Origin of the sequence: Allofournierella massiliensis, assembly GCF_964241245.1 — a bacterium.
GTDB lineage: Bacteria > Bacillota > Clostridia > Oscillospirales > Ruminococcaceae > Allofournierella > Allofournierella massiliensis.
In genome coordinates this window covers 1-51,904 of sequence record NZ_CAXSWZ010000024.1, presented here as the reverse complement: position 1 = coordinate 51,904, position 51,904 = coordinate 1, and the positions used below count along the sequence as shown (strand labels likewise).

Annotated in this window: 54 protein-coding genes, 1 tRNA gene and 1 riboswitch; of the genes, 44 read left to right on the top strand and 11 right to left on the bottom strand. The window is 52.9% G+C overall.

What is annotated here, in order from left to right; all coding sequences use genetic code 11:
* Positions 1-287: 287 nt before the first annotated feature.
* Entirely contained in the window at positions 288-1,214 is a 927-nt protein-coding gene (locus tag ACESYO_RS12365; RefSeq protein WP_373210230.1) for a cation diffusion facilitator family transporter, read from the bottom strand.
* Between the two features lie 106 nt (positions 1,215-1,320).
* Positions 1,321-1,404: riboswitch (NiCo riboswitch) on the bottom strand.
* A 90-nt stretch (positions 1,405-1,494) separates the two neighbouring features.
* Between ACESYO_RS12365 and ACESYO_RS12360 the strand changes: the two genes are divergently transcribed.
* From ACESYO_RS12360 to nrdR, 5 genes are all read left to right on the top strand, one after another.
* Entirely contained in the window at positions 1,495-2,142 is a 648-nt protein-coding gene (locus ACESYO_RS12360) for a TVP38/TMEM64 family protein (protein WP_132587336.1), read from the top strand.
* A 39-nt stretch (positions 2,143-2,181) separates the two neighbouring features.
* On the top strand, positions 2,182-2,979 hold the full coding sequence (locus ACESYO_RS12355) for an AI-2E family transporter (protein ID WP_373210228.1): 798 nt from the start codon (positions 2,182-2,184) through the stop codon (positions 2,977-2,979).
* On the top strand, positions 2,937-3,443 hold the full coding sequence (locus ACESYO_RS12350) for an AI-2E family transporter (RefSeq protein WP_077138471.1): 507 nt from the start codon (positions 2,937-2,939) through the stop codon (positions 3,441-3,443). Before ACESYO_RS12355 ends, ACESYO_RS12350 begins: the two co-directional genes overlap by 43 nt.
* A 147-nt stretch (positions 3,444-3,590) precedes the next feature.
* Positions 3,591-4,862 (top strand): aminotransferase class I/II-fold pyridoxal phosphate-dependent enzyme, encoded by a 1,272-nt coding sequence (locus ACESYO_RS12345; RefSeq protein ID WP_058963013.1) that lies wholly within the window; start codon positions 3,591-3,593, stop codon positions 4,860-4,862.
* Between the two features lie 104 nt (positions 4,863-4,966).
* Positions 4,967-5,440 (top strand): transcriptional regulator NrdR, encoded by a 474-nt coding sequence (nrdR, locus tag ACESYO_RS12340; RefSeq protein WP_058963012.1) that lies wholly within the window; start codon positions 4,967-4,969, stop codon positions 5,438-5,440.
* Here the strand turns inward: nrdR and ACESYO_RS12335 are convergent.
* Complete coding sequence (locus tag ACESYO_RS12335) at positions 5,420-5,788, bottom strand: DUF4363 family protein (protein ID WP_077138470.1); 369 nt, start codon at positions 5,786-5,788, stop codon at positions 5,420-5,422. The two genes, nrdR and ACESYO_RS12335, sit on opposite strands and share 21 nt — an antisense overlap.
* Positions 5,785-6,459 (bottom strand): DUF421 domain-containing protein, encoded by a 675-nt coding sequence (locus tag ACESYO_RS12330; protein WP_058963010.1) that lies wholly within the window; start codon positions 6,457-6,459, stop codon positions 5,785-5,787. The genes ACESYO_RS12335 and ACESYO_RS12330 overlap by 4 nt, the downstream gene beginning before the upstream one ends.
* A gap of 91 nt (positions 6,460-6,550) precedes the next feature.
* On the opposite strand from ACESYO_RS12330, the gene ACESYO_RS12325 reads away from it, so the two are divergent.
* The 34 genes from ACESYO_RS12325 (at position 6,551) to tyrS (ending at position 39,941) form a co-directional block, all read left to right on the top strand.
* Positions 6,551-8,020, top strand: a complete 1,470-nt coding sequence (locus ACESYO_RS12325) for a spore germination protein (RefSeq protein ID WP_077138469.1) — start codon at positions 6,551-6,553, stop codon at positions 8,018-8,020.
* Complete coding sequence (locus tag ACESYO_RS12320; protein WP_082669488.1) at positions 8,001-9,029, top strand: GerAB/ArcD/ProY family transporter; 1,029 nt, start codon at positions 8,001-8,003, stop codon at positions 9,027-9,029. Before ACESYO_RS12325 ends, ACESYO_RS12320 begins: the two co-directional genes overlap by 20 nt.
* The gene (locus tag ACESYO_RS12315; RefSeq protein ID WP_058963007.1) at positions 9,026-10,063 is read left to right on the top strand and encodes a Ger(x)C family spore germination protein; all 1,038 of its coding nucleotides are present in this window, start codon (positions 9,026-9,028) and stop codon (positions 10,061-10,063) included. The genes ACESYO_RS12320 and ACESYO_RS12315 overlap by 4 nt, the downstream gene beginning before the upstream one ends.
* A 235-nt stretch (positions 10,064-10,298) precedes the next feature.
* Complete coding sequence (hprK, locus tag ACESYO_RS12310; RefSeq protein ID WP_058963006.1) at positions 10,299-11,231, top strand: HPr(Ser) kinase/phosphatase; 933 nt, start codon at positions 10,299-10,301, stop codon at positions 11,229-11,231.
* 21 nt (positions 11,232-11,252) lie between these two features.
* A complete protein-coding gene (locus tag ACESYO_RS12305) occupies positions 11,253-12,005 on the top strand; it encodes a phosphatase (protein WP_058963005.1) in 753 nt (250 codons plus the stop codon).
* Positions 12,002-12,967, top strand: a complete 966-nt coding sequence (locus ACESYO_RS12300) for an ROK family protein (protein ID WP_058963004.1) — start codon at positions 12,002-12,004, stop codon at positions 12,965-12,967. Before ACESYO_RS12305 ends, ACESYO_RS12300 begins: the two co-directional genes overlap by 4 nt.
* A gap of 18 nt (positions 12,968-12,985) precedes the next feature.
* Entirely contained in the window at positions 12,986-13,891 is a 906-nt protein-coding gene (gene murB / locus ACESYO_RS12295) for a UDP-N-acetylmuramate dehydrogenase (protein WP_373210224.1), read from the top strand.
* Between the two features lie 87 nt (positions 13,892-13,978).
* Entirely contained in the window at positions 13,979-14,842 is an 864-nt protein-coding gene (rapZ, locus tag ACESYO_RS12290; protein WP_058963003.1) for an RNase adapter RapZ, read from the top strand.
* A 21-nt stretch (positions 14,843-14,863) separates the two neighbouring features.
* A complete protein-coding gene (gene whiA / locus ACESYO_RS12285) occupies positions 14,864-15,781 on the top strand; it encodes a DNA-binding protein WhiA (protein ID WP_058963002.1) in 918 nt (305 codons plus the stop codon).
* Positions 15,774-19,274: a DNA polymerase III subunit alpha gene (locus ACESYO_RS12280; protein ID WP_373210222.1), complete on the top strand. Its 3,501-nt coding sequence runs from the start codon at positions 15,774-15,776 to the stop codon at positions 19,272-19,274. Before whiA ends, ACESYO_RS12280 begins: the two co-directional genes overlap by 8 nt.
* Before the next feature lie 119 nt (positions 19,275-19,393).
* The gene (gene pfkA, locus ACESYO_RS12275; protein ID WP_058963000.1) at positions 19,394-20,368 is read left to right on the top strand and encodes a 6-phosphofructokinase; all 975 of its coding nucleotides are present in this window, start codon (positions 19,394-19,396) and stop codon (positions 20,366-20,368) included.
* Between the two features lie 19 nt (positions 20,369-20,387).
* On the top strand, positions 20,388-21,170 hold the full coding sequence (yunB, locus tag ACESYO_RS12270) for a sporulation protein YunB (RefSeq protein ID WP_373210221.1): 783 nt from the start codon (positions 20,388-20,390) through the stop codon (positions 21,168-21,170).
* A gap of 88 nt (positions 21,171-21,258) precedes the next feature.
* Complete coding sequence (gene ligA, locus ACESYO_RS12265; RefSeq protein WP_058962998.1) at positions 21,259-23,238, top strand: NAD-dependent DNA ligase LigA; 1,980 nt, start codon at positions 21,259-21,261, stop codon at positions 23,236-23,238.
* Between the two features lie 94 nt (positions 23,239-23,332).
* Complete coding sequence (locus tag ACESYO_RS12260; protein WP_373210219.1) at positions 23,333-24,241, top strand: GTP-binding protein; 909 nt, start codon at positions 23,333-23,335, stop codon at positions 24,239-24,241.
* A gap of 77 nt (positions 24,242-24,318) precedes the next feature.
* Positions 24,319-24,708 carry a hypothetical protein gene (locus ACESYO_RS12255; protein WP_373210218.1) on the top strand — a complete coding sequence of 130 codons (390 nt, stop codon included), beginning with the start codon at positions 24,319-24,321 and terminating at the stop codon, positions 24,706-24,708.
* Between the two features lie 16 nt (positions 24,709-24,724).
* Positions 24,725-24,919 (top strand): stage III sporulation protein AC, encoded by a 195-nt coding sequence (spoIIIAC, locus tag ACESYO_RS12250; RefSeq protein ID WP_058962995.1) that lies wholly within the window; start codon positions 24,725-24,727, stop codon positions 24,917-24,919.
* A 9-nt stretch (positions 24,920-24,928) separates the two neighbouring features.
* Positions 24,929-25,309: a SpoIIIAC/SpoIIIAD family protein gene (locus ACESYO_RS12245; protein ID WP_373210216.1), complete on the top strand. Its 381-nt coding sequence runs from the start codon at positions 24,929-24,931 to the stop codon at positions 25,307-25,309.
* Complete coding sequence (locus ACESYO_RS12240) at positions 25,306-26,355, top strand: stage III sporulation protein AE (protein ID WP_283128021.1); 1,050 nt, start codon at positions 25,306-25,308, stop codon at positions 26,353-26,355. The genes ACESYO_RS12245 and ACESYO_RS12240 overlap by 4 nt, the downstream gene beginning before the upstream one ends.
* A 1-nt stretch (position 26,356) precedes the next feature.
* A complete protein-coding gene (locus tag ACESYO_RS12235) occupies positions 26,357-26,785 on the top strand; it encodes a stage III sporulation protein AF (protein ID WP_373210214.1) in 429 nt (142 codons plus the stop codon).
* A complete protein-coding gene (locus ACESYO_RS12230) occupies positions 26,775-27,317 on the top strand; it encodes a hypothetical protein (protein WP_373210212.1) in 543 nt (180 codons plus the stop codon). Before ACESYO_RS12235 ends, ACESYO_RS12230 begins: the two co-directional genes overlap by 11 nt.
* Before the next feature lie 26 nt (positions 27,318-27,343).
* Entirely contained in the window at positions 27,344-27,925 is a 582-nt protein-coding gene (locus tag ACESYO_RS12225; RefSeq protein ID WP_373210210.1) for a SpoIIIAH-like family protein, read from the top strand.
* Between the two features lie 80 nt (positions 27,926-28,005).
* Entirely contained in the window at positions 28,006-28,380 is a 375-nt protein-coding gene (locus ACESYO_RS12220; protein ID WP_058962989.1) for an Asp23/Gls24 family envelope stress response protein, read from the top strand.
* Between the two features lie 59 nt (positions 28,381-28,439).
* Positions 28,440-28,871, top strand: coding sequence for a transcription antitermination factor NusB (gene nusB / locus ACESYO_RS12215; RefSeq protein ID WP_058962988.1), 432 nt, complete (start codon positions 28,440-28,442; stop codon positions 28,869-28,871).
* A gap of 95 nt (positions 28,872-28,966) precedes the next feature.
* Positions 28,967-29,803 (top strand): tRNA (adenosine(37)-N6)-threonylcarbamoyltransferase complex transferase subunit TsaD, encoded by an 837-nt coding sequence (locus ACESYO_RS12210; protein ID WP_373210207.1) that lies wholly within the window; start codon positions 28,967-28,969, stop codon positions 29,801-29,803.
* Between the two features lies 1 nt (position 29,804).
* Entirely contained in the window at positions 29,805-31,031 is a 1,227-nt protein-coding gene (gene xseA / locus ACESYO_RS12205; RefSeq protein ID WP_373210205.1) for an exodeoxyribonuclease VII large subunit, read from the top strand.
* Positions 31,009-31,248, top strand: a complete 240-nt coding sequence (xseB, locus tag ACESYO_RS12200) for an exodeoxyribonuclease VII small subunit (RefSeq protein WP_058962985.1) — start codon at positions 31,009-31,011, stop codon at positions 31,246-31,248. The genes xseA and xseB overlap by 23 nt, the downstream gene beginning before the upstream one ends.
* Positions 31,245-32,129: a polyprenyl synthetase family protein gene (locus tag ACESYO_RS12195; protein WP_058962984.1), complete on the top strand. Its 885-nt coding sequence runs from the start codon at positions 31,245-31,247 to the stop codon at positions 32,127-32,129. The genes xseB and ACESYO_RS12195 overlap by 4 nt, the downstream gene beginning before the upstream one ends.
* A 19-nt stretch (positions 32,130-32,148) precedes the next feature.
* A complete protein-coding gene (locus tag ACESYO_RS12190) occupies positions 32,149-32,616 on the top strand; it encodes a divergent PAP2 family protein (RefSeq protein ID WP_058962983.1) in 468 nt (155 codons plus the stop codon).
* A 33-nt stretch (positions 32,617-32,649) separates the two neighbouring features.
* The gene (dxs, locus tag ACESYO_RS12185; RefSeq protein WP_373210203.1) at positions 32,650-34,509 is read left to right on the top strand and encodes a 1-deoxy-D-xylulose-5-phosphate synthase; all 1,860 of its coding nucleotides are present in this window, start codon (positions 32,650-32,652) and stop codon (positions 34,507-34,509) included.
* A gap of 3 nt (positions 34,510-34,512) precedes the next feature.
* A complete protein-coding gene (locus tag ACESYO_RS12180) occupies positions 34,513-35,319 on the top strand; it encodes a TlyA family RNA methyltransferase (protein WP_058962981.1) in 807 nt (268 codons plus the stop codon).
* Between the two features lie 34 nt (positions 35,320-35,353).
* A complete protein-coding gene (locus ACESYO_RS12175; RefSeq protein ID WP_283128027.1) occupies positions 35,354-36,199 on the top strand; it encodes an NAD(+)/NADH kinase in 846 nt (281 codons plus the stop codon).
* A 5-nt stretch (positions 36,200-36,204) separates the two neighbouring features.
* Positions 36,205-36,672 carry an arginine repressor gene (locus ACESYO_RS12170; RefSeq protein ID WP_077138468.1) on the top strand — a complete coding sequence of 156 codons (468 nt, stop codon included), beginning with the start codon at positions 36,205-36,207 and terminating at the stop codon, positions 36,670-36,672.
* Between the two features lie 36 nt (positions 36,673-36,708).
* Positions 36,709-38,367, top strand: coding sequence for a DNA repair protein RecN (recN, locus tag ACESYO_RS12165; RefSeq protein WP_058962978.1), 1,659 nt, complete (start codon positions 36,709-36,711; stop codon positions 38,365-38,367).
* Between the two features lie 353 nt (positions 38,368-38,720).
* A complete protein-coding gene (tyrS, locus tag ACESYO_RS12160; protein WP_058962977.1) occupies positions 38,721-39,941 on the top strand; it encodes a tyrosine--tRNA ligase in 1,221 nt (406 codons plus the stop codon).
* A gap of 68 nt (positions 39,942-40,009) precedes the next feature.
* Here the strand turns inward: tyrS and ACESYO_RS12155 are convergent, their stop codons facing one another.
* From ACESYO_RS12155 to asd, 4 genes are all read right to left on the bottom strand, one after another.
* Positions 40,010-41,251, bottom strand: coding sequence for a CapA family protein (locus ACESYO_RS12155; RefSeq protein WP_373210200.1), 1,242 nt, complete (start codon positions 41,249-41,251; stop codon positions 40,010-40,012).
* 7 nt (positions 41,252-41,258) lie between these two features.
* Positions 41,259-42,017: a 4-hydroxy-tetrahydrodipicolinate reductase gene (gene dapB / locus ACESYO_RS12150; protein WP_058962975.1), complete on the bottom strand. Its 759-nt coding sequence runs from the start codon at positions 42,015-42,017 to the stop codon at positions 41,259-41,261.
* Positions 42,018-42,143: 126 nt separating this feature from the next.
* Positions 42,144-43,031: a 4-hydroxy-tetrahydrodipicolinate synthase gene (dapA, locus tag ACESYO_RS12145; RefSeq protein WP_373210198.1), complete on the bottom strand. Its 888-nt coding sequence runs from the start codon at positions 43,029-43,031 to the stop codon at positions 42,144-42,146.
* 42 nt (positions 43,032-43,073) lie between these two features.
* A complete protein-coding gene (gene asd / locus ACESYO_RS12140) occupies positions 43,074-44,153 on the bottom strand; it encodes an aspartate-semialdehyde dehydrogenase (RefSeq protein ID WP_373210196.1) in 1,080 nt (359 codons plus the stop codon).
* A 231-nt stretch (positions 44,154-44,384) separates the two neighbouring features.
* Between asd and queA the strand changes: the two genes are divergently transcribed.
* The 5 genes from queA to ACESYO_RS12115 all read left to right on the top strand — a co-directional run bounded on the left by queA (position 44,385) and on the right by ACESYO_RS12115 (position 48,336).
* Positions 44,385-45,413: a tRNA preQ1(34) S-adenosylmethionine ribosyltransferase-isomerase QueA gene (queA, locus tag ACESYO_RS12135; RefSeq protein ID WP_058962972.1), complete on the top strand. Its 1,029-nt coding sequence runs from the start codon at positions 44,385-44,387 to the stop codon at positions 45,411-45,413.
* 32 nt (positions 45,414-45,445) lie between these two features.
* Positions 45,446-46,579, top strand: coding sequence for a tRNA guanosine(34) transglycosylase Tgt (tgt, locus tag ACESYO_RS12130; RefSeq protein WP_373210194.1), 1,134 nt, complete (start codon positions 45,446-45,448; stop codon positions 46,577-46,579).
* A gap of 89 nt (positions 46,580-46,668) precedes the next feature.
* Entirely contained in the window at positions 46,669-46,998 is a 330-nt protein-coding gene (gene yajC / locus ACESYO_RS12125; protein ID WP_373210192.1) for a preprotein translocase subunit YajC, read from the top strand.
* 53 nt (positions 46,999-47,051) lie between these two features.
* Positions 47,052-47,477: a TIGR04086 family membrane protein gene (locus ACESYO_RS12120; protein WP_077138467.1), complete on the top strand. Its 426-nt coding sequence runs from the start codon at positions 47,052-47,054 to the stop codon at positions 47,475-47,477.
* 88 nt (positions 47,478-47,565) lie between these two features.
* Complete coding sequence (locus ACESYO_RS12115) at positions 47,566-48,336, top strand: hypothetical protein (protein WP_373210191.1); 771 nt, start codon at positions 47,566-47,568, stop codon at positions 48,334-48,336.
* On the opposite strand, the gene ACESYO_RS12110 is transcribed toward ACESYO_RS12115, so the two are convergent.
* The 4 genes from ACESYO_RS12110 to ACESYO_RS12095 all read right to left on the bottom strand — a co-directional run bounded on the left by ACESYO_RS12110 (position 48,322) and on the right by ACESYO_RS12095 (position 51,902).
* Positions 48,322-49,434: a tyrosine recombinase XerC gene (locus ACESYO_RS12110; protein WP_373210189.1), complete on the bottom strand. Its 1,113-nt coding sequence runs from the start codon at positions 49,432-49,434 to the stop codon at positions 48,322-48,324. The genes ACESYO_RS12115 and ACESYO_RS12110 overlap by 15 nt on opposite strands.
* A gap of 368 nt (positions 49,435-49,802) precedes the next feature.
* A complete protein-coding gene (gene radA, locus ACESYO_RS12105) occupies positions 49,803-51,206 on the bottom strand; it encodes a DNA repair protein RadA (protein WP_276870284.1) in 1,404 nt (467 codons plus the stop codon).
* 21 nt (positions 51,207-51,227) lie between these two features.
* Positions 51,228-51,716: a deoxycytidylate deaminase gene (locus ACESYO_RS12100; protein ID WP_058962967.1), complete on the bottom strand. Its 489-nt coding sequence runs from the start codon at positions 51,714-51,716 to the stop codon at positions 51,228-51,230.
* 111 nt (positions 51,717-51,827) lie between these two features.
* A tRNA-Cys gene (locus ACESYO_RS12095) sits at positions 51,828-51,902 on the bottom strand.
* Positions 51,903-51,904: the final 2 nt, after the last annotated feature.

Sequence of the window (51,904 nt, the reverse complement as noted above, 5' to 3'; positions counted from 1 at the left end):
TTCCACCTGTCTTCTTGTTTTCAAACAGAAAACCTGCTCTGGCCTGATTGCCAAAGCAGGTTTTTCTACAGGCTGAGAGACTTATCTGCCAGAACAGATAAGTCTCGTCATTTAAGATAATACCAGGAAATCTCCAGTATGTTGGTATCATCACACCAAGGTGCTGACTACTCCCTTATATGTGAGCAAGTATAGCATATCATCAGCCGATTCTCAATATAAAACGATGATTTGCATTGGGACAAAATGCCCTGTTTGTCCTAATATGGCACAGATCATGTTATCCGTCAGGCCGGTTCGTTGGACGGATTCACATGAATCATAATGTGCTTTACATCCGGGAACGTACGTTCCACCTCGCTGTGGATATGTTCGGCCACCTTGTGCGCATCCCTCAGCGTTTTTTCTCCGTCCACCTGGATCTCCAGGTCAATATACACCTTGCTGCCAAACATTCTGGAGCGAAGCGAGTCCACCTGAATTACGCCTTCCTGTTCGCGGATATAATCCACCATTTTCCTGTCATAGGTTTCCCCGCAGGAGGTATCCAGCAGTTTGACGATGCCATCCTTCAAAATATCATAGGATGCCTTCACAATGAACAGGCAGATCACCACACTGGCCACAGAGTCCATCACAGGGAATCCAAGCATTGCTCCGCCAATGCCGATCAGAGAACCAACCGATGAAAATGCATCGGATCGGTGGTGCCATGCATCCGCCATAAATGCAGAAGAATTTATGAGATTGGCGTAGTAACGGGTATACCAGTACATGGCTTCCTTGCTTACGATGGAAACAATTGCCGCAGCAAGGGCAATTGCTCCCGGGGCAGCAAGCGATCCATAACTGCCGGAGAGAATCGTCTCAACTCCGGTTTTGCCTACCCCAAGGCCGGTTGCCAGCAGAATGATTCCCAATCCCAGAGAGGCGATACATTCAATGCGATCATGACCATAGGGATGTGCGGTATCCGCCTCCTTCTTTGAAGCTTTTACACCAATCCAGGCGATCACCGTGGTGATTACATCGGAGAAGGAGTGAATTGCGTCCGAGATCATTGCGCCGGAATTGCCCGCAACGCCAGCAAACAGCTTAAATGCGGACAGAACTGCATTCCCAAACACACTTGCAAAAGACATCTTGCGAATGGCGGATGCCTCATCAACGGAATTCACACGGGAAATGGGGTTGTTCTTGTTTACAGCTTTCATAAAAAGCCCTCCTGTTCATACTTTTAATCGGACGGTTTCTCTCGTCAGCCCACATCAGAAAATTCTCATTCCCCGGGAAAAACAAAAAGCACCCGCGGGGACATACAACTGTCCCGCAGATGCCGTATCTCTGCTGCCATAATGGCCCGGCAAGTGGCCTGTTGGCCACCGCCTGTTCAGTTTGTACTGTTGAATTTGCATCCTCTTGTCAGGATGTAATGCAGTGCAAAGAGTATCTTAATGATTGCATGGGATATCCCGCTCTGTCAAGGCATTGCTCATGATTCTGATTCTTGGCTGTGTGTTATTTCCGGCCCCATGGCTCATCAAAAATCCATGTCTCTGTGTACAGGGCTTTTTTGACCGGATTCCCAAAGATCCCGCCATGGCGGCCGCGGTAATGCTGATTTTATATTTGCTGAAAGGCCTGACGATTTTCTTTCCCCTTATCGTTCTCGAAATCGCTAGCGGCTATCTTTTTTCCGGCTGGACTGCACTTCTGGTCATTTTTTCCGGAATACTCATTATTCTGACGGTTCCTTATTGGGTTGGCCGTGCGGCAGGAATGGAAGCCGTGCACAAGCAGGTGAAAAAGCACCCTCGATTTGAAAAAATATTGAGCATGCAGCAACAGAATTCCTTCTTTCTGTGCTTCTTTTTACGAATCATCAGCTGTTTGCCGGGAGATGTCGTAACCATGTATCTGGGGGCAACCAGAACATCCTTCTGGAAAAATATTCTTGCCGGAAGTCTGGGGCTTTTGCCCGGAATGGTCTTAGCCACATTCATGGGGGAAAGTGTTCAGCAGCCACAATCACCGGCATTCTGGATTTCTGTTGGGCTGATGCTCACGCTCTCGGCATCTTCTGCTGCCACATACTTTTTGTATTGCCGCAAAGGAAAGAGAAGAGCAAAAACCAGAGAATGACTGCCCCAATTTTAGATAGATGAAAAGGAGAAAATGCTTATGCTTGACAGTTCTGAAAAACGGCGTCGAATCGCCAAATGGCTGCTCAGCCTGTTTACCTGCTGCATTTTGATTTATCTGGGCTTTCGCCATATAAGCAGTATTGCGGCGGTGATTCTTCAGCTGCTCGACCTGGCAAAACCGCTGCTGATTGGCGTCATGCTCGCTTTGATCTTCAATGTACCGATGAGCTTTTTTGAGCGATATTTGCGCACAAAGGCCGGACTGCAGCATGCTGCCCGCCCGCTCTCGATCGGGCTTTCGCTTCTTTTGGTGTTCGGGATTTTCATCGGTGTCACAGTTCTGGTTGTACCGGAAGTGGTAAAGGCGATCAAGCTCATTGTTCAGATCACCGGCGGGGGACTGGAGCAGCTGGCACAAATGGAAAGCAACACCGCTCTGACAAGTACACCGCTCGGTCAGCTTTTTGAAAAGGTCGATATCGACTGGCTTGGATTGAAAAGGCAGATGGGGGAATGGGTCAAATCCCGCAGTGGCACGCTTGTCAATCAGGTCGTAGGGGCTGCCGGTTCTCTGGCAGGTGGTGTGATCACTTTCTCGATTGGGCTGATCTTTGCGGTATATATTCTGGCCGGAAAGGAGCGGCTGAAACATCAGGCCAGCCGGGTGCTTCATGTATGGCTTCCGAAGCGTTTCGTTGAAGAGCTGATTCATGTCGCCGCTGTTTGCAGCAACACCTTCCGCCTGTTTATTACAGGGCAGCAACCGAAGCAATCATCCTCGGAACACTGTGTATGGTTGGAATGCTCATTTTGCGGATTCCCTACGCGCCCATGATCGGAGCACTTGTTGGGGTTACTGCATTGATCCCCATTGTAGGCGCTTTTATCGGTACAATCGTAGGCGCAATTATGATAATGACCGTCAACCCCTTCAAAGCGTTTGTGTTTGTCGTCTTTCTGCTGATTCTCCAGCAGATTGAAGGAAACATGATTTACCCGAAAGTTGTGGGCTCGAAAATCAATCTTCCTGCTATATGGGTATTGGCTGCTGTTACAATCGGCGGTAATCTGGGCGGCCCCATCGGCATGCTGCTGGGGGTTTCGGCAGCCTCCGCCGCCTATGCTTTGCTGAAGGAAAGCCACCGCCCGGCGGGAGCAGGGGCGTTTGTAATATTTGCATTCCATTGTTACCCCCATTCGGATGGCAGGGCAGGGAAATCCCGCTCTGCCATTTTTCTGTGTTCAAATTCTGTGTGGTTGACAGCAAAAAGTATGTCTTTGCCATCATGGAAGTTTTAGCCGCAAATCTGTTTTTTTTTTTCGGGTTGTGCGAAACCTGGATTTATACTATAATAAGTTCGAAAATCAGGTATCGATCCACCCGTGCCGGAGCACAGTAAAGCTGCCGACACGCCGCTGGGAAGCTGCAAAAGAGGAGCGTTTGCAATGAAAGAATATCAGAGCATGACCAAGCAGGAGCTGCAGGAAGAATACGAGGCGGTTCTGGCACAGTATCAGAGCTATCAGGCAAAGGGGCTGAAACTGGATATGTCCCGCGGGAAACCCTGTGCCGAGCAGTTGGAGCTTTCCAACGAGCTGCTCAGCCAGAATCAGTACATTGGGGAAAATGGCGAGGATTCCCGTAACTACGGTTTGCTTGCCGGTATGCCCCAGGCCCGCCGTTTCTTTGCCGAGCTGATGGATGTGGAGGAAAATGAAGTCATCGTGGGTGGCAATTCCTCGCTCACACTCATGTATTATATGATCGATCTGGGCTGGCGGGTCGGCTTTGCGGACAGCGACCACCCCTGGCGCACCGAGGAAAAGCTTAAATTCCTGTGTCCTGTACCCGGCTATGACCGTCACTTTGCCATTACGGAGTATTTCGGCTTCGAAATGCTGCCCATCCCCATGAAAGAGGATGGCCCGGACATGGATCTGGTGGAGCAGCTTGCCGCTGATCCCAGCGTGAAGGGCATCTGGTGTGTGCCGCTGTATTCCAATCCGGATGGCTATATTTACAGCGCGGAAACGGTACGCCGGCTTGCCAGCATGAAAACCGGTGCGCCGGATTTTAAGATCATCTGGGATAACGCATACTGTGTGCATCATCTTACCGATGAGCATTGCTCCGTACCCGATATCCTGACCGAGTGCAAAAAGTATGGCACGAAGGATCGTCCTCTGCTGGTATGCTCCACCAGCAAAATGACCTTCCCCGGAGCTGGTGTTGCCGCGCTGGCCGCCAGTGAGGCCAATATTCGCCACATCCTCACCCAGATGGCTCCCATGGCCATCAGTGCCGACAAGATGAATCAGATGCGCCATGTGAGCTTTTTGAAAAACAAGGCGGGCGTATTGGCACACATGGAAAAACATCGTGCTATTCTGGAACCCAAATTTGAACTGCTCAAGGAAGCCTTTGCTTGCCAGCTAACTCCCTGCGGGGCCATTGCCCGCTGGACCAGCCCCAAAGGCGGATATTTCATCAGCCTGTATGTGATGGATGGCTGCGCAAAGCGCGTGGTTCAGCTGTGCAAGGAAGCCGGTGTGATTCTCACTCCTGCTGGTTCGGCTTATCCCTACGGCAACGACCCGCAGGATCATCACCTCCGCATCGCTCCCTCGTATCCCACGGTGGCCGAACTGGATCAGGCCAGCCAGCTGCTTTGTGTCAGTGTTCGTCTGGCCAGTCTGGAAAAACTGTTGCAGGCATAACAAAAACCAATTGCAACGGCAGGCGAATCTGTGCTATAATAACGGAATCTTAAACTGCGGTGCGGGATAATACGGCCCGGCCGTTCATCAAAGGAGGACCCCATATGAAGTGCCCTTACTGCGGCGAACTGGAATCCAAGGTCATTGATTCCCGCCCCACGGAGGACGGCGAGAAAATCCGCCGCCGACGGGAATGCCTGCGCTGCGGCAAGCGTTTTACAACTTATGAAATCGTGGAAACCGTGCCTTTGATGGTCATCAAAAAGGATCGTTCCCGCCAGGTGTTCGATCGGCAGAAGCTCCTGGGTGGCATGCTTCGAGCCTGCGAAAAACGCCCGGTCAGCTATGAGATGCTGGAGCGGGCGGTGGATAACATCGAGCAGTCCCTTCTGAACAGCTATGAGCGCGAAGTCACCTCCATTCATATTGGTGAGCTTGCCATGGAAGAGCTGAAGAAGGTTGATGAAGTGGCGTACGTACGCTTTGCTTCGGTTTACCGGCAGTTCTCTGATTTGAACACCTTCATGAATGAGCTTAAGGAAATGCTCAGCAAGCGTTCAGAGCAGCCCGAAAAATAATCGGCGCACACCGTTCAGCTGAGATTTCAGTTTTCCCGTTTCGCAGAGAAGATCCTGCAGATAGTCCGGGTGTGCATAGGCGTTCAGGCCATACAGCGCACTTTCCAGTTCATGGAGCTGATCTTTTCGAATAAACACGGCAAGTACTGCCTGCTGCTTTTGATAGCTCTGTGTCATATATCGGATTTGCTCCCGTGCTTGCGGATACTCTCCACAGATGCAAAGGCTTTCCACCCGTGCAAGCCCCTTATCCAGCGAATCGAGGGAATCCGATACCAGACGCTGACCGATGAGTGTGAGCAAACACAATGCCGCAAGAATCATTGCGGCTGCCCGCAACCGTTTCATTTCTGTCCTTTCCACAGCCCTCTGATTCGCTTTTGCGGCAGGGGGCTGTTTTCTTTTGGAATCAATCTGTATTCGCCTCCGGCCCGTACCAGAAGAAGCAGTACCTGTTCCCGAGTGCATTTTTCTTTCCGGAGAAGGAACTCCAGCCATTGGGCGTCCTTCCTGCAGAGCGGAAGTGCCCCCTTCAGAAGCTGTCCATCCGCAATTACCGGAATAAAGGGATCGCCGTCCTCTGTTTTGCAAATGCTGATGCTGCCGTTGGTCTCCACCACCGCCCAGCTTACCTGTGCCGGGTCAAATACATCCTTACCGCGCAAGGCTTCCAGAAGGTCCCCGGTCCCAAACCGCAGCGATCGCAGAGTTTCGCGGCAGATCTTTCCGTCTCGAATCACGGTGACAGGGGAGCCGAACAGCAATCGTGCTGCTTTGGGCCGGCAGAAACACAGCCCGGAGAGGAAAAGTTCCAGTGCCACAATCAAAAACACAGGAACAAGGCTGGCAGTAAGTGGCAGCTCCGGCGACTCGATGGAGATGGACGCAAGGTTGGAGATCAGAATGGTGGAAACAAGCTCGGCGGGCTGTAATTCTCCCAGCTGACGTTTTCCCATCAGGCGCATGGCCAACAGAATGAGCAGATAAACCATCAGGGTTCGCAGCATCAGAATCAGCATTCCTTATCCTCCGTCTCTTTGAATCGTCTCACTGCCTTTTCGGTTTGCAATGCGGTCATTTGGGGCATACTAAGCCCCGGAGGTGACGCCGATGCAAACGGAAGAAACATTGAAGCCGCAACTTCAGCAAAATATCGAGTTGCTGAAACAGAGGTTTGGCAACTCGATTGATCTGTATACAAAGCCAGTCCGGATTCTGGGGATTCCATGTTGTCTTTGTATGTTCGAGGGCCTTTCCACCATTGAACGTTTGTGGGTGGTGGTGTTGGACATGCTGAGCAAAAGTGAGTTTCAGCCGGAAAGCGGTCTGGAGCTGTTTCATTACATGCAGTCTCAAACCGACCTGCCGCTGGAAAATTCCTGCGTGGAAACCGTGGATCAGCTGCGCACGCAGCTCACCGCCGGCACCACAGTGATTCTGATTGACGGATGCTGTAAAGCAGTGGTGCTTTCCACTCAGAACATGCAGTTCCGATCCATTCAGGAGCCCTCCGGAGAAGGGAATGTGCGGGGCTCCCGGGAAGGCTTCAGCGATCTGCTGCGCATCAACATCAGCCTGCTGCGTCGCCTGATCCGCACCGAAACGCTCACGGTGGAAACAATGATTTGTGGTGAGCGGACTGCCACAGAGGTGGCACTGGTTTACGATCGCTCTCTGGCGCCTGAGGAACTGGTAAAGCAGATCCGCGGCCGGCTAAGCAAGGCAAAACTTCCCGTGCTGTTTGACTCCAGCTACCTTGTGCCTTTTTTGCAGCGGGGCGGGTTCAGCTTTTTTCAGCAGGCAGGGTATACGGAACGCCCGGCCACAGCCTGCGCCAAACTCTGCGAGGGGAAAATAATAATTCTTGTAAACGGCAGCCCCTTTGCCATGATAATCCCGTATTTTTTCAGTGAACACTTTCAAAGTCTGGACGATTACTCCACGAAAGCCTATTTTGCCAGCTTTATCCGCATGATCAAATACGGCGCTTTCTTTCTTGCAGTGCTTTTGCCCGGCGTGTTTGTTTCCGTTGCAGAATATACGCCGGAGCTGTTTCCTCCGCAGCTGCTGTACAAAATCGCAGCCGCAGAAGCAGCCACACCATTGCCACTGTTCCTTGAGATGGTGCTGGTTATTGTTTTGCTGGAGATCGTACGGGAAGCAGGTTTGCGGCTGCCTCATCCCATTGGTCACAGCGTAAGTCTTGTGGCAGCCATCATTGTGGGAGATGCAGCGGTGAAGGCCGGAATCTTGAGCACTCCCATTGTAATCACCGCAGCGCTGACCACAATCTCCATGTTTGTGATTCCTTCTCTGTATGAACCGGCCACCGTGCTCCGCATCCTGTTTGTCTTTGCTGGAGGTTTATTTGGTCCCTTCGGTATTCTGGCTCTTCTTTTTATAATGCTTACCAGCATCTGCGGAATGAACTCCTTTGGCCTGCCCTATACGGCGCCTCTCATCCCGTGGGAAAGCGGAGCGGTTCGAGACGGGGTGCTTCGCACCAATTGGAAGCAGCTGGCCCGCCATCCCTTTTCCGTAAACGATTTACCGGGAGGAAATGCAGATGGCACAGAATAAACAGTCCGCAATTGCTCCCGTCCAACTGGCTGCTGTTATGGGGGCAGCGCTGCTGGCCGATGTGTTTTTGCAGCCCTTCGGGCGCCGTGCTCCGCTCCTGACTGCACAGCACGGAATCCTGTGCGCTGCCGGTCAAATGGCGTTTTTTTCATTTCTTTTGTGGTTGCTGCGCAAAGAAGCCTGCCGGGCACTGGAAAATCGGATTTTCTGCAGTCTGATCAGCGTTGTAATGCTGCTTTCTGCCGCGTTGGAAATCATTCAGGGCGAACGTTTTTACAGCCAGTCCATGCGCACTGGTCTTCCGGTGGAATTTTTCCTTGTCCTTTTGTTTGTCTCGGTGTTTTATGGTGTTTATTCCGGGCTGAATGCGCTGACTCGAACCGCCTGGGCCGTGTTGGCACTCACCGCTTTTTCCATGGCCTTGCTGTTGGTTTCCGTTCTTCCTCAGCTGCGCTTTGTGAATCTTCAGCCTGCATCTCTGAATCGGGCAGAGCTGACCCGGAATTTTGTCAGCCAGTTTTATCTGGCTCCGGAACTGATTCTCTGGGCGGTTTTATGGCCGTCGGACACCTTACAGAAAACCAAACACCGGCCTGCGATTGTTTTTATATGGCTTTTCGCCGCCCAGGCTCTATTCTGCCTGCTGGGCGAAATGACGCTCGGCCCGGCGTACCAGCAGGAGGAACAGCCGCTGTTTACGATTGCACGGCTGGGTGGAATTTCCGTATTCCGCCGACTGGACGCCCTGCATGCCTGCATATGGCTGCTTCTTTTCTTTGTCAAAATCACACTGTATTTTTCCGTATTTACCCAGATCATCCGCAGGGTGTTCCCTGTGTTGAAGGGCCACAGTGCCTACTATCTGGCAGTGGCGGGAGTGATCGGCATTTTCCTGGCCACCTGGGGACAGGCGGAACAGGCCGCTTACCGGTTGCAGCAGGCAGTCATTCTGGCATTGCTGATATGGCTGGCATTGTTTCGTATTTCGGCGGGGAGGCAAAAAAGATGAAATTGTTAAAACGGATTGCCCCTCTGTTTCTGGCAGTCGCCCTGTGTGGCTGCTCATCCACAGGGCTGGGGGACAAGGTAATTGTAAAAGCGCTCTTTCTGGATCATCAACAGCAATATATCGCTCAGGTGCTGGTTCTTGAACCCCAGCCAAGTGCCGACGCAGGGGAAGCCTCGGAAACCATCCGACTGATCGAGGGCAGAGGAAGTACCCTTGCAGAGGCTGTCAGCAAGGCGGAATCCGCCCGCGCCGAAGAGCTTTTTTACGGTCAGAACGAGCTACTTCTTCTGGGACCCGGACTGCAGCAGCAGGGGATGAGTGAGTGCTGCCGCTTTCTTTATGAAAACTCTGCCGGGCGCCCCAATATGGCAGTGTGGGGTATCAACCTTCCCGCCGATGAACAACCGCTTACCTCGGATAATGCCAGTGCAGTACTGGAGGGAATCCGCAGACTGGGGGAGAGAGGAGGATATCGCACCTACCTTTACCAGCTTGCCGCAGCACAGGGCGGGAGCATTCTTCCACTTGTGAAGCTCAGCGGCGAGGACGATGTGCAGATGCCAGGGCTGACTTTTTATCAGAACGGAGCACCGGTGGCTCACATGTCCGGAAACGAAATGGAGCTGGCAGCTCTGTTCAGTGGGCAGAAAGGAACCGGACAGCTTCAAATGGAAAGCGAAAACGGTCCGATCACTCTGACCATCCGCTCTCCCAAACTGATTTATGAGTGCGTGGAACAGGAGAGCTCCATGGCGCTTCACATTCGATTTTCCGGTCATGTGGAGCAGATGACCGGAGAATCCCTTCCCGGTGCACGGGAGGAACGGCGTTCACTTTTAAAAGAGCTGAACAGACAGCTGGAGCAAACAGCCGTCGATGTAGTTCGAAAATCCTTTTCTGAGGAGAGCGATCCGTTCGGGTTTTTGAACCGTTTCCGGAATAAAAATGAGCAGCTGGCTCTTACACTGGCGGAAAATGGTATGCTTTACCAACCGGAAAGTGTGGTGTTTTCCAGCGCGCTTCAACTGCTGTAGCGGCTGTGCCTGTATCTCTGTAAAAAATAAAGGTCGTCCGGCTGGAGTCTTCGTTCTGCCGGACGACCTGCTTTTCTGTGCACTTCTTCTCAGCCAGACAAAAAAGCGGCACCGGGAGCACCTACAGTTTGTGCAATACTGCATGCTTTTCTTGCAAATCAAATTGATAATCTTTCCGCAATCATGTATAATAAAAACAACTCTGAAATTTCATCAAAAAGGAAGGGTGTTCTTTATGCCAGCATTTTCCGTCCCACTGAGCAAAGTAGCGGAACAGCTGAATCTTGAAACGATCTATGCGCCGAAAGAATTGACTGAGATCCCAATTTATACGGCGGATGTCAACCGCCCGGGCATTGTGCTTGCTGGGTACTACCAGTATTTCGATGCCAATCGGATCCAGATCTTCGGTATGGTCGAGATGTCTTATCTGCAGGAGCTGCCCGCAGCTACCCGTCGCGCTCACCTGGAGCGTCTGTTTGAGCTTACCCCCCCGGCGGTGCTCATCAGCCGCAGTCTGGAACCCCTGCCTGAGATGATCGACTTTGCGCGGAGGTACTCTGTGCCTGTTCTGTCTTCTGCGGAGTCCACTTCCACCTTGATGAGTGCTTTGATCAGTCTGCTGAATGTGGAGCTGGCCCCCCGTGTTACCCGTCACGGTGTTTTCATTGAAGTTTACGGCGAGGGCATCCTGATTCTGGGTGACAGTGGCGTAGGCAAGAGTGAGACCGCTGTGGAGCTGGTCAAACGTGGCCATCGCCTGATTGCCGATGACGCCGTGGAGCTGCGCCGCACATCCAGCCGCACCATCGTGGGTACGGCTCCGGAAAACATCCGTCACTTTATCGAGCTGCGCGGCATCGGTATCGTTAACGTTGCACGCATTTTCGGTATCGGCTCGGTTAAGGTGAGCGAGAAGGTTGACCTGGTCGTGGATCTGGAACCCTGGGACAAAACCAAAAATTACAGCCGCACCGGTCTGGAAACTGATTTCTATGATATTCTGGGTGTACAGATTCCCAAGACGGTAATTCCTGTTATGCCCGGCCGTAATCTGGCGGTAATTCTGGAAACGGCCGCTATTAACAACCGTCAGAAAAAGATGGGTTATAACGCCGCCAAAGAGCTGCTTGCACGCCTTGGCCTGGATGAGGACATTGGCATCTGACACAGAAAGGGAGCATATACTTTGTATCAAATTGCAGCGGATCTGCACACGCACACACTGGTTTCCAACCACGCATTCAACACCATCACCGAAATGGCCACAAAGGCTGCAGCAATGGGGTATAAGGCCATCGCCATCACCGATCATGGCTGCGCCATGCCGGATTCCCCGCACATCTGGTATTTTAACAATCTGATTCGTCTGCCGGACGTGCTGGAAGGAATCCCTGTGCTGAAGGGCGTAGAGGCCAACGTGATGGATTTGGAGGGAACGCTGGATTTTTCACAGCAGGAGCTGGCTCGCTTCGACTGGGTTATTGCCTCCATCCACGGCGACTGCCTGCCGGGCAAACTCACCGTGGAGCAGGCCACAGATCTCTGGTTGAAGGTGGCGCAGAATCCTTATGTTGACATGATCGGCCATTCCGAACAGGCCAACCACGTGTATGACTATGACCGGGTCACCCGGGAATTTGCCGCCCACAATAAAGTGGTGGAGCTGAACGGAAACTCCTTTGCCGTGCGCCCGGAAGGGGCAAAAAACATGAAGGCGCTTGCGCTCGCGTGTAAAAACAGTGGCTGCAAGATCGCGCTGAACAGCGATGCCCACTCCACCTATCATCTGGAGCGCGGTGTATCGCACCTGTTCGGGATTCTGGAGGAAATTGATTTCCCGAAGGATCTTATCGTCAATGGCTCCGGTGAAAACCTTCGCCGTGAGCTGGAAATACATAATAAAAAAATCGTAGATCGGATCGGAGAGTTGTTAAGATGAAGAAATATACAATTGGCGTAGATCTGGGCGGTACCACCATCACCGCCGGTATTGTGGATGAAGAATTCAAAGTGCTGCACAAATGCACCTGCGACACCGATCTGCCCCAGCCTGAAGAAAAGATCGAAGAGAAGATTGCCAACCTGTGCCGTCAGGTCCTGGTGGAGAGCAATCTGACTCTGGATGACCTGCTGTGGGTGGGCATCGGTACCCCGGGCAGCGTAAACAGCAAAACCGGCATAGTGGACTTTAACGCGAATTTCGGTTATTATGATTGGGAGCTTCGCGATCACATGGAGAAGCGCCTGGGTTGCAAGGTCTACATCGAAAACGATGCAAACGCAGCGGCTTACGGCGAATTTATCGCTGGTGGCGCACGCGGTGCACGGTATGCTGTGGTGATCACTCTGGGCACTGGCATCGGCGGCGGCATCATCATCGACGGCAAGATTTTTGCCGGCTTTAACTATGCAGGTGCTGAGCTGGGCCACATGGTAATTCAGAAGGATGGCCGCCCGTGCATGTGCGGCCGAAACGGCTGCTGGGAAAAGTATGCTTCCGCCCGTGCTCTGGCAGAGGATACCAAAGCCGCTATGATGTCGCACCCCAAAAACATGATGTGGCAGCTGGTGGACGGCGACATCACCAAGGTTGGCGCCAAGACTGCATTTGACGGCATGGCTGCCGGCGACGAGCTGGCCACTCAGCTGATCAACAAGTTTGTAGAATATGTGGCGTGCGGCCTGACCAACGTGGTCAACATCTTCCAGCCGGAAATCATCTGCATCGGCGGCGGCGTTTCCAAGCAGGGCGAGGTTCTGCTGGCTCCTGTGCGCAAGCTGGTCAACTGGGAGGATTATGCCCGTGATGGCAAGCGCCGTGTGACCATCAAACCCGCCGAGCTGTTTAACGATGCCGGCGTTGTGGGCGCAGCATGGCTGGGCAACCAGGAAAAACTTTAATTTTTAGGAGGCCGTTTTATGGCGTGCACGGAGCATTTAAAGCAAAAACTGGAGGAAGCAGCGATCCCTTATTCCTGCGGCGAGCCCCTTGCACGCCACACCAGCTTCCAGATTGGCGGCCCTGCCGCCTTGTTCTGCATGCCTCACACCGCGCAGCAGCTGGTTCAGGCCATTGGGCTGTGCCGTGAGGAAGGGGTGCGGACCTACATTCTGGGCAATGGTTCCAATCTTCTGTTCAGCGATCATGGCTTTGACGGTGTGGTGGTTTCCACCCGTTCCCTTGAGCCCGAAATCCGGGTGGAAGGGGATCGCATCATCGCCGGAGCGGGAGTTTCATTGAAACAGGTCTGCGAAGAGGCTGCGTGCCATAGCCTTACCGGTCTGGAATTCGCCTACGGTATTCCGGGCAGTCTGGGCGGCGCAGTGTACATGAACGCCGGCGCTTACGGCGGTGAAACCCGCGATGTATTGCTGGAGGTCGAATTTCTGGACGAAGCCGGTCAGATTCGTTCTCTTCCGGTTTCCCAGCTGGAGCTTGGCTACCGCACCAGCATCTTTGCGCGCACCGGCTGGTGTGTACTTCGGGCAACATTGCAGCTCCATCCGGGAGATTCCGTTCAGATTCAGCAAAAAATGGATGACCTGATGAATCGCCGCAGGCAAAAACAGCCTTTGGAATATCCCAGCGCAGGCAGCGCCTTTAAGCGGCCGGAAGGTGCTTTTGCCGGCAGCCTGATCGAACAGTGCGGCCTGCGGGGCTTCCGTGTGGGCGATGCCGCCATCAGCGAAAAGCACTGCGGCTTCATTGTGAATCTGGGCCACGCCAGCTGCGCGGACGTGCTGGAGCTGGCCCGTCAGGTAAGTGAACGGGTACAGCGGGAAACGGGTTTTGTGCTGGAAAAGGAAATCCGTGTAGTGGAATAATTGCGCGCATGACCGGCTGCTGGCAATCGGCAGCCGGTCATGCAGGTTATGCTGGATAAAAAAGAGAAGGAAAAGGAGAGACGGATCATGGAACTGCTGGTGGTTACCGGCCTTTCCGGGGCTGGAAAATCCCTTGCGGTAAATGCATTGGAGGATATTGGTTATTTTTGTATCGACAATATTCCGGCCGGGCTGATGCCCCGTCTGCTGGATTTCGCCCTTCAGGGCGAAACCATGCTGGAGAAGGTGGCGGTGGTGGTGGACATCCGCGGCTGCCGCACCCAGAGCGACGTACAGGAAGCTCTGACCAGTATGGACAGCCGCCAGGTGCCATATCAGGTGCTGTTTCTGGACGCTTCCGACGATGTACTTGCACGGCGCTATAAAGAAACCAGACGTATTCATCCGCTGTGTGTGCAGGAAGGCGTTTCCATGACCGACGCCATTGAGCAGGAGCGTAAAATCCTTCAGCCTTTTTTTGAACGCGCAGATTTTGTGGTGGACACTTCTCTTCTTTCCGCCGCGCAGAACAAAGAGCGAATCTGCAAACTCTTCCTGCACCAGAACCAGCAGCCAATGGTGCTGACAATTCTTTCCTTTGGCTTCAAGTACGGCCTGCCAAAGGAAGCGGATGTGGTATTTGATGTGCGCTGCCTGCCCAATCCTTTTTACATTCCGGAACTGAAGGAAAAAACCGGTCTGGACAGCGAAGTAGTAGACTATGTGATGCAGTTTGAGCAGTCGCAGGAACTGCTGCGTCGCATTCTGGATCTGCTGGATTACTCTCTCCCCATGTACATCAAGGAAGGGAAAAGCCAGCTGACGATTGCGGTGGGATGCACCGGCGGAAAACATCGATCCATCACCTTTGCCCGCAAGATCGCAGAACATTGCCAGAAACTGGGCTATGGGCCGATTCTCTATCACCGCGACCAAAAGCGTGTATATTGACGAAAGGGCATCTGTAAAAGAATGAGCTTTGCACAGGATGTAAAAACCGAGATCACTCAAAAAAAGATCAGCCGCCCATGCTGCCTTCTGGCAGCCAGCTACGGCGCGGCCTGTTTCAGCCGTTATTTTGACAGCCGCGGAGTAGTTTTTCAGACCGAGCTTGGAACCGCTGCCCATTATGTAAAACGGGTATTCCATCTGTGCGGCATCGAGGGCAATGTGACCAGCAAGCAGCGGCCCAGCGGCATGGTTTATGAATTCAAGGTGGATGATCCGGAACAGGTTCAGCTGATGCTGGAAAAGTTCCACTGCGACCCGGAGCAGGTCAGCCTGCGCATCGACCCCACATTGCTGCGTTGCCCCCAGTGCAGCGCGGCCTTTCTGGCTGCTGCCTTCGTGTGCTGCGGCACCATGACTGATCCCCGCAAGGAGTATAACCTGGAGTTTCTTTCCAGCCGCCATAATCTTGCACGGGATCTGGAGGGAATTCTGGCGGAGCATGAGTTTCGCCCCCACCGCACTCTGCGCAAGGGCGTGAATGTGGTGTACATCAAAGCAAGTGAACAGATTGAGGAGCTTCTGGCCTACATGGGGGCAGGGAACGCAGCCATGGAGATCATGAACCACAAGGTGATCAAGGAACTGCGCAACAAGACCAACCGCCTGACCAACTGTGAGACGGCCAATATGGACAAGACCGCAACCGCAAACGTTCAGGTAACGCGAGCCATCGAATATCTGAAACAGAATCACATGTTTGATGGCTTGAGCCAGCCTCTGCGGGAAGCTGCAGAGCTGCGGCTGGCCTGGCCGGATCTGTCGCTTTCCCAATTGGCGGAAAAGAGCCCGCAGCCCATCAGTAAATCCGGGCTCAGCCACCGGCTGAAAAAGCTGGAGCGCCTGGCATCTGAACTTCAGCAAAGGAGAACCAATGGCTGATACCAACAAGCAATTTACCCATCTGCATGTCCACACGGAATACAGCCTTCTGGATGGTGCCTGCCGAATCGACCGCATTTTTGAACGGGTCAAGGAGTTGGGCCAAACCTCCATCGCCATCACCGACCATGGTGTGATGTATGGCTGTGTGGATTTCTACAAAGCCGCTAAAAAGGCCGGCATCAAGCCCATCATCGGCTGTGAGGTCTATGTGGCCAATCGTTCCCGTTTCGATAAGGTCAACCGCATCGATGGCTCCAACCATCTGGTGTTGCTGTGCAAAAACGAAACCGGTTACAAAAACCTGATCAAGCTGGTTTCTGCCGGCTTCATTGAGGGTTTTTACTCCAAGCCCCGGGTGGACAAGGAACTTCTGGAGCAGCATCACGAAGGCCTGATCTGTCTTTCTGCCTGTCTTGCAGGCGAAGTCCCTCAGGCACTGCTCGCAGGCGATTATGAGAAAGCCCGCCAGGTTGCATTGTATTACAACGATCTGTTCGGGCAGGGAAACTATTACATCGAGATCCAGGATCACGGCATTGAAGAGCAGCAACAGGTTTTGCCGCTGCTGATTCGCCTTGCCCGGGAGACCGGTATCCCGCTGGTAGCCACCAACGATGCCCATTACCTCCGCAAGGAGGACAGCAAGATGCAGAGCATTCTGATCTGCATCCAGACCGGTAAGACCATTCAGGACGACGACAAACTGGAGTTTGAAACCGACGAATTCTATCTGAAAAGCACCGACGAAATGTACGATCTGTTTGCCATTGCGCCGGATGCCTGTGAAAACACCAACCGTATTGCGGAACAGTGTAATTTTGATTTTGAATTCGGCGTGACCAAACTGCCTTACTTTGAAGCCCCTGACGGAATGGAAAATCAGGCCTACTTCGAAAAGCTGTGCTACGAAGGCCTTACCCGCCGTTATGGCAGTAATCCCGCTCCGGAAATCCGGGAGCGTCTGGATTACGAGATCGATGTAATCCGCCGTATGGGCTACACCAACTATTACCTGATTGTATTTGATTTCATCAACTACGCCAAAACACAGGGTATCCCGGTAGGCCCCGGACGCGGAAGTGGCGCCGGAAGTCTGGCTGCCTATTGTGTGGGTATCACCAACATTGATCCCATCCGCTACAACCTCCTGTTCGAACGGTTTTTGAATCCGGAACGTGTGAGCATGCCGGACTTTGACGTGGACTTCTGCTACGAACGCCGGCAGGAAGTGATCGATTATGTGAACAACAAATATGGGCACGACCACGTGGCGCAGATCATCACCTTTGGAACCATGGCCGCCCGCGCTGCCCTGCGGGACGTTGGCCGCGTGATGGACATGCCCTATGCTGCGGTGGACGCGGTGGCCAAGCTGGTTCCCATGGAGCTGAAAATGACCCTGCACCGGGCTTTGGAGGTATCTCCGGAGCTGAAAGCCCGCTACGACTCCGACGAGCAGGTGAGAGAACTGGTGGACACTGCCATCAAAATTGAAGGCATGCCCCGTCACGCCTCCACTCATGCGGCAGGCGTGGTAATTACCCGGGAGGCGGCCAATGAATACGTTCCGCTTGCCTGCAACGATGGCGTTCCCGTAACGCAGTTCACCATGACAACCATCGAGGAGCTCGGCCTTCTCAAAATGGACTTTCTGGGCCTGCGCACCCTCACCGTGATTCGGGATGCGGAACGGATGATTCAGCGCCGTATTCCCGAGTTCTCGGTGGAAAAGATGCCCTACGATGATCCGGCCACCTACGAGATGCTGGGCCAGAGTGAAACAGAAGGTGTGTTCCAGCTGGAAAGTACCGGCATGAAGCAGGTGCTTCTGGGGCTGCGCCCGCAGAATCTGGAAGACATCATCGCCCTGATCTCGCTGTATCGACCGGGCCCCATGGACTCCATCCCCACTTACCTGCGCAACCGCCATGAGCCGGGGAAGATTCACTACAAGGTTCCCCAGCTGGCGCACATTCTGGATGTGACCAACGGCTGTATTGTGTATCAGGAACAGGTCATGCAGATCTGCCGGGAACTGGCAGGCTTCTCTTTGGGGCAGGCCGATCTGGTGCGCCGCGCCATGAGCAAGAAAAAGCACGATGTCATGGAGCGGGAGCGTCAGAACTTCGTATATGGCAGCAAGGAACCGGGATCGGAATGTGTGGGCTGCATTGCCAACGGCATCGACGAAAAAACGGCCAACGAGATCTTCGATGACATGTCCAGTTTTGCGTCTTACGCCTTTAACAAATCCCATGCGGCCTGCTATGCTTATGTGGCTTACCAGACCGCCTATCTGAAATGCCATTATCCCAATGAATTTATGGCAGCGCTGCTGACCAGCGTACTGGACAACACCGATAAGGTGATCGAGTATTCCGGCGAATGCCAGCGGCTTGGCATCAAGGTGCTGCCGCCCAACATCAATGTGAGTGATGGCGGCTTCACCGTAGACGGAAGCGACATTCGTTTTGGCCTGAACGCAGTCAAAAACGTGGGCCGTAACCTGATTGCCGCAGTAGTTCGGGAGCGCAAGGAAAAGCCGTTCCGCTCGCTGTATGACTTCTGCCGCCGGATGTATGGCTGCGAAATCAACCGCCGGGCGGTGGAAAGCCTGATCAAATGTGGTGCGTTTGACGGATTGGGTGCCACACGCAGGGCCATGCTCCAGTGTATCGAGGGCATTTTGAAGAGTGTGGAAACCGACAGCCGTAAAAATCTGGAAGGCCAGCTGGATCTGTTCAGCCAGAGCGGCGAGCAGGAAACAGTAAACGACTATGTGATTCCCGCTCTGGAGGAATTCCCCACCGGGGAGCTTTTGCAGATGGAAAAAGAGGTGAGCGGCCTGTATCTGAGCGGCCATCCTCTGGACGCATATCGGGAAATCATCAAAAATATATCCAGCTGCAAGATTAGTGAATTGACAGGGGAAGGCGCAAAAGCTTACGATAATAAAGTAGTCAACATTGTTTGCGCAGTGATCAAAAGCAAATTTATGACGACTCGCTCCAACACCATGATGGCCTTTACCAACGTGGAGGATCTGAGCGGCACCATGGAAATTCTGGTTTTCCCGAAGATCCTGATGAACTGCCGCGACGCCCTGCAGGAAAATGCGGTTGTGGTAATCACCGGTCGTGTTTCGGTGAAGGAGGATGAAGCAACCAAGCTTGTGGCGGAAACCATTGTTCCCATCGAACAGTATCAGGCCCGCCGGCCGGAAAAATCGGCCGCAGCCAGCGTGCCGGAAAAGCCGCAGCCGCCCAAAAAGGGGCTGTACCTCAAGCTGCCCAGCCAGAACTGTGAGCAGTTCCGCAAGGTAACAAACCTGCTCAGCGGTATCTTTGACGGCAGTATGCCGGTCTACATGTATTTTGAGGACCGCAAGCAGCTGACTCTGGCACCACGCAGTTTGTGGGCACTGGATCATGAGCTGCTTTACCCGGAATTGCGCCGGATTTTGGGCGATAAAAATGTTGCTACAAAATAGTTGGCCGATTGGGCAAACCTTTTGGCAGCAAAATGCGTAGAATGTTTTGCATTTATGTTGCCTGGATGTTATAATTATACCAATGTCAAATTTCGATTTGATTTAGGAGGGGCATTACTATGTACAAGGAAATTAAAACCATCGGTGTATTGACCAGCGGCGGCGACGCACCCGGCATGAACGCAGCGGTTCGCGCAGTTGTTCGTACCGCTCTGAGCAAGGGCATCAAGGTTATTGGCATTCAGCGCGGCTATAATGGTCTGCTGAACGGCGAGGTTCGCGAGATGAACCTGCGCAGTGTATCTGAGATCATTCACCGCGGCGGTACCATCCTTTACACTGCCCGCTGCCTGGAGTTTGTTACCGCTGAGGGCCAGAAGAAGGGCGCTGAAAAGTGCAAAGAGCTGGGCATTGACGCCATGGTTGTGGTTGGCGGTGACGGTTCCTTCAAGGGCGCCCGCGCTCTGGCAAACCTGGGCATCCCCTGCATCGGTATTCCCGGTACCATCGACAACGACATCGCCTGCAGCGAGTACACCATTGGTTACGACACTGCCATGAACACTGCCGTTGAGATGATCGATAAGCTGCGTGATACCACTCAGAGCCATGACCGCTGCAGCGTGGTTGAGGTTATGGGCCGTAACGCCGGTTACATCGCTCTGAACGTGGGCATCGCCACCGGTGCTCTGGCTATCCTGATTCCCGAGCGTCCCTACGATCTGGATCACGACATCATTTCCCGCATGAACCAGACCCAGAAGACCGGCAAGAAGCATTTCATCGTAATCGTTGCCGAGGGTGTTGGCCATGCACAGGAGCTGGCCAATGAGATTCAGGCCCGCACCGGCATTGATTCCCGTGCCACTGTTCTGGGCCATGTACAGCGTGGTGGTTCTCCCACTCTGCGTGACCGCGTAACCGCTTCTCAGATGGGTTACCATGCTGTTAACCTGCTGGAGAAGGGCATCTACAATCGCGTTGTTGCCGTTTCCGCCGACAAGATCGTGGACTACGATATCAACGTGGCTCTGTCCATGCACAAGACCATCGACACCATGATGCTGGATGTGGCCAACACCATTTCCATCTGATTTTAGTCATTCAAAGGGCATGTCGCTTGCTGGCGGCATGCCTTTTTTGATTAAAAAGGGCTATGATGGCTCACGTTTCCTCTCTTTTGCGAATATACTCTTGGAGAGATTACCAACAATGGAGGGGGAAGCGATGCGCCGTATTTCTCATTCCGCACGGCAGCGGATGGTCAAGCGAAGGAAAACCGGCTTATGGCTCATTTTTATAACTGCACTCTCTCTGTTCTTTCTGCAAAGGGCTGATCAGGCCCTCCGCCCCCTTACCGTGCAGGTGTTACAATACCAGTGCCGCGCATTGGCAGCACGCACCATTCAAGGTGCCTGCAATTCCATTCTGGAAGAAAAACACACCCTTTACAATGATCTGTACAGCATTCAGCATGACAATACCGGCAGGGTGCAGAGTGTGACCGTTGATTCTGCCCGCATCAATTCTCTGGAGGATGCGCTGGTGGATCAGGTCAACCTGTCTTTGACCCAGCTTCCTCAGGATCCGCTTCGTATCCCGCTGGGTACCTTGAGTGGAATTCAATTCTTCAGTGGGCTGGGGCCGGAAATTACCGTACAGGTGCAGCCGCTCTCACTGGTTACCAGCCAGGTAAGGAGCAATTTCTCCCAGGCCGGTGTTAATCAGACCAGACTTGAAATTACCATTTGTTTTTCCGTTCAGATCGGTGCCCTCCTGGCCGGTGAAGTGATTCCGGTGGACGTTCAATCAGAAATACTTGCCGCACAAGTCCTGATCGTTGGCGAAGTGCCTCAGTTATACGCTCAAAACGGCTGGGCAGGCGAAAAAGCCTAGCCCCCGGATGGGCCAATGTGTTATAATGAGAATTCAGAATGATAATGCCAAACAGCATTGCTTTTGGACTTTTAAGAGGTGATCGATTTTGACATTGGAACAGGCCCAGCAGCGAATTCTTGAGCTGCGCCGGGTGATTGAATACAACAACCGCCTTTATTATGATCAGGACGCCCCCGAACTGGAGGATTTTGAATACGACGCATTAAACCGGGAGCTGAAGGAGCTGGAAGCGCAGTTCCCGCAGCTGATCACACCGGATTCTCCCACCCAGCATGTGGGCGGAACTCCTTCCGGGAAATTCGCCAAGGTGACCCATGCGGTAAAAATGGAAAGCCTTCAGGATGCGTTTTCCTATGAGGAGCTGCGGGATTTCGACCGTCGAGTGCGGGGTGAGGGTATTTCTCCCCGTTATGTGGTTGAAGTGAAAATTGACGGTCTTTCCGTAAGCCTTGAGTATGAAAACGGCGCTTTTGTGCGTGGTTCAACCCGTGGTGACGGCATAGTGGGCGAGGATGTGACCAAAAACCTGGCCACCATCAAGGATATTCCCAAGAAACTGCTGAACGCACCGGAATTTCTGGAGGTGCGCGGCGAGGTCTATATGCCCCACGCAGCCTTTGAACAGCTGGTGGAGGAGCAGGAACTGAACGATAAGCAGCCCTTTAAAAACCCCCGCAACGCAGCGGCCGGCTCTCTGCGTCAGAAGGACAGCAAGATCACCGCGAGCCGCGGACTTTCCATCTTCGTGTTCAATATCCAGCAGATTCGGGGCAAGGAGCTGCACAGCCACCAGGAAAGCCTGGATTATGTGAAGCAGCTGGGATTTGTGGTATCGCCCCGATATCATAGCTTTGATAACATTGATGACGCCATTGCCGAAATCGAAGCTATCGGGCAGATGCGCGGCACACTGCCCTTCGATATTGACGGTGCAGTGATCAAGGTGGATGATTTTGCCCAGCGCGGAATGCTGGGCAGCACCAACAAATTCCCCCGCTGGGCCATCGCCTTCAAGTATCCGCCGGAGGAGAAGGAAACCGAACTGCAGCAGATCGATATCACGGTGGGGCGCACCGGTGTTCTTACCCCCACAGCGGTATTTACGCCCGTGCAGCTGGCCGGCACCACGGTTTCCCGGGCAATTCTGCACAATGAGGACTTTATCCGGCAGCTGGATGTGCGCATCGGTGACCGGATTCTTGTTCGAAAAGCCGGTGATATTATCCCGGAAGTGGTTGCAGTCACCCAGCACAAGGACGGCTCTGAGCCCTATCAGATGCCTCAGGTATGCCCCTCCTGCGGCGCTCCAGCGGTTCATTTGGAAGGGGAGGCGGCTCTGCGCTGCGTAAACCCGGAATGCCCGGCTCAGGCTCTGCGCAACATCATTCACTTTGCCAGCCGCAACGCCATGGACATCGACGGTCTGGGCAAGGCTGTGGCCGCTCAGCTGGTCAGCAAGGGATATGTGCACTCGGCGGCAGATCTTTATGATCTGACTGAGGAGCAGCTGATGACGCTGGATAAATTCAAGGAAAAAAGCGCACGCAATTTACTGAATGCCATCGAGGCCTCCAAGGAAAACAACCTGGACAAGCTCCTCTTCGGTCTGGGCATTCGCAACATCGGCGAAAAGGCAGCAGCCTCCATCGCGGAGCATTTCCGCTCCATGCAGGCTGTGCGGGAGGCCGGGGAAGAGCAACTCAGCGAGATCGACGGTTTCGGCGCGGTTATGGCACAAAGTGTTCTTGCCTTCTTCGCAAAAGAAGGTACAGAGGATCTTCTTGGCCGCTTGGAACGCGCCGGAGTGAATATGGAATGGCATGGTGAGGAAAAGACCGATAAGCTGGCCGGTAAAACCATTGTGGTTACCGGAACCTTGCCCACCCTTTCCCGTGCTGAAGCGGAAGCCTTGATCACCAAGAACGGCGGCAAGGCAAGTGGTTCCGTTTCCAAAAAGACCGCCTATGTTCTTGCCGGAGAAGCAGCCGGTTCCAAACTCACCAAAGCCCAGCAGCTGGGAATCCCCGTAATCGACGAAGCCGCATTTTTACAAATGATCCAATAATCTTCCGTTCATCCCCCGGGCCAAAAGCCCGGGGGATTTTTCTGTTCTACCAGCTCTGCCCGGGCCATATACTTGTAGCACAAAGGAGCGTGAAATGAAAATGGACGAGTATTACAGTGCAATCCAACGGCTCCCCGGGCAGGTGCGGGAAGCACTTGCGCAGCTTCCTCCTGCATTTGCCGCGCAGGTGCACGAGATCCGCCTGCGCAGCGAACGGCCAATCGTTTTTTCCACCCCGAATGGACCGGTGCTGGCATCCAACCTCCTGCCCAAATACGCTGCCGCTCTTCGTCTGAGTGCCCATGATCTTCAGGAGTGCTTCTATTCGCTGTGTGAAAAGTCGGTTCACAGTTACGAACGCCAGCTTTCTCAGGGCTTTTTTACGATTCCCGGCGGTCATCGGGTGGGCGTTGCCGGAATCTTTCATCAAACGGACAACGGACAGAACAGTTTTCAGGTTATCACCTCGCTGAATCTGCGTATTGCCCGCATGATTTTTGTCTCATTGCCGGATTCTCTGCAGGTCTGCCTTTCGGACTGTTTTCATGGTCTGATTCTGGCCGGCCCTCCCGGCAGCGGTAAAACAACGCTTCTGCGCAGCATCGTCAAAGCCATCAGCGACAGGGGGAAAAAAGTGGCAGTTATAGATGAACGTCAGGAACTTTGGCCCTGCGACCCATGGGGTCATTCCACACAGGTTCCTTTGAATTGTGATGTTCTGTCCAATTGTCCCAAATCGTTCGGCATCGAAACTGCCGTCCGCTGCCTTGGACCACAGATTGTGGTATGTGATGAACTTGGCTCCGGCAAGGAATTTCGGCAGGTGGAACAGGGCATACGATCGGGGGTCAGCTTTATCTGTTCTGTACACGCCGCAAATGTGGACGAGTTGGAGGCGCGCCTGGAACAAAGCCGCACCCGTCTGCGCACACTTTTTTCCGCCTGTGCCTTTCTGTACGGTCCTCAGAGTGCTGGAACAATCCGGGAGACAATCGTTTTATGATCTGGGTTCTAAAACTGTCCGGGGCCGTTCTGGTAAGTATTTCAGGCTTTTTATTCGGGGCTGAGCAGGCTGCCGGATTGCACAGACAAGCCCTCTTCTGGGCAGAGCTGGCCCGTATGCTGGCTCAGATTCAGGATGCTGTACATTACCGGGCACTGGCCACGCCCTGTTTGCTGGAGGAACTGCGGGCAGGGGATTATCCCCACCTGCTTCTGAATAACTGCACCGCACTGGAAAGCTACTGTTTCCCTGCATATATTCCGCCGGGGGAGACTGCTTCCTTTTCCTCACTTTTCATGCAGATTGGTCAGATAAGCGCCCAGGAGCTATGTGAACAGATTCCCTATTATGTGGAGCTGGCCCGTCAGAACAGCGCACGTCAGGAAAAGAAATATCAAGCAGCAGCAAGGCTCTACCCTCAAGCCGGGATCTGCACCGGCCTGATGGCTGCACTGCTGCTTTTATGAAGGAAGGTTTGGAGCGATGGACATTGATCTGGTATTTAAAATTGCCGCCATCGGTATCATTGTTGCGGTCCTGAATCAACTGCTCATCCGTTCTGGGAGGGAAGATCAGGCCATGATGACCACCCTGGCGGGGTTGATTGTTGTGCTATCCATGCTGGTGCAGCAAATCAGCGACCTGTTCGTTAACATAAAATCGCTGTTTAATCTGTAACAATGGAATATGGTAATTTTTCAAATTGCAGCTTTTGTGCTGGTGTCGGCCGTGCTGATCGGTCTGGTACGGGAGTATCTGCCTTCCTATGGAATTCTTTGCCTCCTGGGATGCTCGGTAGTGCTTTTGATTTACCTGCTGCACCTGGCCACCCCGCTCATCGAACAGCTGCACGCTTATGCAGTCTATTGGGAGCAAAGCGGTTTTTCCACCGTAATCAAAGCTGCCGGAATTGCGCTGGCCTCTCAAACAACGCAGGACCTTTGCAAAGACGCCGGACTCAGCAGTCTTGCCGGAAAAGTGGAATTTGCCGGCCGCTGCCTGATTCTCATGTGCGCCCTGCCTCTTTTGCAAACAGCCGCCGAATCCCTGGGGTTCTTTCTTCAATGAGGCGTCTGCTGGGTTTCCTGTTACTTCTTCTATTGCTGCCGGCTGTGGTTTCTGCAGAGGATCTCCCGGATTCCGCCCAAAAGATTCTGGATTCCCCCGGAATATCAGCTGAGCAGTTTCAGGCCATTTCAATTCCCCAATTGCTGGAACAGCTGTTGGGAACCGCAAAAGAGCAGTTTCAGCAGCCTTTCCAGCTCCTGACGGCAATTTCTGCCACGGTGCTGATTGCGGCAGCTGCATTGAGCCTTTTGCCGGGTTCTGACTGGCGAACACCGTTGGAAACAGTCTGTCTGCTGGGAATATGCGTGACAGCACTTCAGCCTGTTCTGCCGCTGCTGGAGGATCTGACCTGCCGAATTCAGGAATGCCAGACCTATCTGCTCAGCTTTGTGCCGGTTTTTTCCGGCGTAATGATCAGCTGCGGCCAGCCCACACAGGCTGCTGTTTACAGCGGCATGTTTCTGACCATGGCTGCTTTCTGTGCACAGATTATCAGCGCAGTGGCCATGCCGCTGGTTCGTGCTTTTCTTGCCTTAAATGTGGCGTGCGGCCTGTGTGATCTGGGCGGGCTTTCCGACGGATGTGCCGTTCTACATAGGGCAGTGAAATGGATTCTTGGCTTCCTTTCCATCCTGTTTGGCGGCATTTTGGGGTTGCAGAGCATTCTGGCACAAAACACCGATACCCTTGCCATGAAAACCGGACAGTTTCTCCTGAGCAGCGGTGTCCCGGTCATCGGCAGCCTTGCCTCGGATGCAATGGGCAGTGTCCTCAGTGGGCTGCGGGTACTGAAGGGTTCGCTGGGCTTTGCAGCCATTGCAATGCTTACCATCACATTTTTACCGCTTCTGCTCCGATGTTTCGGCTTCTATCTGGCCTATCTTTTGGGAGCGGCGCTGGCCAAAGCCTTTGGGCTCACCCGGGCCGGACGGGTGATGAATGGACTGGGACAGGCCATTGGGCTTTGCATCTCGTTTCTCGTGTTCTTTTTCATGCTCACGGTTCTCTCCACGGCTCTGATGATTCTGCTCGGAGGAGGCAGTTGATATGAACGAATGGGCATTTACCATTTGCATGGCCTGCGTGCTGGCCGGCGGGCTGGAGCTTTTAATGCCGCGCAGGGAATATGAAAAAAGCATAAAAATCGTTGTGGCACTGTATATTTTAGTAGCGGTTTTGCAGCCCGTTCAATCGGTAATTTCCGGCTGGAACGAGCTGTGGCCCACAAAGGAGGACGACGCAGTGGATTTTTCCGGCTATCGCGCACAGCTGGAGCAACAGGCGCTGGAAGAACAGCTGGAGCAAACCCTTTTGGCTCAGGGAATTAACGGCGAGGTTCAAGTCCTGGTGGGGCCGCCACTGACTGTAACGGTGGATTGCGATGCCCCGGAACAGGCACAGGTAATCCTGCGTCAGGCCCTGGGTGACGGGGAGCAAATCGTGATCAGGGCGGAGGACTCAGGCAATGGGACGTGATTTTTTCAAGGATCTTTTCAAATCAAAAAACTGGAATCGAAGCAGCATCCTTGTTTTTGTCGGTGCACTTGGCCTGTTTTTTCTTCTGGCCGGAAATGCCTTTTCGCCCGGCATTGAAAAAGGCACAACCAGTGAAGTTCAAAGCACGGCTGACCAGACCACATACGCAAGGGAATACGCCGACAGTCTGGAAGATACCCTTACTCAGGTGATTGGCAGCATTCAGGGTGCCGGGCAGGTAAAGGTTGCCGTTACACTGGAAGCCGGCCCACAAACAGTCTATGCACTGGACGAAACAGATCGGGGAGAGAACGGGAGCGAGATTCAGCACATCCTGTTAGAGGATTCTTCCGGGCAGAACGCACTGGTGGAAATGGTGTGGGAACCGGAAATCCGGGGTATCGCCGTTGTATGCGAGGGTGCAGCCGATATTCAGGTACAGGCGCAGATCACCGAAGCGGTTTCGGTGCTTACCGGTGTATCAAGCAACCGGATCAGCATTGCAAAAATGAACGAATCGGAGGGAACATAATGCAAGCAAAAAAACTCAACCAGAAAATGACGCTTCTCACACTGGTGGTGGCACTGGGTGTAGCCGTGTATCTGAACTGGGAGTATGCCAAAAGTACTGATCTGGTGATGGGGGATACTGTTCAGGCCAACGCAGCAGCCAGCACAGGGATCATCACCGATGAGCTGGCCGTGGAGACAGCCGCCTCCGGCCAGGAAACTGCCGATAAAAATTACGGCGAAGCACAACTGGTCAGCGTAGCTGATCCGACCGGCAGTGATTTCTTTGAACAGGCCAGACTCTCCCGTACCAAAACCCGGGACGAAGCACTGGATACCCTGCAGAAAAGCCTGAAGAACAGCGCGCTTACTCAGGAAGAAAAGGATTCGCTCACCCAGGAGCTTACCGCCACCATTGAGAGCATCACCAAGGAAAGTGATCTGGAAAGCCGGATCAAAGCCAAAGGATTTGTGGACTGTGTAGCTTTTATCGATGGTGACAAGGTGAATATCACCGTCATGACCACCAGCGACGGACTGACCCAGAGTGAGGTTGCCCAGATTCGGGATATAGTGCTGAGTGAGTGTGCGGTGAGCGCGCAGAATATTACCGTGGTAGAAATAAAATGACCTTGTAGATTATGCAAAAAGATGGTATAATATCTTCAATTCAAATGCCATGAAAATAATTACCTTTGGGAGGACCGGGTATGGAAGTTTCAAATTCCAATGTTGTAAACGGCAGCTTGCAGATCTCCACGGATGTGATCGGTAAGATTGCAAAACTTGCAGCCACCGAGATCGATGGCGTGGTGGACGTTTGTGCCGGTTCCGCTGGAATGCGCAGCTTTTTGGGCAAGGTGAACCTGCAAAAGCCTGTTTCGGTGGAGCTGCTGGAGAATGTGGCCGAGATTACCGTCAGCCTGACGGTGCGCTACGGCAGCCAGATCCCGGCGGTCTGTGAAAAAGTGCAGGAGAACGTGAAATCTGCGGTTCAGAATATGACCAGCATCACGGTCGCCCGGGTAAATATTGTGGTGGTAGGCGTCCTGCAGGAGCCGGAGCTGCCTGCTGAAGAAGAATAACCAATTGGCCCTCCCGCGGTTCGCAGGGGGGCTTTGGCTGTGAGAGGATATTTTATTTTATGGAAAAACTGACACGCAGAACCGCACGCGAAAACGCATTTCTGGCCGCATTTGCGTCCACCTTCGACAATGCAATGCCGGAGGATGTGATCGCCCTGAATAACGAGCTGGGCGAAAACCGGGTGGATGAATTTGGTCGCAAGCTGATCAACGATTACTACGAGCACAGCGCTGAAATCAACGATATAATCCGCGATCATCTGAAGGGCTGGACCATTGATCGTATTCCCCGGGTAAGCCTTACTGTGCTTCGTCTGGCTCTGAGCGAAATTCTGTATGGAGACGAAAAACTGCCCAGCGTCACCATCAACGAAGCGGTGGAACTGACCAAGAAATTCGGCGGAAACGAGGATTACCAGTTTGTGAATGGCCTGCTTGGCTCTGTGGTGCGCGAACTGGGTCTGGCGGATCAGGACTCCGCTTCGGAATAATGCTCACACTGGGCATCGATACCAGCAACTATGCAACCTCTTTGGCCGTGTACGACTCTTGTGCCAAAGAGGTTGTTTGCGATAAAAAGCAGTTTTTGCCCGTCAAACAGGGGCAACTGGGGCTGCGTCAGAGCGATGCGCTGTTTCACCACACAGCGGCTCTGCCGGAGCTTTTGAGCCAGCTTGCACAGCAGGTGGATCTTAGCCGGATTCAGGCGGTGGGTGTTTCCACCCGCCCGCGCCCGGTGGACGGCTCCTACATGCCCTGTTTTCTTGCCGGACGCAGCGCAGCAGTGGCATTTGCTGCTGCCCGTGGCATTCCGCTGGTAGAATCAACTCACCAACAGGGTCACATTGCCGCGGCGCTTTTTGCCACTGGCGAAGAGAATTTGTTCGAGCGCTCCTGCTTGGTATTTCATGTATCCGGCGGAACCACTGACCTGCTTTTGTGTGAAGGCTATGGTTCAATCCGGTGCATTGGTACCAGCAGTGATCTCTACGCAGGTCAGGCAGTGGATCGGGTGGGGGTAAAACTGGGGTTTGACTTTCCGGCGGGTGCCATGGTCAGTGAATTGGCTGCACGCTGTTCGGAAACCGTTCGCCCAAAAGTCAGCGTAAAGGGGAGCAGCTGCAGCCTGTCCGGCCTGGAAAACCAGTGTAACCGGCTCCTTGAACAGGGGAAATCCGCGGAATATGTTTGCCGTTACTGCCTGAACTGTGTGGCGGAAACTGCGCTGCGCATGGTAAAAGCGGCTCTGGAAGAACATCCAGGTCTGCTCGTAGTCTTTGCGGGTGGCGTAATGAGCAGCCAGATCATTCGGGAGTATGTGACCTGGCGATTGCCCGGTGCTCATTTTGTTCCCGGAAAATTTTCCAGCGATAACGCCATCGGCGTGGCGTGTATCGCAGCACGGGAGGTAATCCATGGCTGAGATGATCACCGTTTCCGCACTGAACCGCTATGTTCGGTCGCTGCTGGACAGCGACCGTTTTTTGTCTGGCATTGCCATCAAGGGCGAAATCGCCAACTTTGTCCACCACTATAAAAGTGGGCATTTTTACTTCTCTCTGCGGGATGATTCCGCCAGTGTGAAAGCTGTCATGTTCCGGCAGGACGCCCGGCGGCTGGCGTTCACCCCTCAGGAGGGAATGCGGGTCATCGTTCGCTGCCGGGTCAGCCTGTACGAAAACACCGGTGCGTTTCAGATCTATGTTCAGGATATGTTTCCGGATGGCATTGGTGCTGCGCAGATGGCCTTTGAACAGTTAAAGGCGCGGCTGGAGCAGGAGGGGCTATTTCGCCCGGAAGCAAAACAGCCTATTCCCGCCTGTCCTCGCTGCATCGGTGTTGTGACCAGCGAAACCGGTGCTGCTCTTCAGGATATTCGCAACGTGCTCAGTCGTCGCTGGCCCTTAACCAGGCTGTTGCTGGCGCCTGTCAATGTGCAGGGGGATCAGGCTGCGGCTCAAATTGCCCGTGGTATCCAGATCCTGGATCGTTCTGGAAAGGTCGATGTGATCATTGTGGCCCGGGGCGGAGGCAGCAGGGAAGACCTGTGGGTATTTAATGACGAGGGCATCGCCCGGGCTGCCTATGGTTGCAAAACTCCGCTGATTTCTGCAGTTGGTCATGAAATTGATTTTACTATTCTTGACTTTGTTGCGGATCTTCGCGCTCCCACTCCTTCGGCCGCTGCTGAACTGGCAACACCGGATCGCCGGGAAATGATGGCCAAGCTTATGAATATTTCGGATAATATTCATAAAAATATGCAGACAAAGCTCGAAATGTGCTATAATAGATTTGATCCACTGGCAGAACGATGGGAATCCCTGACTCCTGGCTCACTGTGTTCCGCACGGGCAGCACGCCTGAATGAACAGGAGCAGTTTTTGCATGGCAAAATGGAACAGATCTATCAGGATCGTATGCTTTCCATGCAGCATGCCATACAGCTTGCCCATTCTCTGAGCCCCTACACTGTTTTAGCGCGGGGATATGCCATCCCAAGATCTGTAAAGGGAAACGCCATTACATTGAATCAGGTTACCCCCGGAGATCGGATTTTGCTGACCGGTGACAAGGTCTCCGTTGGCTGCCTTGTGGAACATGTGCACGAAATCGAGGGAGAACAGAATGAGAAAACCCAAAAGTTTTGAAGAGGGCAGCGCTGCTCTGCAGCAGGTGCTGGATCAGCTTGCTGATCCGGCCACTCCACTGGATAAAGCAATTAAGCTTTACAGTGACGCAGCCAGCTTGATTGCCTATTGCAGTGAAACTCTGGAGCAGGCCAGGTTGGAAATGGAGCGAATTGACCTGACGCTTTCGCAACGTTCCAGCGTGGCGGAAGCAGGAGAGGAGGACATCCTTGCATGACAGCCTATGAACAACAGTATGATGTTTATTTGAAGGAAATTCAGGCAGCGCTCGAAAATGCCTGCGACACATATCTGCCGGAAGATTCCCGGGTATGTCAGGCAGCACGATACAGCCTGATGGGGGGCGGCAAGCGTATCCGGGCCGTTCTGACGCTTGCCTGCTGTGACATGCTGGGCGGCGACTGGCGGGCGGCGGCTCATTTTGCCGCTGCAGTGGAGATGCTTCATTGTTTCTCTCTGATCCACGACGATTTGCCCTGTATGGATAACGATGATTTTCGCCGGGGCAAGCCCTCCTGCCACAAGGCGTTTGACGAAGCAACCGCGCTTCTTGCAGGAGACGTCCTCCTTACCGAAGCCTTTGAGGTCATCGCAAATGCCCCTCTTTCTGAACACGCCCGTATTGAAGCGGCCCGTTTGCTTGCTGTGGGTGGCGGAAGCAGAGGCATGATCTGGGGGCAGGAGCTGGATGTAACCTATGAAGGGAAACCCCTGGATGAAGCGTTGCTTCGCACCATTCATAAGAATAAGACTGGCGCACTGATCAATGCCTCGGTTCAGATGGGTGTCTGCGCTGCCGGCGGAACCCGGGAGGATGCATCGTATCTGGAGCGATATGCGTTTGATCTTGGCCTTGTTTTTCAGATTGTGGACGATGTGCTGGATGTAATCTCCACACCGGAGGAACTGGGCAAACCCATCGGCAGCGATCAGGAGAACGGTAAAGTGACCTTTGCAACCCTCTATGGTCCGCAGGGTGCGCTGGAACTTGCGCAAAAAATCAATGACGAAAGCTGTGAAGCCTTAAAAAAAGTGTATGGTGATCGTGCGGACTTTTTGATCCACCTTGCCGGGCAGCTCGTCACACGGCGCAAATAATCATACAGGAGAGGATGCAATGGACTGGCTCAAGGAAATATATTGTTGGAATTATCTGCTTTCGGTCTCGCTTACGGCCTGGCTGATTGCTCAGGTATTGAAAACGATCATCAATTTCATCTTAATGGGAAAATTCCGGGTTGAGCGCATGTGGGGCTCCGGAGGAATGCCCAGCGCACACTCTGCCACAGTATGTGCGCTGGTGATTGCTGCCGGGCGCTCCCAGGGAACGCATTCCGAAGTTTTTGCTCTTGCGGCAGTCATGGCAGTAATCGTAATGTACGACGCCATGGGCGTGCGCCGGGAGACTGGCGAACAGGCCAAGATTTTGAATCAGCTGCTGTCTGACTGGCTGGATGAGGAGGCCAAACGTACTCCTATCCTTGGCGACAAAAAGCTGAAGGAAATGGTTGGCCACACTCCCTTTGAAGTTTTTGGCGGCGCTGCCGTGGGCGTTGCCACCGGTTTGCTGATCCCAATGATGTGATTGAACCACTATCTTTTTTAGAAGGATTGTATCATGGCATATTCACTGTTGGAACGAATCAACAGCCCGCAGGATCTGAAGCAGCTTCCTGCCGGGCAGCTGGCGCCCCTGTGTGAAGAAATCCGGGCGTTTCTGATCGAAAGTGTTTCCAAAACCGGAGGACATCTTTCCTCCAATCTGGGCACCATCGAACTTACGGTGGCAATGCATCGGGCATTCACCACCCCCAGCGATAAAATCGTATTTGATGTGGGGCATCAGTGCTATACGCATAAACTGCTGACCGGTCGCCGACAGCAGTTTGATGTACTGCGTAAGCTGAACGGGCTTTCCGGTTTTCCCAGTCCCCGGGAAAGCGAGCACGATGCCTTTATCGCAGGCCATGGCAATACTGCCATTTCAGTGGCCATTGGCATGGCCCGCGCCAAAAAACTGAAAAATGAACCCGGCAAGGTCATTGCTCTGGTTGGCGACGGTGCGTTTACCGGCGGCATGGTCTATGAGGGCATGAACAACATTGATACCCTGAACAACCTGATTGTTGTTCTGAACGACAATAAAATGTCGATCTCCAAAAATGTCGGCTCTCTGTCCCGTTACCTGACCGTACTGCGTACGAATCCGGAATATAACCGTGCAAAAGCCAATACCGAAAGTATTCTGTCTGCCATTCCTCTGGTGGGTGCACCGCTGGTACGGGCATTACAGGGCGGCAAGGCGCTGCTGCGCCGCGGCCTGTATCACTCCACCATGTTTGAAGAGATGGGGTTCCAGTACCTTGGCCCGGTGGACGGTCACGATGTAATCAAACTGACTGAGCTGTTCCGGAACCTGCACCATCAAACCGCACCGGTTTTTGTCCATGCAGTCACTGTAAAGGGAAAAGGCTTTAAGCCCGCTGAGGAGAATCCCGGCGAATTCCACGGTGTTTCCTCCTTTGATCCTTCCCATGCACTGGATCCGGATGTGGCCCCCGCCGCCTCTTTCTCCACCTGTTTCGGGCAGCACCTGGAAACTCTGTCGGAAAGCCGTACCAACGTCTGTGCCATTACTGCCGCCATGAAATATGGTACCGGGTTGCAATATTTCTACCGCCATTTCCCGGAGCGTTTCTTTGATGTGGGCATGGCAGAGCAGCACGCGGTGACCTTTGCTGCCGGATTGGCCAGCCAGGGAATGCTCCCTGTTGTGGCCATCTATTCCACCTTCCTGCAGCGGGCTTATGACCAGATGATTCATGACGTATGCCTGATGGATCTGGATGTGGTGTTTGCTGTGGATCGTGCCGGCCTTGTCCCCGGTGATGGCGAAACTCATCAGGGCATTTATGATCCTGCCTTTTTCCGTCAGATCGGAATCCCGGTCTACTCTCCCTGCAACTATGCAGAGCTGACTTACTGGCTGGAACAGCTTCTGGATCAGGGACATGGACCCCGTGCCATTCGATACGCACGAGGTGGTGAACCGGAGTCGCTTTCTGCGCTGGGGTGCAGCAAACAGCCCTATGATGTATATGCTTCGGAAAGCCCGGCAAAGACCGCCATTGTTACCTATGGAACACTGACTGCCGAGGTTCTGAAAGCCGCGGAGCTGCTCCGGCAGCAGGGTGTTTCTGTGGATGTTTATAAACTCGTTCAGATTAATCCTCTGCCGGATGGCCTGTGCGAGGAACTGACCCGCTACGACCATATTCTCTTTGCGGAGGAATGCATTGAAAATGGCGGTATCGGCGGCTCACTTGGTGCAGCTTTGTCGGAGTATCGTTGGCCGGGTCATCTGACTCTGCGCGGCGTGCGCAGCGGCCGTGCCATTCCGCACGCTTCCGTAGCGGAGCTTCGGGAAGTTCTTGGGCTGGATGCTGTCAGCCTTGCAAACGCAATAGAAAGGGACTGAGCTTTGAAAATTCGATTGGATCAATACCTGTGCCAGAATGGTCTGGTACAAAGCCGGGAGCGTGCCAAGGCTTTAATCATGTCCGGCATCGTATTTGTAAACGAACAGAAAGCCGACAAGGCCGGTGAAATGATTTCTCCGGACGCAAAAGTGGAGGTTCGCGGTCATGATATCGGTTATGTGAGCCGTGGTGGGCTGAAGCTGGAAAAAGCCATGCGCGCTTTTCCGCTTACTCCCAACGGGAAGGTTTGCATGGATATTGGTGCATCTACGGGAGGATTCACCGATTGCATGCTGCAAAACGGCGCCCGGAAGGTGTATGCGGTGGACGTGGGTTACGGTCAGCTGGCATGGAAACTGCGCACGGATGAACGGGTCGTCAACATGGAACGCACAAACATCCGGAATGTTACTCTGGATATGCTTGAAGAGCCGGTTGAATTTTTCAGCGTGGATGTATCGTTTATTTCCTTGAAGCATATTTTCCCCGTGGCTCAGGCGGTTACCGCCGATCAGGCTACCGGTGTCTGCCTGGTTAAGCCTCAGTTCGAGGCAGGCAGAGAAAAGGTTGGCAAAAAAGGCGTTGTTCGTGAGCCTGAAACCCATAAGGAAGTAATCCTGCAGGCTGCAGGCTATGCAGCATCCAACGGCTTTTCCGTGCTGGGGCTGGATTATTCCCCAATTAAAGGGCCGGAAGGGAACATTGAGTTCCTGCTGTTTGTGGAAAAAGCAAAGGATGAGCCTGTATTGTTGCAGGAGGAACTGGCCGATCAGGTGGTAAGCGCCGCACACGGAGCGCTGGATTTGTAATTTCCCCATAAAGTCTGCGAAAGGAACGATCCGCATGACTGTTTTTATTATTCCCAATACCACAAAACCCCGTGCTCGAACGGTAACTGCACAAGCGGTGCGGATTCTGCGAAGCGCCGGTGCCAACGTAATTCTGGCAATTGGTTCCGATGTGGAAACTCTTCCCGGCGTGCGTTATCTGCCCAAAGATCAGGCTTTCACAGACTGTGATGTTGTAATCACCATCGGCGGCGACGGAACCATTCTGCACACGGCAAAGGATTGCCTGGAATACGACAAACCGATTCTGGGAATCAATCTGGGTCGGATGGGATTCCTTGCTACCTGTGAAGTCAATGAAATGCAGGCAAAACTCACCCGTCTTGCCAAGGGGCAGTTTCAGTGTGACAAACGGATGCTCCTGAACGCAATTGTGGACGATGATGTTTCGAATGCACAAACCGCATTGAACGATGTGGTGATCTATAAAGGTCACCGGCTTCAAACCATTGATTTTAATATTTACTGCGACGCCATTCTGGTTAATCACTGCTCCGGAGACGGCGTAATCATTTCCACTCCCACCGGCTCAACGGCATATTCGCTTTCTGCCGGGGGACCGATTTTAGATGCGCACATTGAGGGGATTGTGGTCAGCATGATCTGTGCCCACAGCCTGCATCAGCCATCCATGGTATTCGCAGCCGACCGATGCATCCGTATCGAAGTGAATGCAAAGGGAAGAAACGAGATTTTTATCAGTACCGACGGAGAAGAAGAACGCTCTCTGCGGGACGGAGGGCATGTGGAAGTAGAGCTCTCCCGTCAAAGTATCCGCCTGGTTACCTTTAGCCTGGCTGATCAGTTTGACGCCATCGACAGAAAATTACGAGGGAGGTAACGCCGGTGAAAGGTGAACGCCATAACAAAATTCTTGAATTGATCCAACAGCACGCAATCGACCGGCAGGAGGATCTTCTGCGCTATCTGAAGGAGGCCGGATTCCAGGTTACGCAGGCCACTGTATCCCGGGATATCCGGGAGCTTCACCTGGTTAAGGTCGCTGCTGGCGGCGGCCAGTATCGTTATGTGTCTGCAGCCGCAGCCAGCAGCCAACAGCTGCATTCGCCTGGCCGGTTCGAAATGATCTTCCGGGAATCGGTGTTAAAAATCGATTATGCCGGCCACACGGTTCTGGTCAAATGCTTCTCCGGCATGGCCAATGCCGCTTGCGAACTGTTCGACTCCATGAAATGGGAGGAAGAGGTCGTCGGCACTCTTTCCGGTGACGACACTTTCCTGATTCTGATGCGCACTGAAGCGGATGCGCAGCATTTGTGTCAGACCCTAAGCCAGTATGTGGCCAAGCGCTGAGCCGGGCACCATCACAGGAAGGATTGATCGGGTTCCATGTTAACCTCATTACGAATTGAAAATGTGGCCGTGATCGAAAAGGTACAGGTACAGTTTACTGCCGGTCTGAACGTTCTGACCGGTGAGACCGGCGCGGGTAAGTCGATTCTGATCGACTCCATCAGTGCTATTCTGGGCAACCGGATCAGCCGTGACCTGGTGCGTACCGGTGCACCGAAAGCCTGTATCTGGGCAACCTTCGACCAATTGCCCAAACAGGTAAAAATGCAGCTGGAACAGGCCGGTTACGACGCTGGCGAAGAGCTTTTGATTTACCGTGAAATCACCGCCGAGGGCAAAAGTCATTGCCGTATCAACGGAATGCCTGCCACTGTATCCGTCCTGCGGGATATCACCGCCGGATTGATCAACATTCATGGCCAGCACGACAGTCAGGGTCTGACCGACCCTGCAAAGCATCTGGGAATTCTGGACGCCTTTGCGCAGAACCAAAACGAGTTCAACGCCTATCGGAAGGTGTACAAGGAGCTCATTGCGGTGAAGCGACAGGCCGATGCCCTCCAGCTGGACGAGGCTGAAAAGCAACGGAAGATGGAGCTTCTTCGGTTTCAGCTGAATGAAATCGAGGACGCCTCTCTTCAGATCGGTGAGGAAGAACGGCTGGTTGCCCGCCGGCAGATTATTTCCCATGCTCAGACAATTCTGGAACAGATTGCATCGGCTCACGGGGCCCTTTCCGGCGGTGATGAATTCTCTGGTGCTGCAGATCTTCTGGGCGGTGCGAACGGCGCATTGGAACAGGCTGCCGTACTGGATGAATCCCTCCAACCCTTGCAGGAACGGCTGGCTGATCTTTATTACAACGCCCGGGAGCTGGCTGTAGATCTGGCCTCCCGGCTGGACGATTATGGTTTTGATCCCGCCGAACTGGACCAGCTGGAACAACGGTTGGACATCATCTACCGGCTGAAAAACAAGTACGGCGCAGATTCGGTGGAAGAACTGCTCAAGATGGCAGAGAAATCCCGGGAAGAGCTAGAGCATATTGAGAGGGCAGACGAAACCCTGGAACAGCTGAATAAGCAGAAGCAGGCTCTTTATAAAGAAGCCAAAATTCTGGCCGAAAAGCTTACCCAGACCCGGTTGACTGCTTTTGAGCGAATGGAGCAGCAGCTGGTGGAAGCATGCACCTTCCTGAACATGCCGGGCACCCGTTTTGTACTTCAACACAGTCGTGGACCGCTTGCTGGTTCCGGCCAGGATACCGTGGAATTTTATATTTCCACCAACCTGGGCGAAGCGCCGAAGCCTTTGGCAAAAATCGCATCCGGCGGTGAGCTTTCCCGCATCATGCTGGCGCTGAAGAGTGCACTGGCGGAAAAGGACGCCATCCCCACCGTTATTTACGACGAAATCGACACCGGTGTTTCCGGCCTTGCCGCCGGGCGAATTGGCGAAAAACTTCGTCAGACTTCCAAGGGGCGTCAGGTGCTCTGCATTACCCATACTGCACAAATTGCAGCTCTGGCAACCAGCCATCTGCTCATTCAGAAAAATGTGGAGGGGCAGCGCACCTTTACCCAGATTCATCCGCTGGATCAGGCCGGCCGTGTGCAGGAACTGGCACGCATTATTTCCGGCGACCATATCACCGATCTGAGTCTGGCAAATGCCCGTGAGATGCTGTCGCTGTAACCCTTGACAACGCAAATGGTTTGCGCTATACTGCTTAATATCAAATGCAACGACGGGAACAAGTAATCGGTTCATGTGCGGCGCAGAGAAGCCCTGGTTTGGTGAAAAGGGTAACGCAGTGGATTGACGAATACCTCCCTGAGCAGCAGGCTGAACGCCCTGAGGCAATTAGGCTGTGCCGTGTGCGCCCGTTACCGCGCAGGAGTGTAGATTTCAGCACTCCGCAAGGCCCGTTCTCGCGAGAAGCGGGCGAACAGAGGTGGTACCGCGAATTTTCGCCCTCTGCCAAATTCAAGTTTGGCAGAGGGCTTTTTCTATGCCTTTTGCCGCAAAACACAGGAGGAGAACACGCAATGACTTTGTACGATGAACTGGTTGCCCGTGGCCTGGTTGCCCAGGTAACCGACGAGGAAGAGATCAAGGATCTGATCAACAATGGCAAGGCCACTTTTTACATCGGCTTTGACCCCACCGCCGATTCTCTGCATGTTGGTCACTTCATGGCCCTGAATCTGATGCGCCGGATGCAGCGCGCCGGCAACCGCCCCATTGCTCTGATCGGCGGCGGCACTGCCATGGTTGGCGACCCTTCCGGCCGCACCGACATGCGCAGCATGATGACCACCGAAACCATTCAGCATAACTGTGAGTGCTTCAAAAAGCAGATGAGCAAGTTCATCGACTTCTCGGACGGCAAGGCTCTGATGCTGAACAACGCTGACTGGCTGATGAAGCTGAACTACATTGAGCTGCTGCGCGAAGTGGGCCCCTGCTTCTCCGTCAACAACATGCTGCGTGCAGAATGCTACAAGCAGCGCATGGAAAAGGGTCTGTCCTTCCTGGAATTCAACTACATGATCATGCAGTCCTACGACTTCTACCACATGTTCCAGGAACTTGGCTGTAATCTGCAGTGCGGCGGCGATGACCAGTGGTCCAACATGCTGGGCGGCACCGAGCTGATCCGCCGTAAGCTGGGCAAGGATGCCTATGCCATGACCATCACTCTGCTGCTCACCTCTGAGGGTAAGAAGATGGGCAAAACCCAGAAGGGCGCTGTGTGGCTGGACCCCGAAAAGACCAGCCCCTACGAGTTCTACCAGTACTGGCGCAATGTGGATGACGCCGATGTCCTCAAGTGCCTGCGTATGCTGACCGACGTGCCTCTGGAAGAGATCGACGCCATGTCTGATTGGGAAGGCAGCCAGCTGAACAAGGCGAAGGAGCTGCTTGCCTTTGAGCTGACCAAGCTGGTTCACAGCGAGGAAGAAGCTGGCAAGGCACAGGAGACCGCCCGCGGTCTGTTCAGCGGCGCTGCTGACATGGCCAACATGCCCAGCACCACTCTGACCGCTGACCAGCTGCAGGACGGCCGCATTGGCATTCTGGATCTGATGATGACTGCCAAGCTGGTTCCCAGCAAGCGCGAAGCCCGTCAGCTGATCCAGCAGGGCGGTATTCTGCTGGACGGCGAAAAGGTCACCGATCCCACCATGCCCATCACCGCCGAGCAGCTCGCAAACGGCGTTGTGATCAAGAAAGGCAAAAAGACCTACCATAAGGTTCAGCTGTGAGCCTGACGCCACTTTTATAAAATAATACCCCCGCCAAAACGACTCATCGTTTCGGCGGGGGTATTTGATTATACAGTTTCTTTCGGCAAAGCCAGAAATTCCGGATCCACATTTTCCTGAAGCATCGATGTGATGTAGCTCAGGCTAAATCCCGGAAAATTACCGCGTACTCCGTGGGCGGCAGCCAACTCATCGGAGTAATCTTTCAGAAGATATATGCGGATGTTGGCATAATTCGCATCGTAGTGATTGACCGTTGGGTAGAACAGGGGATCACGAATTACAGTGCTGCTGGTGCCATCCGGCTGAGTTGTTTTTTCGATGGTAAAAGTAAGGATCATTCCGATCATTGTATCCGCTGTAGACTGTGCATTCAAAAAATTCCCCAGGGAATAGGCAACGAACGCCTGTCGTCCGTCTGCTGCTGTAAGCCACTGGGCGGTCTGTACCACATGAGGGTGCGTACCGATGATTACATCTGCACCCCAGTCAGCCATTTTCTGGGCCAGATTGCGCTGTGCCTGTGTCACGGAATGGCTTCCTTCCACACCCCAGTGCACACTTACCACCACCAGATCTGCATCGCTGCGCGCCTTCTCCAGCATCTGCTGCATCACATCCAGTTCACTGGTATAGATCACATGCGACGGTGCATCAGAAGGTGTTTTGATTCCATTGGTGTGCTCGGTAAACCCCAGATAAGCGATTCGCACTCCGTTCACTGTCTGAATCACAGGAGAAGTGGAATCTTCTGTATACAGACCAGCAGTAATCACATCCTCCGGCATAGAGGACCAGAAATCCATGGTAGCCTGTAACCCCTGTGTTCCTTTATCGTAGGTGTGGTTATTGGAAAGATTGAACGCACGGAATCCCAGCTTATACAACTGACGTCCCATATCGCCGGGCGTGGAAAAGCACGGATAGGTACTGGGCTCCAGCGTATCACTTAAAAGCGTTTCCTGATTAATCCAGTTGATGTCGAAATCACTATAAAACTGCCGCACCTGGTCATAACAGTAGGAAAAATCGTACCCGCCAGTCCCATTTTGCTCTGCCCGCCGTTTTGCCTGTTCATAGATTCCGTTATGAATCAGATTATCTCCTGTGGCAGAAAATCGAAGTGTCGTAATCTGCGGTCCCGTAGTGGGGGAGGGAAGGGTTTCCTCTTCCGGTTCCGCCTTCTGCTCCGATGTGGACTGTGCAAAAACAGGGCTCGTTTCTGTGCTGTCCCGAAAGAAACAAACCGCACAAACGATCAGGCAGCATACAGAAAATGCCATCAGGGCAGCAGCAATCGTTCGTTTCATAATAACCTCACAGCAGAGACCGCATCAGATCCTTCATGTTGTAGAGACCTTTTTCATACCCTGTCAGGAAGATGGCTGCATTAATTGCGCCGTTGGCGAATACCGCACGGGATCCCGCACTGTGAGAAAGGGTAATCACTTCGTCCGGACCGCAGAACAGAACATCATGATCGCCCACAATGCTGCCACCGCGAATTGCATGCAGCCCCAACTCATGAGGGTCCCGCTTCTGCCGTACAGAATGACGATCATAAACATAATGATACCGGTTTCCCGTGGCCTCATTGATCTCATCGGCCAGAAGCAGGGCAGTCCCGCTGGGTGCATCCACCTTATTGTGATGATGCTTTTCAATGATTTCAATGTCGTAGTCCATTCCCAGAACCTGCGCTGCCTTCTGCGCCAGCTCTGCCAGCAGGTTGATTCCCATAGACATATTGGCACTCTTGAAAACCGGAGCCTTTTCCGCCGTCTGGTGAATCAGTTGTTCACATTCTTCGTCCAACCCGGTCGTGCATACCACGCAGGCAGTACCAGTGCTCTGGCAATAGCGCAGCATAGATTTCGTAGCCTCAGTGGTAGAGAAGTCGATGATCACATCCGCTTTTGCATTCAGCTCTTCCAGACTGGCCGCCACAGGAATCGGCCCGCTCTGCGCAGACACATCCACACCACCCACAATGCGGCAATCCTCCCGCTGTGCAATCAGCTCACACAGCACCTTTCCCATCCGTCCATTGATGCCCTGAATGATAATATCCGTCATTTTTCGTACTCCCCTTTGTAAAAAAGCCCGACGCTGACGCGCAGGTGCGGCAAACAGCTCACGCCGTTGCTTCTGCGGCCAGCCGCCGGGCAGAAATTTTATCCGTCGTTTTTTATTCCAGCAAGATCAGAGCAGACCTGCATTTCGCAGCGCTGTTTCAATCCGTGCCTGATTTGCTTCACTGGGCTCAACCAGCGGCAATCTGCACTCGCCGGCGTCCCAACCCAGCATATTCATCGCAGCCTTTACAGGAACCGGATTCACATCACAGAACATTGCACTACACAGCTCACTGAGCTCCAGCTGCATTGCTGCACTTTCTTTGGTTTTACCATCGAACCACAGCTGACACATCTGGTGCATCTGGGCGGGAGCCACATTGCCCACCACCGAAATCACACCTTTGCCGCCAACCGAAAGTAGGGGAACCACCTGATCGTCGTTGCCGGAATAAAGCGGCAGCTCATCCCCGCACAGGGCAGCAATTCGAACCACCTGAGAGATGTTTCCGCTGGCCTCTTTGAGCCCTCGGATCATGGGATGGCGGGAAAGCTCCAGCGCCGTCTCCGGCTGAATATTTACTCCGGTGCGGGAAGGCACATTGTAGATGATAGCCGGCAGATCTGTGGAATCCGCAATGGTGAAAAAGCTCTTTACGAGTCCGGCCTGACTGGTTTTGTTGTAATAGGGGGTGACCAGCAACAGTGCATCCGCACCCAGGGCAGCAGCTTCCTTGGACATCATCACCGCATGGGCAGTGTTGTTGGATCCGGTTCCGGCGATTACCGGTACACGTCCCTGTACCGCTTCCACAACACAACGGATACACTCCAGATGTTCATCATCCTCCAGCGTTGCAGATTCACCTGTGGTTCCACACACGACCAGCGCGTCTGTGCCGCTTTCCACCTGAAATTCCGCCATCTTCTTCAATTCCGCAAAATTTACAGAGCCATCATCGCACATAGGGGTGATCATGGCAACTGCACTTCCGGTGAAAATAAGCTCTTTCATCGCTGTCATCTCCTTTGGTTCAAATCAATCCGGTGGTTCAAATCAGTCCAGGTAGCCCTTCGCTGCCAGCAGCTCTGCCAGCAGTACGCCGCCGCCGGCAGCGCCACGCAGGGTATTGTGGGAAAGGCAGACAAACTTATAATCGTATTGGGTGTCTTCACGCAGACGACCGATGGACACCGCCATGCCGTTCTCCAGATTACGATCCAGCTTGGTCTGCGGACGGTCATTTTCTTCGAAATAGTGCAGGAACTGCTTGGGTGCGCTGGGGAGCTGCAGACGCTGAGCTTCGCCCTGGAATGCAGCCCACCGCTCCAGAATCTGCTCCTTGGTGGGTTTCTTCTCAAAACTCATGAATACTGCAGCCATGTGGCCGTCAGACACAGGAATGCGCAGGCATTGCGCGGTAATGGCAGGGGAGGCAGCTTTTACGATGCAGTCGCCCTCGATATGGCCCCACAGCTTCAGCGGCTCCTGCTCGCTCTTTTCCTCCTCACCGCCGATGTAGGGGATGCAATTATCCACCATTTCCGGCCAGGTTTCAAAGGTCTTGCCCGCACCGGAAATCGCCTGATAGGTGCAAACCAGCACGTTCTTGAGTCCAAACTCCTCACGCAGGGGATGGAGTGCAGGAACATAGCTCTGCAGAGAGCAGTTGGATTTCACGGCAATGAATCCGCGGGTAGTTCCCAAACGGCGGCGCTGCGCTTCAATGATCTGCGCATGATCCGCATTGATTTCCGGCACGATCATGGGAACATCATCGGTAAAGCGGTTGGCACTGTTGTTGGAGATCACCGGACACTCCGCCTTGGCGTAAGCCTCTTCCAGAGCCTTGATCTCATCCTTTTTCATATCCACTGCGCAGAATACGAAATCTACCTTTTGGGCAACTTCTTCCACATGGGAAGCATCCATCACAATCAGCTTTGCAGCATCCTGCGGCATGGGCGTGGGCATCGCCCACCGGGCTCCAACCGCTTCCGCATAGGTTTTTCCCGCAGAGCGGGGAGAAGCAGCCACAACCACCAGCTCAAACCAAGGATGATTTTCCAATAAGGAAACAAATCGCTGGCCGACCATTCCGGTAGCGCCTACTACACCAACTCGATACTTTTTCATTGCTTACATCATCCTTTCCGTTTCCCTCCCGGCATTTTCATGTTTATGCCGGCCCCCTGTGGGGATATATCCGGGCAATATCGCCAGATATAAAAAAAACCGGCTTGAAAACCGGCAACGTATGCAATATAATAAATTAGATTGCATAACACATGCACAGCGGTTCTGTGCTTTGTTTTAAATATAGCATTGCCGGCAGGTAATGTCAATGTAAGGAGATGCATTATTTCTATGCTGAAAAAAGATTTCTGGTTCGACCTGCCGCAGGAACTGATTGCGCAGGAACCCTGCAGCCCCCGCGATGCCGCACGGCTGATGTGCCTCGATCGTTCCAACGATCAGATCCAGCACCGTGTTTTCCGGGATCTGGTGGATCTGCTTGAGCCCGGCGACCTGCTGGTGGTGAACAATTCCAAGGTTCTGCCCGCCCGACTGATCGGACAGAAGGAACATACCGGTGCTGTGTGTGAATTGCTTTTACTGCATCAGGAAAGCAATGACGTTTGGGAGTGCCTGGCACGCCCCGGCAAACGGTTGAAGCCCGGTATGCGCATTCTGTTTGGCGATGGTTCGCTGATCGCCACGATTCAGGAGACCAAAGAGGACGGCAACAAGCTGGTGTCCTTCGAGTACAACACCCAGACCCTTTATGAAAAGCTGGACGAGTTCGGCAAAATGCCGCTTCCTCCCTATATCACCAAACAGCTGGAGGATCAGAGCCAGTATCAGACCGTGTACGCCAAGGAGTTGGGCAGTGCAGCTGCTCCCACTGCCGGCCTGCACTTTACTCCGGAACTGATGCAGCGCCTGCAGGACAAGGGCATCAAAATCACTGAGGTTACCCTGCATGTCGGTCTTGGTACCTTCCGCCCGGTGAAGGAAGATGAAATCGAAGATCATCTGATGCACTCGGAGTGGTACAGCGTAAGCGAGGAAACCGCCCGGCTGATCAACGAGACCAAGGAAGCAGGTCATCGGGTTATTGCCGTTGGTACCACCAGCTGCCGTACACTGGAATCGGTGGCTGCCAAATACGGTAAAATTCAGGCCTGCAGCGGCGATACCAGCATCTTTTTGTATCCCGGCTGCAAATTCCTGTGTCTGGATGGCCTGATCACCAATTTCCATCTGCCGGAAAGCACCCTGATCATGCTGGTCAGCGCCTTCTACGGGTACGAAAAAACCATGGCAGCTTACAAAACTGCCGTGGAACAGCGTTACCGCTTTTTCAGCTTTGGCGATGCCATGCTGATTCTTTGATTGTATAGTATACTCAGAAAGGAGCTCGGTTTATGCCCTATCGCTTGCTGAAAACCGAACACAACGCCCGGCGGGGCGAATTCGAAACCGTTCACGGCACCGTTCAGACCCCTGCGTTCATGAATGTGGCCACAGCGGCCGCCATCAAAGGTGGTCTGAGCGCGTTCGATTTGAAAGACATTCATTGCCAGGTTATGCTGTGCAATACCTACCATCTGCACCTGCGTCCCGGTGACAAGCTGGTAGCTGAAATGGGCGGTCTGCACAAGTTTACCCGCTGGGAAGGCCCGATCCTTACAGACAGCGGCGGATTCCAGGTGTTCAGCCTTTCCAAGCTTCGCAAGATCACCGAGGAAGGCGTTACCTTCAACTCCCATCTGGACGGTCACAAGATCTTCATGGGCCCGGAGGAAAGCATGCAGATCCAGGCAAACCTGGGTTCTACCATCGCAATGGCCTTTGACGAATGCGTGGAAAACCCGGCGGAGTACAAATACTCCAAGGCCAGTTGCGACCGAACCGTGCGCTGGCTCAAGCGCTGCAAGGCGGAAATGGAACGCCTGAAGCGGGAAGGCCTTGCCGTTAATCCTGATCAGATGCTGTTCGGTATCAACCAGGGCTGCACCTATGAGGATCTGCGTGTGGAGCACATGAAACAGATTGCAGAACTGGATCTGGATGGCTATGCCATTGGTGGCCTTGCAGTGGGCGAGCCGGCAGAGGATATGTATCGGATCATCTCCGCAGTGGAGCCCTATATGCCCAAGGACAAGATTCGTTACCTGATGGGTGTTGGCACTCCCGGCAACATTATCGAAGCCGTTTCCCGTGGTGTTGATCTGTTTGACTGCGTCATGCCCAGCCGCAACGCCCGCCACGGCCATCTGAATACCTGGAGCGGTATCATCAATATCAAGAACCTGAAATACCAGAAGGACGAAGGCCCTATCGATCCGGAATGCGATTGCCCTGTGTGCCGCAATTTCAGCCGTGCATATCTGCGCCATCTCTTTAAGGCGGATGAGATGCTGGGCATGCGTCTCGGCGTAATGCACAATCTGTACTTCTACAACCGCCTGATGGAACGCATTCGGCAGGCTTTGGACGAGGGCAACTTCCAGGAATTCCACGACCGTTATGTAACGCTGCTGGATACCCGTATTTGATCAAAACTTCAGATGTGCGCTCTTGCATATCCGGCAACAATCCGCTATAATAAATTTATTCGATCGAATTCGAGAGGAGTTTACAACACATGGCACTGAATCTTTTGAGCACTTCCACCGACGCACTTTCTTTTTATAGCCCCTTTATCATGATCCTGGTCATGGTGCTGTTCATGTGGCTGTTCATTTACCGGCCCCAGAAGAAGCAGCAGCAGAAGGAAACCGAGATGCGCAACTCGCTGGAAATTGGCGACGAAGTAACCACCATTGGCGGTATCGTTGGTCGCGTAGTGGCCATCAAAGAGGACACCTTCGTTCTGGAGACCGGCAGCGACCGCACCAAGATCCGTTTCCGTCGTGCGGCAATCCAGTCCATCGAGAAGCTGAACATGGAAGGCTCTCAGACCTCTTCCAAATAAGTAAGCATATCAAAACACCCCCTGCATAGATATGATGCAGGGGGTGTTTTTGTATGCAAAAACGAACGTCATCGGAGCATTCCGGGAAGCAATTATTATTCTCCATTCTTTTTGCTGCAGGAGCCGGGGGGATCATCTGTACAGCTATGCTGTGTATGCTCGCCAAATTGATTGTTTCTGCACATCCATCCGCCTGGTGGGCAATTCCCATGTCTGCCGGTGCTGTCATGGCAGGGTGCCTTGTCAGCGGCTATATCTTAGCCCGGCGGATCGGGCAGAACGGCCTGTTTTGTGGGCTGTGCTGCGGATTGTTTTTCTTTTTGATTTTTCTTCTTGCTGCAATGCTGAGCGGAAGCTATGAGTATACTGCGTTTGCTGCTATCAAATGCGTATGTTACGGGTTGGCCGGCGCATTGGGCGGGTATATCGGCCTGCTTTCCAGCGAGCGGGCAAAACGAAATATGCGTGTTTCACGCTGATAAAAAAACCAGGGCAAAAACCCTGGTTCTTTTTATTGGATTATCTGAATAGAATAAAACAAAAGAAATAACAAAGAGGGACAAGTTTATGTGGACGTATCGAAATGAATCGGCATCCAAATCCACGGATCAGAACCCGCACTTTACCTTCAGCACCAATCCATCTGCACACCCATCTTCAAAATCATCGCCTTCAGAAACTGCTTTTCCGCCCAGCTTCCACAGTCCGGTAACAGCAGTTGGAAAAGCTTCGCCTTCTCAACGTACGATTCGTCCCAAAAAACAGTTTGGAACCTTTGTACTTGGGGCATCGCTTTATCTGACCGGCATACTTTTAGGGGCTGTCTGGCGACCTGCCATAAAGGGCTGGCTGTGGGAATATGCTCAGTATTATGTAAATCTGCAAATCACACGACACCTGGAGCACCAGCTTTCTCAGATCTTTTGCGCGCAATTCCTGGCATTGCTTACACAGCTGATACTGACCGCTCTGGCTGGATTCTGCGTTTTTGGCATTGCCATGCTGCCCGCACTCATTCTGTTGAAGGGAATTGGTGTCGGATTTTTTACCGCCTGTCTGTATCTGGAATATGGGCTTGCAAAGGGAGCCGGCATGGCACTGTTGCTTTTCTTTTTTCCACAACTTCTGGGACTGTTTCTGATGCTCAGTCAAAGCGTTGCCGCGTGGCGCCTTTCTCGTGAGCTTTTGGCCGTATGTATCCACAATCGAGGCACACGCCCCTTGATAGAAAGCAAACGCGTTTTAAGCAGACTACTGCTTTGCTGTTGCGCTGCTTTGCTGCCCTGTATTCTTTCCTGTATATGCTCCGTCCTTTTTGCAGGATTATTTCCGGCTTGACAGGTCATCCTCCAAATCTTCGAACAGCTCCGGCACTTCCGGCGCTTCCGCCTCCATCTCAAGATCTTCCTGCGGCATGGGCACATCCTTTTTCTGGGTAAATTCCACACGGGACAGGGGAGTCGAACTGGCCGCTGTGCGCAGCTTTTCCGTGTTGATGTGTGTGTAGATCTCGGTGGTGGAAACATGCTCGTGGCCCAGAATCTCCTTCAGCTCCAGCATATCCACATTACCGTGACGGTACATCAGTGTGGCAGCGGTATGGCGCAGCTTATGGGGAGAATACCCTTTTCCAGAAAGGCCCGCCAGCTTCAGGCAGCGCTCTACAATCTGTTCCACACGCCGTGCACCGATGCGTTTTCCAGTTCTGCGAGATACAAAAAGTGCATCCTTATCCTGCAAATTCATCAATTTTGCCCGGGCTTCACAATACCGCTCCAGTGCATGGATACAGGCCTGATTCAGGTATACCAGCCGCTCTTTATTGCCTTTGCCGACAATGCGAATCGTATCTTCCTTGAAGTCCGTCATATTGATGCCTACAAGCTCAACCAGACGCATCCCGCAATTCAGAAAAAGTGTGATGATACAGTAATCCCGTTCATAAAAATCGCTTTGTATATTTTTTAACAATTCCATACTTTCTTCCAGCGACAAATACTTGGGTAAAGCCCGTTTGGTCGTAGGAACAGATACATCCTTCGCCGGATCATTGCTCAACCGGTTTGCTTTAACCGTAAGGAACCGGTACAGGCTTTTTACAGCACTGAGCTTACGCGCACGGGCTGCAGGCTCGTTAAGCCGTTCATTTTTCAGGAAATACAGATATTCATAAATATCACTCGTAGTAATCGAACCAATAAATTCCAGATCCAGCCCGGAAGTATTGATCTCGTCAAAAGCGGTATCTGGGGCCAATCCACGATATTGAACCATAAAGCGAAAGAACGTACGCAGGTCAATATAGTAACCGTTAACTGTGCGTGGCGAGCGGTTCAGAATTGCGCCCAGATAATTCAAAAAATCCCGAACATCCCGCGGAATATCATCATACGGTGCATGACGATTCGGATGAAGTGGATTGATGTAAGTGCTCATAAGATAATCACATCCCAAAGTAAACTGACCATATTATTATAACAGAAACATTTGAATTTGTTTTTTATAAAATCAATGATTTTTGTACTCAATCAGTCTGATGAGCTGTACGAACCAACTTGAATACCGACAGCTCAGAAAGGCCATATCAGAAGAAACCTCTGTTTTTCGCTCCCCTCTATTTCGCTAAATTTGCATTTAGCGAAATACTATATGGAGCAAAATAGAAGGGCCCCTGCCCCATACCTTCTTCTTATTCCTCACTTCATACCGAGGTTTTGCCTTTTCAAATTTCTCATCTGATTTTTTAATGCAGCGGCGCTGGTACCACAACTTCTGCATTCCAGCGCCGCTGAGCTTTTTTGTTATTACTTAATGGCCTGAATGGCATCTCGAATATACGAAACACCGATCAGCTCCATATCCGAAAATTCGCTGAGTTCCAGCTGCTTCAAGCTATGCTTCGGCACAATGGCTTTCGTGAAGCCGATTCGCTGCGCTTCCCGCAGCCGGTTTTCCAAAAACGTCACATTGCGGATTTCGCCAGCCAGACCCACTTCTCCAATGGCAATGGTTTTGTCTCCAATGGGTTTATCCATCAGCGCTGAAGCCATCGCCAGACAGACCGCCAGGTCGCAAGCTGTCTCGTTCAAATCCAAGCCGCCCACAATATTGATGTAAACGTCCAGATTTGCAAAGAAGTAGCCTGCCCGCTTTTCCAGCACCGCAAGCAACAGATTGGTCCGATTGAAGTCAAACCCGCTGGCGGCACGGCGCGGCGTACCAAAGCCGCTCTTCGTCACAAGGGCCTGTACCTCACTCAGAATGGGTCTGGTGCCTTCCATGGTACAGGCAACACAGTTTCCGCTGATTCCAAGTGGACGGCCATCCAGAAGCAGCTGAGAGGGGTTCTCGATCTCAGTCAGGCCGGTTCCTGTCATATCGAACATACCAATCTCATTGGTGGAACCATAGCGGTTTTTTACACCACGCAGGATTCGATACGGAAGGGTCTTATCCCCTTCAAAATACAGCACTGTATCCACAATGTGTTCCATTACTTTGGGGCCGGCAATTGCGCCATCCTTGTTTACATGCCCCACAATGAATGTGGGGATCTCGCAGCTTTTGGCTACGGCCAGCAATCTGGCGGAACATTCCTTCACCTGGGATACACTGCCTGCCGACGAAGAAACGTCCGAGCAGTGCATCGTCTGGATAGAGTCGATCACAACCAGATCCGGTCGCATCTGTTCGATCAAACCGCAAATCTCGTCGATCTCGGTTTCTGCCACCAGACTGATGTTTTCCTGGGCTACCCGAAGCCGGTTTGCACGCAGCTTGATCTGGCGGGTGGATTCCTCACCGGTCACATACAAAACATGGTGGCTGCCGGAAATTGCGCCACACAACTGCAAAAGCAGTGTGGATTTACCCGCGCCGGGTTCACCGCCCAACAGTACAACACTGCCCAGCACGATACCGCCGCCCAAAACCCGATCCAGCTCATGGATACCGGTTACAATACGGCTTTTTTCCTCATCAGTGCTGATATCCGCCAGTCGATCTGCCTTAAGGGAGGTTTGCCCCTGCACACGGCCGGTTGCCGCGCTGGCGCTTCGTTTTGCTGCTGTAGATTTGCTTTCTACCATGACCACATCCTCGGTCATGGTATTCCATTCTCCGCAGGAGGGGCAGCGGCCCATCCAGCGGGGACTGGTTTCCCCACAATTGGAGCACACATAAATGGATTTCAGTTTTCCATCCTTCATTCGCCGGTATTCCCTCTCTGCTTAATATCCGAATACGCCTTCCAGGGATTCATCCTGATCGATCCACTCCTGCACCTCGATCGCGCGATACTCATCCTTGCTGTCCCGGATATATACCCGCTCAATGCCTGCATTAATGATCATTCGTTTACACATGGAGCAGCTGTTGGCATTCTGTACATAGTCTTTGGTGGCCATATCAATGCCCACCAGATACAGTTGACTGCCCAGCATCTTATCGCGGGGTGCGCTGATGATTGCATTGGCTTCCGCATGAACACTGCGACAAATCTCGTATCGTTCGCCGCGGGGAATCTGCAGCTTCTGGCGAATACACACATTCAAGTCCGTACAGTTTTTTCTTCCTCGTGGTGCTCCCACATAGCCCGTAGAGATTACCTCATCGTTTTTCACGATTACCGCGCCGTAATTTCGACGCAGGCAGGTTCCCCGCTGCAGAACGATCTCTGCAAGATCCAGATAGTAGTTAATTTTATCGCGGCGCTCCATATTAGCAACCCCTCCCTGATCTTTTTCTAGTGGTATTATAGCATAGCTATTTGTTAAAAGCACAGATGTACTAACAAAAAATCCCGGCTGCAAACTGCAACCGGGATCTCCTGGAGGTGCTGACCAGATTTGAACTGGTGAATGAAGGTTTTGCAGACCTTTGCCTTACCACTTGGCCACAGCACCAA

Coding starts and splice junctions, on each gene's coding strand:
- dxs (WP_373210203.1), top strand. CDS start 32,650: ATGGCATATTCACTGTTGGAACGAATCAACAGCCCGCAGGATCTGAAG.
- ACESYO_RS12355 (WP_373210228.1), top strand. CDS start 2,182: ATGCTTGACAGTTCTGAAAAACGGCGTCGAATCGCCAAATGGCTGCTC.
- whiA (WP_058963002.1), top strand. CDS start 14,864: ATGAGCTTTGCACAGGATGTAAAAACCGAGATCACTCAAAAAAAGATC.
- radA (WP_276870284.1), bottom strand. CDS start 51,206: ATGAAGGATGGAAAACTGAAATCCATTTATGTGTGCTCCAATTGTGGG.
- ACESYO_RS12260 (WP_373210219.1), top strand. CDS start 23,333: ATGAAAATGGACGAGTATTACAGTGCAATCCAACGGCTCCCCGGGCAG.
- ACESYO_RS12230 (WP_373210212.1), top strand. CDS start 26,775: ATGGGACGTGATTTTTTCAAGGATCTTTTCAAATCAAAAAACTGGAAT.
- xseB (WP_058962985.1), top strand. CDS start 31,009: ATGAGAAAACCCAAAAGTTTTGAAGAGGGCAGCGCTGCTCTGCAGCAG.
- ACESYO_RS12350 (WP_077138471.1), top strand. CDS start 2,937: ATGGTTGGAATGCTCATTTTGCGGATTCCCTACGCGCCCATGATCGGA.
- hprK (WP_058963006.1), top strand. CDS start 10,299: ATGCCAGCATTTTCCGTCCCACTGAGCAAAGTAGCGGAACAGCTGAAT.
- ACESYO_RS12300 (WP_058963004.1), top strand. CDS start 12,002: ATGAAGAAATATACAATTGGCGTAGATCTGGGCGGTACCACCATCACC.
- ACESYO_RS12315 (WP_058963007.1), top strand. CDS start 9,026: ATGAAATTGTTAAAACGGATTGCCCCTCTGTTTCTGGCAGTCGCCCTG.
- ACESYO_RS12240 (WP_283128021.1), top strand. CDS start 25,306: ATGAGGCGTCTGCTGGGTTTCCTGTTACTTCTTCTATTGCTGCCGGCT.
- pfkA (WP_058963000.1), top strand. CDS start 19,394: ATGTACAAGGAAATTAAAACCATCGGTGTATTGACCAGCGGCGGCGAC.
- ACESYO_RS12335 (WP_077138470.1), bottom strand. CDS start 5,788: ATGAAACGGTTGCGGGCAGCCGCAATGATTCTTGCGGCATTGTGTTTG.
- dapA (WP_373210198.1), bottom strand. CDS start 43,031: ATGAAAGAGCTTATTTTCACCGGAAGTGCAGTTGCCATGATCACCCCT.
- ACESYO_RS12345 (WP_058963013.1), top strand. CDS start 3,591: ATGAAAGAATATCAGAGCATGACCAAGCAGGAGCTGCAGGAAGAATAC.
- ACESYO_RS12220 (WP_058962989.1), top strand. CDS start 28,006: ATGGAAGTTTCAAATTCCAATGTTGTAAACGGCAGCTTGCAGATCTCC.
- ACESYO_RS12195 (WP_058962984.1), top strand. CDS start 31,245: ATGACAGCCTATGAACAACAGTATGATGTTTATTTGAAGGAAATTCAG.
- nusB (WP_058962988.1), top strand. CDS start 28,440: ATGGAAAAACTGACACGCAGAACCGCACGCGAAAACGCATTTCTGGCC.
- yajC (WP_373210192.1), top strand. CDS start 46,669: ATGGCACTGAATCTTTTGAGCACTTCCACCGACGCACTTTCTTTTTAT.
- ACESYO_RS12325 (WP_077138469.1), top strand. CDS start 6,551: ATGCAAACGGAAGAAACATTGAAGCCGCAACTTCAGCAAAATATCGAG.
- ACESYO_RS12360 (WP_132587336.1), top strand. CDS start 1,495: ATGATTCTGATTCTTGGCTGTGTGTTATTTCCGGCCCCATGGCTCATC.
- ACESYO_RS12245 (WP_373210216.1), top strand. CDS start 24,929: ATGGTAATTTTTCAAATTGCAGCTTTTGTGCTGGTGTCGGCCGTGCTG.
- ACESYO_RS12235 (WP_373210214.1), top strand. CDS start 26,357: ATGAACGAATGGGCATTTACCATTTGCATGGCCTGCGTGCTGGCCGGC.
- spoIIIAC (WP_058962995.1), top strand. CDS start 24,725: ATGGACATTGATCTGGTATTTAAAATTGCCGCCATCGGTATCATTGTT.
- ACESYO_RS12225 (WP_373210210.1), top strand. CDS start 27,344: ATGACGCTTCTCACACTGGTGGTGGCACTGGGTGTAGCCGTGTATCTG.
- ACESYO_RS12365 (WP_373210230.1), bottom strand. CDS start 1,214: ATGAAAGCTGTAAACAAGAACAACCCCATTTCCCGTGTGAATTCCGTT.
- tyrS (WP_058962977.1), top strand. CDS start 38,721: ATGACTTTGTACGATGAACTGGTTGCCCGTGGCCTGGTTGCCCAGGTA.
- xseA (WP_373210205.1), top strand. CDS start 29,805: ATGATCACCGTTTCCGCACTGAACCGCTATGTTCGGTCGCTGCTGGAC.
- ACESYO_RS12100 (WP_058962967.1), bottom strand. CDS start 51,716: ATGGAGCGCCGCGATAAAATTAACTACTATCTGGATCTTGCAGAGATC.
- ACESYO_RS12175 (WP_283128027.1), top strand. CDS start 35,354: ATGACTGTTTTTATTATTCCCAATACCACAAAACCCCGTGCTCGAACG.
- murB (WP_373210224.1), top strand. CDS start 12,986: ATGGCGTGCACGGAGCATTTAAAGCAAAAACTGGAGGAAGCAGCGATC.
- queA (WP_058962972.1), top strand. CDS start 44,385: ATGCTGAAAAAAGATTTCTGGTTCGACCTGCCGCAGGAACTGATTGCG.
- asd (WP_373210196.1), bottom strand. CDS start 44,153: ATGAAAAAGTATCGAGTTGGTGTAGTAGGCGCTACCGGAATGGTCGGC.
- ACESYO_RS12190 (WP_058962983.1), top strand. CDS start 32,149: ATGGACTGGCTCAAGGAAATATATTGTTGGAATTATCTGCTTTCGGTC.
- dapB (WP_058962975.1), bottom strand. CDS start 42,017: ATGACGGATATTATCATTCAGGGCATCAATGGACGGATGGGAAAGGTG.
- ACESYO_RS12155 (WP_373210200.1), bottom strand. CDS start 41,251: ATGAAACGAACGATTGCTGCTGCCCTGATGGCATTTTCTGTATGCTGC.
- ACESYO_RS12115 (WP_373210191.1), top strand. CDS start 47,566: ATGTGGACGTATCGAAATGAATCGGCATCCAAATCCACGGATCAGAAC.
- ACESYO_RS12330 (WP_058963010.1), bottom strand. CDS start 6,459: ATGCTGATTCTGATGCTGCGAACCCTGATGGTTTATCTGCTCATTCTG.
- nrdR (WP_058963012.1), top strand. CDS start 4,967: ATGAAGTGCCCTTACTGCGGCGAACTGGAATCCAAGGTCATTGATTCC.
- ACESYO_RS12110 (WP_373210189.1), bottom strand. CDS start 49,434: ATGAGCACTTACATCAATCCACTTCATCCGAATCGTCATGCACCGTAT.
- ACESYO_RS12280 (WP_373210222.1), top strand. CDS start 15,774: ATGGCTGATACCAACAAGCAATTTACCCATCTGCATGTCCACACGGAA.
- ACESYO_RS12120 (WP_077138467.1), top strand. CDS start 47,052: ATGCAAAAACGAACGTCATCGGAGCATTCCGGGAAGCAATTATTATTC.
- recN (WP_058962978.1), top strand. CDS start 36,709: ATGTTAACCTCATTACGAATTGAAAATGTGGCCGTGATCGAAAAGGTA.
- yunB (WP_373210221.1), top strand. CDS start 20,388: ATGTCGCTTGCTGGCGGCATGCCTTTTTTGATTAAAAAGGGCTATGAT.
- rapZ (WP_058963003.1), top strand. CDS start 13,979: ATGGAACTGCTGGTGGTTACCGGCCTTTCCGGGGCTGGAAAATCCCTT.
- tgt (WP_373210194.1), top strand. CDS start 45,446: ATGCCCTATCGCTTGCTGAAAACCGAACACAACGCCCGGCGGGGCGAA.
- ACESYO_RS12320 (WP_082669488.1), top strand. CDS start 8,001: ATGCAGATGGCACAGAATAAACAGTCCGCAATTGCTCCCGTCCAACTG.